Origin of the sequence: Acinetobacter sp. BWR-L5 (assembly GCF_039655985.1) — a bacterium.
In the GTDB taxonomy this organism is placed as follows: domain Bacteria; phylum Pseudomonadota; class Gammaproteobacteria; order Pseudomonadales; family Moraxellaceae; genus Acinetobacter; species Acinetobacter johnsonii.
In genome coordinates this window covers 57,672-115,342 of the sequence record NZ_JAGFEV010000006.1, presented here as the reverse complement: position 1 = coordinate 115,342, position 57,671 = coordinate 57,672, and the positions used below count along the sequence as shown (strand labels likewise).

Below are 57,671 nucleotides of genomic sequence, written 5' to 3'. Positions count from 1 at the left end.
AACAGTATGAAGATGATTTCAGACCTGCACTCCTAGGTTCTGGATTTATAGGCTCTAAAGTTAACTTTAGAAAGAAAATTCTAAATACATTACCTATTGGTGGGAGAGTCATCCAACCACATTCCTCTCTTGTTGATCGCACAAAAATTCTTTATTCAACCAAATTAGAAACCCTAGCTACAATTCACCTAAACGAATCAAATCCACTGGAATTCTATGAATTATCAGATATTTGGAAAACTATTATCATCGGTAAAAAAGATTTAGATATAGCTAAATTAATTAATAATTTAAATATTACTGATTGGGTAAATCAAGGACGTTCTTACATCAAAGATTCAACTTGTCCATTCTGCCAAAAAGAAACTATTGATGATGTATTTCAAAGTAGGCTTGAGGAGTATTTTGATAATGAATTCGAAACCAAGGTAGAAAATCTAAAATCTTTGCAAGGAAAATATGAACTTGCATGTACGAATCTGATTAAAGAATTAGAAAACATCTTATCAAAAGAAACGAGTATAAACAGTAAGCTCAATACAAAAGAGTTTGCAATCGAACTAGAAAGTTTTAAAAACCTACTAAGATTAAATATTCAACTATCACGGAAAAAACTAACTAGCATAAGCAGCATAATAAAATTAGACTCATCTAAAGGTATATTTGATGAAATTGTTTCACTTATTAAAAATGCAAATATCGAGATTAAAAATCACAATGATTTAGTCAATTCACACGATCAAGAAACTATTAAATTGATTTCAGAAATTTGGGATTTTTTAACATTTGAAGCTAATCACCGTATTTCATCACATGAAGCACAAATGGGAAATTATGGCAAGGCCCTCAAAGGAATGAAGATATCTGAAGAAAACGGAAAAGTAAAAATTCAGCGCTTAAGAAGTGAACTTTCACAATTAAACTCAAATTCAACAAGTGTTCAACCTGCAGTAGATGAAATTAATCTTTTATTAAAAGGATTTGGTTTTACTAATTTTATGATTGATGAGACTGAAAAGCCTAATCATTACTGGATCAAGCGTGATAATGGTGATAATGCCTTGCACTCACTCAGTGAAGGTGAATCTACATTCATTACATTTTTGTATTATCTACAAGTAGTTAAAGGCTTATCTACTAAAGATGAAGTAGTAACAAACAAAATCTTAGTTATTGATGATCCAATTTCCAGCTTAGATAGTAATGTACTATTTATGGTAAGCACATTAATTAAAAATCTTATAAAAGAAACAATATCCAGTAATAGCACACTTGGTATTAAGCAAATTATCATCCTCACTCATAATGTTTATTTCCATAAAGAGATTTCATTTCAACTCCAAAAGGATGATTCACACCATGTCAATTATTGGATATTAAGAAAAAAAGAGAACACTACATTTATAACAAATCATGGAAAGAACAATCCTATTTCCTCAACATATCAAATGCTATGGAATGATATAAAAGAAGCAAACAACAGTAGTTCAACATCAATACAAAATGTCATCAGGAGAATTCTTGAAAATTATTTCAAAATTTTAGGTAATTACAGCGACACAAAAATTATTGATGAATTTGATACATTTGAAGAACAGAAAATTTGCCAATCACTTTTACATTGGATAAATGATGGGTCTCATTGCATTCCTGATGATTTATTTATTCAACCTATAGATTCAGAAATAGACACTTATCTAGACGTTTTCAAAAAAATCTTTGAAAAATCTGGACATGAGGCACATTATAATATGATGATGGGCATAACTAATCACTAATGATTAGTTATTGTATTTTGGACACTAAACTCTATTTTAACAAATAGAGTTTAGTTCACATATATACTCTAGCCGACAATCCAACCAAGTTTCACCTGCTACTAGATATTTATCAATCACTCTTCTTTCTACCTTACTAAGCTTTTCGAGTGCTCTAATTGATAATCCCTTTAAGTAGTGAAACTCAATCCACTGAAACAAATCAGGCCGTGAAAACTTCAACTGCGTCACTAGATGATCTATAGCAATCAAAGCATCATCATCCAGCACCACCTTGACACCTGCACTCTTTTGCCCCTGTTTTAAACGCATCAGCCCCAGTGACGGCGATTGGTAACTCAACTCACTCGGATTGTAGTGAGAATTTCTCGCCCATTTTCCCCACTGCTCAAGTTCATTCTGCATCATTCGAATTGTTGGCTTAATTTCTGTCACTGCATTCATCCTATTTCCCTCAAAACTTCGCAAATCTTTTAAAAACCAACATAGCTGCATCACGCGCATGCTCATTCGTACGTTCAATCCACCCGGTGCGCTTTTTAAAAACATCGGCCTTTGTTTTGGTTGCATTGGCTGCTGGGTGAATCATTAAGTAATTCAGCTTTTGCTCCTTACACCAATCTTCCCAAATCTGCGCATCTCGCTTGACTGATCCAACACCTTGGGCTTTCTCACGACCACCAGTGAACCAGGTGCGCTTCCGAGCATCTTCAATGAATAAACAGACGTTTTCTTTTCCATAGTGCACAACAAACTCAAGCGTTCGACTCATGGCCTGAGTAATTGTTAAGGATGTAACTTCAAATAGTTCACCACCATTGCCTTTGTCTTCTGCCACGGCGTAGCCCGTGTTCACACCTGTATCGATGCCAATGAGATACTTAGTCAATTTTTGGGCCCCATTCTGCTAGTGAATTGCGTGTTTCTTCTTTACCGCAATATGTACAAACCAAATGCTGTTCAATATCGCCGTGTGCGGCACATCCTCCCAATCATGATCACAAGTCTCTTGTAGGATCGCAGTGGGCGTTAAATGTTGTTCAGTTTGTTCTGGAAGAATTTCAAAGTTCCGATGGCACTGCTTACACCCAAATAATGTAAAACCGATTGCATCAGCCTTTGTAATTGTGTCCACGCAACACTGGTACAGTTGTGTCATTGCTCAACTACCTCAACATCAGCACATAGACACATAAACGGCGTTCCATCATCCAAGCGTCCAAATACACGACCATCTTCAACTCGGTCTAATACGCCGTAACCAGTGAATCGCTTGCCTGAGTAAATCGTTGCTGATTCACCAATAAAATCTACTTTTATGCGATCGCCTTTTTTAGGTTCTGTTTTGTTGTGCCAAACGCGCTTACCATCAACGGTACCAAAGCCACAAATAAGACAAGCAACGTCATAACCATGTTGGCATGGTTGGGTTACATGGTCAGCTGTATCAGAGCGCAAGATGTTAAGGTCTACGCAATGTGCGCAGCGCTTCATAATTTTCATTTGCTTAAAATAGGCGTCAGTAGCGCAACAGTATGTATCTCGTCCTTCAGGTGCACGTTTTAAAATTTCATGCTTTTGTTCGATGGTTAGATTCATGGTTGCACCTCAAATAACTGTTTAGCCTTTTCAGTAGCCTTAAGACTCATAGGGCTTTTGCTGTTTGTCTCCAAATACCCTTCCGCTAAAAGCTGATTTACAAATACATTGGCATTACGTGGTGATATCCCCATCCACTCGGTAACTTCTTTCAAACTGGTTCGTCCAGACTTTTGAATGATTTTTTTCAAGACCAGTACCATGCGTTCGCCTTGTTTCACGGCTTGTTTTGTACTGAAGTTCTGCTGCTTCACACTTCACCCCCAACACGATTAAAAGTCTTCCCTATTCTTGCTGCCAACTCAGGCGGGCAAGGAACACCTGTACGGTTTCGGTCATGATTGTCGAGCTGCTTTGGAGCCTTAGGCTTCACCCACATTTCTTGCGGCTTGCCACTGGCTTTTGCACGGCGTAGATAATCCACATAAATATCTTTGAAAGCGAAATGGGCCGATTTTTGCCCTTCTGCGCTTAACACATGGCGAACTTCATCAAGCACACGCTTGGTCAGCGTTGTGATCTTTGTTTGTGGATCTGATTCAAACTGCATAGCCTTTGCCCACGCCATATCAGCAGTCCACCAATCACCGCCCTGTTCACACCAGCTACGGAATGTCGGTAAATTCTTCGGGCACCACTCCTCTGAGTTCATGCGCGTCAAACCACGTGCGATATCTGCAGGAGTTAGGCCATTTAGGACTGTGCAAGCCAACTGAACAAGTTCTTGGTTGTCTTTATAAACTTCAAAGTTCTTTCTGAAAGATTCGCCGTATAGTGCGCTCATGCGATCCAACACCATCTCAGCCACTTCGACTGGGAAATCAATCGCAAATGCTTGCTCAAATAATTGGATATTGCTCATGCACACTCTCCTTGAACATCACGCATCGGTGCTGGTTGATGTGCTTGGCTACCAAATCGACGGCGTTCCAAAGGTTGTTGAACTGGTGCTTGTGGTTGCGAAGTGCGGCTTTGCTCGTTGAAATACCACTGTGCCTCAAATGCTGCCCAAGGTTTTTGACGGTTTAAGCAATACTCAATGCCTTGAGTAAAAGTTAAATTTGCTTTTGCAATTTGGCTTTCAAGAAGTTTGAATGCACGTTCGGTATTCACCCCGCCTTTTGCCTTACGAACCTGCATAAATTCAGTTGCAGTTTTTTCAGATACACCGTTTTTGATCAACGTAGATTTGAAATCAAATTTATCCGCCTTTGTTTTCTCTGATTTCTCAGAAACAGATTTCGATTCCTCAGGCGTATTAATATTTGTTTTTGTATTAGTTGTTTTATAGTTGTTATTGTGGGTCGATTTTTTAGAGTGCGTGCTATCTAAAGTTTCGACTGCACTATCTAAAGATTCGACGGCGATATTTTCGCTATCTAAAATATCGACTGCAAAAATACTATCAGTTAGCTCATATTTTGCAGGCTGATTAGTAAACGATTTACGCACCACAATTCCAAGTTCGACTAACTTTTCACAACCTTTCAAAACTGAGTCTTTGTTGTAGCCAGTGCCTTCGACAAGCTGAGAAACACTGATGCTATCTGTTGATTTATTCCAACCACGTGTTTTGCGTGCAATGAATAAATAACAAGCCAATGCAGGCCCTTTCATAAGTGCCATATACCCCTTGTCGATCAAGTCGTTAGGTAGCATGAATGCGTTTGAAATAAAGTTACTCATTTATGCAATAACCCCGCAGCAGCAACGAGCGCTGTCAATCTTGTTAATCCAAAGGCTGTAATGCGAGCTTGGGTGTACACCTTGTCACCCTCTACACATGCAATCACCTGTGAAACCTTGTTTACCATTACCTTTTGCTCTACTCGTTGCGCGTATGCACATAACCGTCGGTGACGGCTGTTTTCTCTAAATACCCAGCGCTTCTTCAACATGAAGTCAATGAGCTTTGATTCTTGGATGCCGATGGTCTTTGCTGAATCACGGATTGAATAAGTGTTTACCGTGTCTGCAATCACATCCATCACCTGTGCCTTAGGCTCTAACACGGCGACATGGTCCTTAAGCGCTTGGTTTTCTTGTTCAGCAGCTAAGGCCAATTGGATTAGCTCCATTCGGCTGAGTTCGACAGGCTTTGCCGTTTGGCTTTCCAACTCATACCAACGCTTCACCAGTAGCGCCGTGAATTGAGGGCAAAGCTGTGCAACCACGGTAATGCTGTCTAATTTCCCTTGCTCACCGCTAAAAACGTATGCATCAGAGAATCTATTAGGACTAAGTGACTGTTTGTTCTCAACTTTCGCCATTGGCGGTAGTTGAATTACGTCCTTATTGGCTAAACGCTCAATAGAAAGCTTCACATTGCGCGGTTCGGTATGAACAATCTGAGCAATTTCAATGTGATTGATTGAACCGGCAATCGTATGTGGTATAATTGGCATATTCATTAAGATGTACCCTCTGAATTGAATACCGAAAAAGCCTGATCTCAACTCTCAGGCTTTTTCTCTTTTTAAAGCCGACAAATATTTACCTGCCTCTTTTTCTAAAGCCACACGTAAACCGCGCAGGTTTGCTTCCATCTCTTCCAAGATTTGAACTGTGTCTGCCAATTCCGACGGCGTTACAACACCATCTGCCATAACATCTGCAATATGCTGATTCACATGACCGTTATTAATATTGATTTGCAGAAGACGCTCTAAAACGCTCACCTGATGTTCTTTTTCTTCAGCCTGATTTGCTGGTACACACATCAAACCCAACTTATGCGCCCACGCTTTTACCAATGCTGGATTGCGTGTAAATATCATCATTGATTCAATGGCTTTCACTGTTGGCAAATGCTGGTCCATATTCGGGTTTGCATAGTTCAGAACAGTTTTATGAGAAACACCAAGCACCTGAGCAATGTCTTTAGGTTCGATACCTGCTGTGTTATGAATCATTGTGTGTAAAGCATTCTTTGCTTCACGGCTTAGAGTTAGTTCGCTCATATGTGAATCCCTTTGATTTTTCACGTTTCTTTTAAAAGACAATTAACTCAAACTTGCTTTAGAAACTTTTGATGCTTTTTTCTTTAAAAAAAGATTTGGATGTTTGAGTTTTTCACTCGCAGGGATACCACGCGTCTTCCAGTTTTGAACACGCTGAACTTGGTAGCTTAAGAGGTTAGCAAGTGCCGTGGCCCCCCCATGCGATTCGATAATCTTTTTATCAGATTCAATTTGATTCATTTTGCACCAATAAAACATTTTGTTTCATGGAGAATAAAACACTATGTTGTTAGTTGTCAATCATAGTGTTTTACACAAAATGTGTACTTTCTGAGAAAATGAATAACTAATGAATAAGGGTTGTTTTAATAATGAGCACCAAAGAAATCCACCCAACTATGCAGCGTATTTATGATGCAACCAGCTTAAATGGGTCTGATTTGGCTGCATCAATTAATGAATCTCCCCAAACAATTTATAACTGGGATAAACGTGGGGTTTCCAAAAAGGGAGCTTTCGCAATTTCTCAAAAACATAAAATTGATATTGGTTGGATTCTTACAGGTGATGGTGAGCCAAGGATTGAATCAATTTCTAGAAACACTTCAAATGCAGCCCCTATGTCAGGTGGCTGGGTTCCAGTAAAGTCATACAGCAAGATGGGTTATGACGGCTTTTACACTGAAATGGGCTTTTTAGGCAATGGTGGAGATGGTTACGTTCCTTCATTAACCGCAGGACCAAATGCTTATGCTGTAAAAGGTACAGGTGATTCAATGTATCCAGCTATTAGAAGCGGTTGGTACATCGTTTGCGATCCTGACGCAACACCTACCCCAACAGAGTTTGTTGAAGTACGACTAAACGATGGTAGAAGAACCATCAAAGAGTTGATTGGTGTCGTTGGTGGTCTACTTCACTTGCTTTCAGTAAATGGCGAAAAGCGTATGACATTTGAACTGTCAGAAGTGGATGCAATTATCGCTGTAACAGATATTGTTCCGCCGAGTAGACATGTTCAGGAATACCCAACAATGCAGATAAAAAATATAACTTACGAGTAATCATCTATAAAACATAAACCGCCATATTGGCGGTTTTTTTTCGTCTTAAAATCATTTTGTTTTATTTTTTACTTGACTGATTAAAACAATTTGTTTTATTGTTCTTAAAACAAAATGATTGTTTTACTCACTCGAAAAAGGTAATCCGTAATGACAAAACAAACCTCCTTCTGCCAAACCCTTAGCAATTTGCAACATGGCTATTCGCTTCAAGAACTTGACCAATTGCTTACAGAAGCGCTTCAAGCATCACAAGACACAGGCAAGGTCAGCAAAGTAAGTGTGACCTTGACTATCAAGCCTAATGGCGCTGGCACATACAAAATCACAGACGACATCAAGTCGACGCTTCCTAAGTTTGAAAAAGAGGCAACGCTATTGTTTACAGATGGAGAACAGCAACTTGTTCGTGAAGATCCACGCCAACAAAAATTAAAACTTGAGCAAGTTCAGTCAAGCGGCCCAATTGATCTGAAAGGCATTCCTGCTGATTCAAAACCACAAATTAAACCACTTAATTAATTCTTCCTTACCCCCTCAACCTCACTATAAACAGGTGCTTTATGAATAACGAAACAAATCAAAACAACGATTTAGATGCTTATCGCGCAGGTCAGCTTTCACAACAATATGCAAATACGAATCTTCCGTTTGTTGTGGTGCCAGGCGAAGGTAAAGTTCACACCTTCCCTGAAACCCTTGATCGCCCTTTACAGCTTCAGCAAACGGTAAGCTTACATACAGCCAAAGACTTCATTGGTTACGTAAATCGTTTCGCTGATACGAATTCGGTCATTTTCGTTAATGTCCTTGGCGGTAAGATTCAAGCCGTTCTTGATTACCACGAAGCTACACCTGTTGAAGAATATGGATCTAATGCCAAGCAACGTCTTTGCTCTCATAAAGCCATCTTCAATGTTCAACAAACACCTGAGTTCAAAAAAATCAGTGAGAAATCGGGTGAATCAATGTCTCAGTCTGACTTTGCATTGTTCTTAGAAGATGTAATGCCATACATCAATCAACCAGCAGCTGCCGAACTTTATGAAATTGTCAGCACCTTGTCTGCAAAAACCAGTGTCGACTTTAAATCAGGTGTTCGTACTGACAATGGTCAAGTATCTATCACTTATAACGAAAACATTGATGCCAGCGCAGGTCGTGAAGGCAAATTGAATATTCCTGAGCAAATTGTATTTGGTATTCAGGTTCACCGTGGCGGCAGTCACTATGCCCTACCTGCTCGTTTCCGCTATCGCATTAAAGATGGCAATTTACGCATGTGGTATGACCTTGATCAGCTAGAAAAAGCTATCGAAAAGTCTATGGAAGACACAGTTACATATATCAGTGAAGGCAAAGTGATTGATAACGGTGATGGCACTGAAACAGCTCAATTAGGTGTTCATTCTCACGTAACAATTTTGGAAGGCTCTGTTAGCTAAATAACAGGCATTAAAAAGCCCTGATAACTTTGCACGGCGATCAGGGCCCAATGTAAACACTTGTACGCTTACGGGGCTAATTATGAATCAACGCGTATCGCATAGCAAATTACCTGAGTTTGGCGCAACCAAAAGCCAAACATCTGCAATCCTCTACCAAGAACCGACCTTGGAAGAAATCAATCCACCAATTAAACCATGGGTTGAACGTTTTAAGAATTTCACAGCAACCGCAATTGTAGCTGCGTGTCTATTCGGTACTGGGGTAGTCATCCTTAAAGGCTGTGCCGACGATGTTGAACATCAGAAAGCAATGGCTGTTAAACACCAATTGCAATTTGGCACTGGGAAATAGGTTCAGTTAAACGCCAAAAACGGAAAAGAAATAATGAATATTTCGAGCAATTATTTGCGCACTTTCAAGAATAAATCAGAATTTTGCGCAGACATTTGCTCAATAGGTGAAGTCATGAGTAGTAAAGAATTAAAAATTAAGAACATTGATGTAGGTGTAGCTCCGAGTGCAATAGCTCAAGATATTTTCTACAAGGCAGTTTCACCAGTAATGGGCATTCTTAAACAAGAAGGCAGTGATTCCGTAAAAGAATTTTCATTTTGCACTATGTGGTTAGCCATGGGCTTGTATGTAAATAACTTAAGTACCAAAGATGCCGAGAAAGCTCTAAATCATGCAACAGCCAACATAATCATCCAGTTAAAGAAATTACGGAGTGAAGATCAGGAGCAAGGTCATGATTAAACAATTAACACGTGTCGATTTGCCTGAAGACCTTTGCTGGTGGTTTCACTCTGATTTTCATTCCATTGATCCAATGTCAGCCTGTGACGAAGAACGTGGCTACACTCCCGAAGAATGGGAGCAGCTTCAAGCAAACGGCAATATTGATATTTTAATCGATACTTCTGTTGATCTTGAGGAAATCGATCCTAATGCAAATGGTGAGTGGAAAGGCTTCGTACCTACTCCACCATCACCAGAACATTTTTTAATGGCTTCGTTTGATACAGAGCATTTGGACAGCGCTGTTTTTTGGTGGGCTAAAGAGCGTTTACCGCATTCTGTGCAGCAAAGTCTGGGAGAGGTTTCATGAAGACTCCAACACTTGAGCAATTTTTAAAGGATATTGCAAGTCACCAACTTACAGTAAACCTAGATCAAGGTGTGTTCCGTGATTTAACGCTTGCACGTCCAAACACCGTTTCTATGCATTACAACATCACAACTCGCCCAGGCTATTTGGTTATCACTGGTGATATGGGATCTTTTGTATTTACTCGATTGAATGACATGTTCAAGTTCTTCCGTAGTGATGATGGCTATGAGATTAATCTTGGTTATTGGGAAGAAAAACTCGAAGCTGTTAATCGCGGAAATGGTGCACAAGCATTCTCTGTAGATACCGTTTCCCAAATTCTAAAGGATCACCTAAATGATCACTTAGAGGGTTTGGATTGTGGTCATTCAACATCTGACGAGGCAAAAGCCGAGGAAGCAAAAGAAGCAATTCAAAATCTAATTGGATTAGCTGAATCAGATGAACATGACTTCTATTCAAAACTACGTGAATGGGATCCGAAATATGACGGCGGCGTAGATATGGAATGTTGGTGGGAATGGGATTTTAAAGACTATACCTACCACTACATTTGGTGCTGTTACGCAATAGTACATGCAATCAAGCTTTACGATGCTGAGATGTCGAAGGAGCAAAGTCATGTATGACCTACTCCCCCATGAGCTGATTATTGACAACTTTGCAGGCGGTGGCGGTACTAGTACTGGCCTTGAGCAAGCTTTCAATCGCCCTGTTGATGTTGCAATCAACCATGACCCAAAAGCGCTAGCAATGCATCGAGTGAATCATCCTGAAACTAAGCACTATTGCGAAAGCGTTTGGGATATTAATCCGATTGAAGTTACTGGCAATCAACCTGTAGGCCTCGTTTGGCTTTCACCTGACTGCAAGCACTTTTCTAAAGCTAAAGGTGGAAAGCCAGTAGAGAAAAAAATTCGCGGTTTAGCTTGGGTTGCACTCCGTTGGGCTGCAAAGGTTCGCCCTCGAGTAATCATGCTTGAGAATGTTGAAGAATTTAAAACTTGGGGACATCTCAACTCAAAGGGTATGCCTTGCCCTGTGCGAAAAGGAAGGACTTTTAATAGTTTTGTTAATGCTTTAAAGAACCAAGGTTATGAAGTCGATTATCGTGAATTACGAGCATGTGATTTCGGTTCACCGACTATTCGTAAACGCTTCTTTTTAATTGCTCGTCGTGATGGCTTACCTATTCAATGGCCTGTGCCTACCCATGATCATCCTGAATCCATCCAGGTGAAGAAAGGCAAATTGAAGCCATGGCGAACGGCGGCTGAATGCATTGATTGGTCAATTGAATGCCCAAGCATTTTCACACGTACACGTCCGCTTGCAACTGCAACACTTGAGCGCATTGCGGGTGGTCTTAAGAAGTTTGTTTTTGATAATCCCGATCCGTTCATTATTAATGGTATGGCACCAGTTTTAACAGAATGTGCAAATGCATCACACAAACGGTCAATGCCAATTAATGAGCCGCTGCGGACTATCTGCGCGCAAACTAAAGGTGGACATCATGCACTCATTGCTCCAAGCCTTGTAGTAAACACTTCGGGACATCATGGGAATAATGTGATGAATCCCTTACACACAATTGCAACTGGTGGGCATCACGGCTTAGTGTCGGCATTTTTAGCCAAAAACTATACTGGTGTTGTAGGTAGTTCAGCAAAAGAACCTGTCCATACAATTACAGCCAAGGACCATAATTCACTTGTTGTCAGTCATTTATCGAAGATGAAGAACAACTGCATTGGTCAGGAGTTGAGTGAACCGATCCACACCATGACCACTGTTAATCAGTTTGCAGAGGTACGCGCTTTTCTAACTGCCTTCTATGGCAATGAGAAAGACGGTAATTCAATTGGGGAGCCTTTACGCACTATTCCAACACGTGACCGGTTCGGATTGGTAACTGTAGGCCAACAGCAATATCAAATTGTAGATATTGGTTTCCGTATGCTTCAACCAGTAGAGCTATTCAAAGCTCAAGGTTTTCCTGATTCTTATATTTTTGAAAAAGGATTGGATGAACATGGTAGCGAAATTCGCCTGACTAAGACTGAACAAACAAGAATGGTAGGTAACTCAGTCTGCCCTCAGTTATCTCGAGCATTAGTTGAAGCCAACTTTAAACATGAAAGTAAATATCGAGGTGCAGCATGAATGAGGAACTCTTAGAGCTACTTTCGCGCTTTGGTCTAATCCCATTGGATTGGGTTAGTGCCAGCCAGTTTTCAGCACTAACAGGCATTAATGAAGAGAAACTGACTCACCGCCGTAAAAATTGGCAAGAAGATCTTGTTTGGACTAAACAAGATGGAAATATCTATTACTCAATTAAAGGTTTTAATGAATGGCTGACTCAAAAAGCACAAAGTCGATGCCAACTGGCGTGCGGATCAGAAACGGGGCGATCCAAATCTACTTCGAGAGAAGAAAGAAAGAGTACAACATCACGCTACCTCACCCCCCAAGTGCAGAAGGTATCTCGGCGGCCGCTAAAATTAGAGCTCAGTTAGTAACAAAGGCTGAATGGGGTATTTTAACTGATAGTGATATTGCCGAAGCAAGAGGCCAGCTCGTTGATGATGATGCAGTCATTGTCAACGGCGGTATTCTATTTCAAGAGGTCGCTCAGAAATATCTTAAATTCTGTGAAAGTAATACCGATACCAAAAAAGGTTATTTAAATATTTTGGAATTTCATTGGATGGGTTATTTCGCACTTATGCCAATCAACTCAATATCAATTGAGAACATTAAAGAGGCTATTATTGATCGTGATTTTAAAACAGCCAAAACTCTAAATAATTGCCTTATTCCTTTACGTGGGGTTTTCGATTGTGCAATGGAAAATAAATTTATTACAGAAAACCCGTTAGACAGCATAAGGAATAAAAAAGTACAAGTTGATATTCCAGATCCTTTTAGTAGACCAGAAATGGACGCAATACTTGAAAATCTTAAAACGACTTTAAAGGGAGATGAAATTTTATATTATTGGTACTACGAACTAGCTTTTTGGACTGGATGCCGCCCCTCTGAACTAATTGCATTAAAAGAGTCAGATTTTGATTTTTTTAGTGGAATGTTCAAAGTTAATAAAAGTCGGGTTCGCGGTGTTGAAAAAAACGTGACGAAAACTCACACGGCGCGTGAAGTTTGTTTGAATGCACGATCTAAGAAAGCAGCACAAGAGTTAATCAAATATAAAAAGGATAGAAATATTCAGAGTAAATATTTGATGCTCTGCCCTGAAACTGGTGAACCTTTTTTTAATGAGAAACCACCACGTAATAGGTTGGTAGCGGCACTAAAAGCATGCGGTATTCGTCACCGCCCTGCTTACAACGCTCGACACACTTATGCAACAATGATGCTAATGGATGGATTAAACCCCGTTTTTGTATCCAACCAAATGGGCCATAGCTTACAGATGATGATGAAGCGCTATGCGAAGTGGATGCATGGGGATAAGAACAAAATAGAGATGGGAAAGCTCAAGACAGACTAAACCTGTCAAATACCTGTCAAAAAAAACAAGCGCCTATTAAGGCGCTTGTTTTATTTGGGGAATTTTGGTGGAGGTGGCGGGAGTTGAACCCGCGTCCGCCAGCACTACGCTCGAGAATACTACATGCTTAGATATCGTCTATTGTTTTAACTCTTTGTGACCCGACGAACAGGGTACAAATCGCGATCCTCTTAATTTAGTACAAAACCCCGAGGCTTGGTTTTATACGGACTTGTGTGCGTGCGCTTCAGTCGGACTCTCTAACCACAAGTATTCGGAGAGGCGGACAAGCTGCCCTTAGGCAGCTAGAGCGTATGATTCGTCGTTTGCGACTAAAAAATGCAAATTTGATTTACGAGAGAAAATGCGCTCTCGACATGCATCTATGAGTTTCATCACCAGCGTCGAAGCCAGAAACACCCCCAAAGTAGCGGTAATCATAGCATAGTTGCTAGAAAATACGATCTATTTTCTAAACAAACACACATATTGATGCGCTTAATTACATAATTGCGCTAATATTTTAGTTTTCAAGTCCAACAATAAAATAATTTATGAGCTACTTACTTGCACTCGACCAAGGAACCACTTCGAGTCGTGCCATTATTTTCAATGAACAAGGTCAAGTTCAGGCAACGGCGCAACGCGAAACGCGTATACATACCCCTCAATCAGGCTGGGTAGAACAAGATGCTCAAGAGATTTGGAGCTCACAAATTGCCGTTGTACAGCAGGCTCTGGCCTCTGCTCGTATTTTAGCCAAAGACATCAAAGCCATTGGCCTTACTAACCAAAGAGAAACGACAGTGGTTTGGGATAAACGCACAGGTCAGCCGCTTGCACCAGCCATTATCTGGCAAGACCGTCGTGCATTTGAATGGTGCAATCAGCTCCTACAGCAAAACCTAAAAGATAAGATTCAATCCAAAACTGGACTCCGAATTGACCCTTACTTTAGTGCAGGAAAATTGGTCTGGTTACTCGAGCATGTCAATGGTCTACGCACACTGGCTGAACAGGGGCATGTGGCCTTTGGCACGATTGATAGTTGGCTGATTTGGAATCTTACCCAAGGTGCTCAACATGTCATCGAAGTCAGCAATGCCTCTCGCACCATGCTCATGAACTTAAGTACCCAGCAGTGGGATGAAGAGCTGTTAGATCTATTTAATATTCCGTCTGCATTACTGCCAAAAATCATCAACTCGGACACCTATGTCGCCGATACCGCGGCAGGCTTACTCGGTGCCAATATTCCGATTACAGGCATATTAGGCGACCAACAGTCTGCGCTGTTTGGACAGTCCTGTTTTGACATTGGGACTGCCAAAAATACCTATGGCACAGGTTGTTTTATGCTGTTCAATACAGGCGAGACCGTTCAATACAGTAAGAACAAACTGCTTTCGACGCTGGGTTGGAAAACGCAACATCAAACCACTTATGCCCTAGAAGGCAGTGTATTTATGGCCGGTGCGATTGTTCAGTGGCTACGAGATAATTTAGGCATTATTCAAAAAAGTAGCGATGTTGAAAAATTAGCTTGTACAGTTCAAGATACCGATGGCGTCATGCTAGTTCCGGCATTTACTGGACTCGGTGCACCACATTGGGACAGTGAAGCGCGTGCCCTCTTATGTGGAATGTCGCGTGGAACCAATAAGGCCCATATCGCTCGCGCAGCCTTAGAGTCCATTGCCTTTCAAGTCTCTGATGTACTGACCGCCATGCAAGCCGATATCCAGCAGCCGCTGAAAGAGCTCCGCGTCGATGGTGGTGCCAGCCAAAATGACATGCTGATGCAGTTTCAAGCCGATATTTTAAATGTGCCTGTACTACGCCCTAAGATGCAGGAGTCGACCGCATGGGGCGCAGCGGCCATGGCAGGGTTAAGGTGTGGCGTATTTTCAAGTTTGGATGAAATTGCACAGTCTTGGCAGCTTGAACGTGCTTTTGAACCCAAAATGAGTCCAGATCAACGTGAGTTTCACTTACAACAATGGCAATCTGCCTTGAAACGTGCAAAGTCAGAACTTTGATTATTTAACGCTATTGTTTTGAGATATCAAAAACATCATAAAATTGCATAATAAAAAACCGCTTCAAGAAAGCGGTTTTTTATTACCTTAATGCGCATGCCCGCCACCGCCTGCCCCTATTTTGGGTTTAGGGCAGAGCCAAATAATAGATGCTGCAAATAGGAACACCAAGGCCAAGATCAGGAAAATATAGTTTGCCGACAAGGTCAACGCTTCTTTATCCACCAGACTAGAAATATAGCCTAATGCACCTTCCGCGCTCATTCCCTGCTGCATCAACACCGACTGGGTTTGATCTGTATGCAAACTACCAACCATTTCGCTACGTGCAACTTTAGTATGGTCGTCCCAAATAGTGACAGCAATAGAGGCGCCTATCGCACCTGCCATAGTTCTTAAGAAATTCATTAAACCTGCGGCAGATGCCATTTCGTGCGGCAATACCGATGACAGCGCCATGTTTGATAATGGGATAAAGAAAAATGGCACAGCAAAGCCTTGCAAGATTTGCGGCAATGCCAATGCAAAAAAGTCAGCATCTGTGGTCCAGAACGAGCGCATCAAGGTCACCCCACCCAAGATGCTCAAACCAAAACTGGCCAGTGCACGTTGGTCATATTTGGTTGCCAATTTCGCCACAATGGGTGACATAGCTAAACTGCCAAAACCCATGGTTGCCGTTAAATAGCCTGCCCAAGTTGCGGTATAGCCCAAATTGATCTGTAACCACTGCGGAATCAGTACAATACTGCCGAAAAATGCACCAAAGCCAAAGGCCAGTGCCAAGACAGAAATCGTGAAACTACGGTATCTAAAGATCTGAATATTCACCACTGGATGCCGTTCGGTCAGCTCCCAAATGGTAAAAATCACCAAACCAATCACAGCCGTTAAAGCCAGTACCACGATCGCAGGGCTATTAAACCAGTCGCGTTCATGCCCCAAATCGAGCATGAGCTGTAATGCCCCAATCCATAAAATCAGGAGGATCAATCCACCGCGATCAATTTTGAGTTTGGCCGTTGCTGTTTCCGCAGGTTTAAGTAGACGCATCGCAGCAAAAGCACACGCTATACCGACGGGAATATTAATAAAGAAAATCCAGTGCCAAGACATGTTGTCACTGATGGTTCCCCCTAAAATCGGACCAAGAATCGGGCCAACCACCGTCGTCATTGCCCACATGCCCATCGCTTGGGATTGCTTTTCTGGAGGGAAAATCCGCATCAGTAACATCTGACTGAGCGGCATGATCGGGCCACCAAATAAACCTTGGCCAATTCGGCAGAAGACCAGCATTTCTAAACTGGTCGATAAACCACACAGTACCGAAAATATGGTGAAGCCAATCAGACTTAAGGTAAAAACCCTTACCCCTCCAAAACGGCCTGCAAGCCAGCCTGTTAAGGGAACACAAATCGCTTCAGCCACGGCATAAGAGGTAATCACCCATGTCCCTTGCGAACTCGATACTGCAAGGCTTCCCGTAATATGAGGCACAGAAACATTGGCAATCGTCATGTCCAGCACGACCATAAAGTTGGCCAATGCAAGGACGAAAGCCGCCAACATCAGGCGACCACCCTTTAAGTCACCATAGGGAACATAGCTATTCATGTGCAACTACTTCGATTTCAAATCGATTTGAGCTTCCATCGACAAGCCAACACGTAAAGGATGTTCAGCCAACTCTTTTGGGTCGAGTTGAATACGTACAGGCAAACGCTGTACCACTTTAATCCAGTTGCCTGTAGCATTTTGTGCAGGAATCAGTGCAAAGGCTGAGCCTGTTCCACCAGAAAAGCCCAAGACCGTGCCATGGAACTCAACCGATTCGCCATACAAGTCTGAGGTTAAAACTGCCTTTTGACCTGGGCGTACGTTTTCAAGCTGGCTTTCTTTAAAGTTCGCGTCTACATATAACTGTGAAATTGGAACCACCACCATGAGCACCGAACCCGGCGCCACACGCTGTCCAACTTGAATTTTTCGGCTCGTCACCACCCCATCAAATGGTGCTTTAATTTCAGTACGTTCTAAATCAAGTAAAGCTTGTTTCAGTTTTGCTTGAGCAACTAAAACATCGGGGGTCGAATTTTCATTACTGCCTTGAATTAAAGCTTCATTTGCAGCCAAGTTACTTTGCGCAGCTTTCTGACTGGATTTAGCCTGCGCCCAACCCGCTTGCGCCAAGTTATAGCCTGCTTGCGCATTATTTAAAGCGGCTTGTGCCGTGCTTAATTCTTCTTTAGAAATCGCGCCTGTCGCACTCAACTGCTGACGACGGTTCAAGTCATCTTGCGCTTTATCCAACTCCGCTTTGGCTTTAGCCACTTGCGCTTCAGCACTATGAATGGCGTCATCACTCACAAAGACTTGCGAGTTTAAAGAGCTGCTGTTGGCCGCACTTTGTTTATACTGGCGCTGTGCTTTAAGTAATTCGGCCTGAGCTTGCGCTACAGCAATTTCAGCATCACGATGATCGACCAAAACCAACACATCGCCTTTTTTTACAGTTTGCGTGTCACTGACCAACACTTTTTCAACTTGGCCTGTCACCATAGAGGTAATCGAGGCCGTTTCCGCGCCCACATAAGCATTATCAGTTGAAACCGAATGGTTAAAGAACAGTTTCCAAATCAAGAATAAAATGGCAGCAATGATCAGGATCACAGCCACGAAACCTAAGCCTTTCTTACGTTTAGCTTTCAGTGCTTGATCATTGATTTGATCGGCTGGATCAGTATCTGGCAGTGTATTTGGGGCATCTGTCATTGATTTTTCCTAAATCTAACAGACTTGGTCAGCCGGCATCATCCCTACGAAAGGGACATCAGACAAGTATTGTCTGCATTGGTGTCGATGAGAAAGTCACAATAAAATTTGATGCATTCTAAGAGCAAATAATCACATTTTGAGAAAATAAATTGTAACTGCTCAGTCTATTTTAGTTTTTAGCATCCAACTTCCTATTGGATGCTATAAATTTCACTTGAATATTAAATACTTAATTAATTTAAAACTAATAAGCATAAGAAGCAATAGCTGTGGCAATCGATTTGCCTTCATCATTGACCATGGTCATGCGCATCGTGCAGCCTTTACGCCCCAATCTTAGGGTTTCAGCACGGGCAATAAAGTATTTTCCACGTCCCGGCGCAAGATAATCAACTCGCATATCCACTGTAGCTAAACGGGATACTTTTTTAATGGTGTCCGCAATCGTGTCAGGTTCCGCTTTTTTATACAGCTCCCCCATCGCCACAATACCACCAATACTGTCCAAAACCGTTGCAGCCACGCCCCCGTGTAAAATTTGGAACGCAACATTGCCAATTAAGTAATCTTGCATATCGATATAGGCTTCAATTTGCCCATCAACGACTCGCATAGTCATGGTGTTGTGCTTAAAAAATGGCGACGCATTAAAAGCCTTAACCAACTGCTCAAAAACCACATCAATATCCACTTTTGCTCCTAAGTGTATGCTGCCCGTCCAGCTTTTTTCACCACTACTCATAACAATCTGCTTCACTCTTAAAACAATAAAAACCCGTCAATATGTGCCCAAAGCCATAAGATAGGTCTACAATACTGACCTAGTTTAATACCGATTATCGAGATTTGTATGACCTATACGTTCAATCGTCCCGCCTTCCCCGCTACTCGCATGCGCCGTATTCGTAAAAATGAACATCTGCGCTCTATGGTTCGCGAGACCCATTTAACGACAGATCATCTTATCTATCCAGTATTTGTACTGCCGGGACAAAACCAAACGCAAGACATTCCCAGTATGCCGAAGGTGCAGCGTCTATCTGCAGACTTACTCTTAAAAAAAGCAGAACGTTTACTTGAACTTGGCGTATCGAAACTGGCCCTATTTCCAGTGACTCCCCAAGAAGATAAAAGCTTAACTGCCGAAGCAGCATGGCGTGAAGATGGTGTGGTTCAAAACACGCTACGTCTGCTCAAAAAAGAATTACCTGAAATGGTGCTGATTACCGATGGCGCACTTGACCCGTATACTACGCATGGTCAAGACGGCATCATTGATGACACAGGTTATGTACTCAATGACGAAACCGTTGAAGCACTGATCAAACAAGGCTTAAGCCACGCTGAAGCTGGAGCAGATGTCTTTGCGCCAAGTGACATGATGGATGGTCGTATCGGTGCGATTCGTCAAGCCTTTGAAGCCAATGGTCATATCTACACCTCAATCATGGCCTATTCAGCAAAATACGCGTCGAGCTTCTATGGCCCTTTCCGTGATGCGGTCGGTTCATCCAGCAACCTTAAAGGTGGCAACAAATACAACTATCAAATGGATGTAGGCAACCGCGCAGAAGCATTACATGAAATTGCCCTTGATATTCAAGAAGGGGCTGACATGGTGATTGTGAAACCGGGTATGCCGTATTTGGACATTGTCCGTGAAGTCAAAGACAACTTCGGCGTGCCGACTTTCGTTTACCAAGTCAGCGGTGAATATGCCATGCTCGCAGCGGCCATCCAAAACGGCTGGTTATCGGACAACGTGATTATTGAATCACTAATGAGCTGCCGCCGCGCGGGTGCAGATGGCATCTGGACCTATTTTGCAGAAGAAGCTGCATTAAAACTAAAAGACATGAAATAAAAGCCTGTTTAGAAGGATTGAGTTGCAATGCATATTGCCATCATTGGCGCAGGAATCAGTGGTTTACTGACAGCGCTTGAGCTGATTGAACATGGTTGTTCGGTTGAGATTTTTGACCAACAGCAAGCGGGACAAGCGGCTTCATGGGCAGGTGGAGGGATTCTTTCCCCGATGTACCCATGGCGCTATGCACAAAGTGTCAATGACCTCGCCAAATATGGCAAAAGCATGTATCAAGCATGGAATGAAAAAATTAGTCCGGTTTCGGGGATAGATTTTGAAATCCACGAAACAGGTATGCTGATTTTTGATGAAGCTGATTTTGACATTGGCCTAAATTATAAAGATCAACACCAAGAACCGATGCAGCATTGTGAGCTTTTGCAACGTGAGCAACTGGAACAGGTCAATTCCCGCATTTCGACGCGCTTTCAACAAGCTATCCATTTTCCGCAATTGGCCAACGTCCGTAATCCTCGACTGCTCAAGTCGATTGTGGAATATCTCAAACGGCAGCCACAAGTCACCTTTCATGAGCAAGCGTGGGTACATACGTTTGACATGCTCAATCAGCAAGTTCAAGGGATAAAAACTGCTGATGGTCAGAGCTATTCGGCAGATCATGTGGTGATTGCGACAGGTGCATGGTCACAACATTGGTCCGAACAACTCCAGTGCAGCATTCCAGTGAACCCCGTACAAGGGCAAATGTTACTGTTTAAAACCCCTGAAAACTGGCTACCAACCATGTGTATGAATCAGGTTATGTATCTGATTCCACGTTTGGATGGTCATATCGTTTGTGGTTCAAGCATGGCGGATGTCGGTTTTGACCAACGCCCTTCTCTACAGACCCAGCAAAATATTTATAAAGCCTGTTTGGATATGGTGCCTGAGCTGGCAGATTTCCCAATTGTGAAGCATTGGGCAGGTCTACGCCCAAGTTCACCAACGGGTGTTCCTTATATCGGCCCCTTCCCTGAAATAGCCAATCTCTGGACAAACTTCGGTCACTATAGAAATGGTCTATGTATGGGGCCTGCATCTGCACGACTGCTACGCGAATTGATGTTAGGCCAAAACTTAACGGTTGACGCCAGTGCCTATAGCCCTGAGCGTTTAGTAAGCTTTGCTTGATCAAACGCTATTTGGGTAAATTTTGCGGTTGAATAATGTGGATCAAGGCTTCTTTTAAAGTGGGATATTTGAACTCAAACCCCTGTGCTTTCAATGCTTCGGGGCGAACAAACTGACCATTCAACACCAGTTGAGACTGCTCGCCTAAAAGTAACTTCAGCACAAAAGCGGGTAAAGAAAGTACAGGTCTACGTTTCAGAATTTGCGCTGCGGTTTGTGCAAATGCTGACTGGGTGACTTTTTCTGGACTGACGACATTAAAGACTTGTGCAGTGGTTTCATGCAGCATTAGAAACTCAATCGCTCGCAGCACATCTTGAATATGCACCCAGACCACAGGTTGCCGCCCCGAACCAATACGTCCACATAAGTTCATTTTGATCGGAAACAACATTTGCGGCAAAATGCCGGCCCCACGTCCAAAGACCACGCCTAAACGAATAATTTTGGTATTCTGCGACGGGTCTTGCCGTGCAGATTGTTCCCATTTTTGACACAACTCTGACATAAAAATAGACTGCGACGCTGACTGCTCATTACAACACTCTGACCATTGTTCAGTCGGATCAATACCGTAATAGCCCACTGCCGAACCCGAAATAATACATTTCGGTTGAATCTTTCTTTTAGCGAGATATTGATAGAGCATCGTCGTCATTTCAACGCGACTGGCGATCAGCTTTTGTTTGCGGGCATCTGTCCACCGCCCCTGAGCAATACTTTCGCCAGCCAAATTCACCACATAATCAATGCGATCATGCTTGAGTTCTTCTAAAGCTCGAATCCAAGTCAAATGCGGGTGAATTTTAGGCAGATTCTTCTGTCGACTTAAGCCGATCACGTCATAATCTTTTTCTAATAAATAATCGAGCAAGTTTGAACCAATAAAGCCACTCGCTCCTGTCACCAATACACGTTCTTTTTGCATAGCGTGATCTCAAATGATGCTTTTGCTCAAACTATAGCATTTAGAAGAAAGCTTTACGATTAATCGATCATTTTTGCCGCCATACGCTCCGCTTGTTTGCCATAAAACCAGTAAGTCAGCACATACAGCGGAATCGCGATCAATAAAATCAGAATCACCACCATACTGATAAATTGCGGTTGTTGGACGTAGAGCATAAAGTTTTGCCAAACTTCGGCATCACCTTGCGCAAAGATAAATAAACCTAACATGAGAAAGGCAAAGTTATAGCTCCAAAAAATCAGACTAAAACCTAAAGTGAATTTTTTCCGTTCTACTTGGGTTGGCGCACGGCGCTGCTGCTTAATAAATTTAAGTAAAACCCAAATCATGGCCACCAAATAAGGTACAGCCGTTAATACTGCTCCCATCCCTGTCGGAAGTAGTGCAGCGAGTACACCACAGACACAACTAAAGACAAAACATATGAAAAAAAACCAGAGAAAATATCGTGTTAGCGAAATCATAGCGCTACTTTAAACCCAGTCAAAAAATCATTATAAAAAAAAATCAGTTTTTTTTCATTTTCATGTCAACCAATCGAAGTTGATGTGCGTTAAATAGGGTACAAGGTCGCAGCAACCGTCAACATTGTACCGGCATCCACAATACGTACGGTGACCTTTCCTAGAGCAATAAGATTGGCTCCAAATTTAAATGTTGTCAGCAGCCGACATTTAAGCGTGAAGCAGTTTTCTTTGACCGACGATTTCATCATCACTCGAATCGTCGGTCTTTATTTTTTTGAGGACTGATTTTTCAGTGCTCCCCCACCTCAATAGATGAAGAAGCCCTTAAAAGTTAATATGAGTTTAAGTGCTGGACGTCTTCTGCATCCTGAATGACATAACCATTACGTCCCTGCTCTTTGGCCAAATACAGATTCTGATCGACCTCTTTTAAAAAGGCCATTTTGTCATTTTTCTGGGTTGGGATAATGGTTTTCACCCCTAAACTGACCGATAAACGCTGATCCAATGGCGATGAGCTATGGCAAATATCAGCGGTTCGAATACTCTGTAAAATACGCTCCACCACTTCAATTGCAGACGCTTGTGAGGTATCGGGTAATATCAAAACAAACTCTTCCCCACCAAAACGCGCCACCAAATCACGTGGTCGTGAGACACTTTTTTTCAGTAATTGTGCAATTTGTTTCAAGCAAGCATCACCGAGAATATGGCCATTATAATCGTTATATTGTTTAAAATAATCGATGTCTAGTAACATGAGAGTCAGTGGTTGCTGTTCACGCTGTGCATTGAGCCATTCGCGTTGGTAGCTATCTTCAAAGAAGCGGCGGTTGGCAATCCCCGTTAGACCATCTTGATACGAATATTCTTCCAGTTGCTTTTTCAGTGTTTCTAGCTCTTGTTCCTGTTTTTTACGCTCCGAAATATCGAACATAAATCCGACCAAACTATCGACTTCCCCATCGGGTTTGCGCACCACATGCACCACATCGCGAATCCAAATATATTCTCCATTGATGGTTAGTGCGCGATAATCCGCCTCATGATCAACCCCCGAAATCGACTGCGCCACACAAAAATCAACCACCCATGCACGATCATTTTCATGCATTCGCATCGCCCAATCTTCGACTGTTCTCCACGAGTCTTGCTTCCAACCCAGCACTTTTTCAATTTGTGGGCCAATATAACTAAACGTTTTGGTTTCCCAATCAATACTCCAAGGAATAGCAAGTGTTGATTCAATCAGCGTCTTATACACCAGATCATTGACAATACGGGGCGAATTGAAAATAGAATCAGACATAGTTACGTTCTCCTTATACCCTGTCCTACTCAATACATGACTTATTTTTTAGACATTCTTCATAAATCATTCTTATAAAGTCTCAAAATTGAATCCGTGATCAATCTTCACATTTCTTCTACGACTACAACACGATATACAATTTCACAGAATTACATAATACCCCATTAAAAGAACATTTTTTAATCATAATTTATCTTTTTACTATAGTGTTAATCAAATAAATCCATCGCTTTCTTTTTCACATAAACACTTACTGATTTCTCTGTGCAGTTTAACTTACCAATCTAAACCTAACTGTCAGGTCAGAGATTGCCGTCGTAGCGACAATTATCCATCGAATAATTTTGATTTATGTTAGCTTATAGCTCTATTGCGCTTTGAGCTTGGGGTAACTATGGCTGTTCGTTTTTTTCATACATCTGATTGGCATTTGGGACAGTTTTTTTATAACCATTCCCGTCAGTATGAACATGAACAGTTTTTAGCATGGCTACTGGAGCAAATCAGTGTAAGACAGCCGCATGCGCTTTTGATTGCAGGAGACATTTTCGATGTCATCAACCCAGCGTCTAGCGCACAAAAGCAACTCTATCAGTTTTTAGCAGATGTACATGTTCGTGCACCGCATATGCAAACTCTGATGATTGCAGGCAACCATGACTCAGGCTACCGCATTGAACAAGTTGAACCGTTACTGGCCAAATACAATGCCAAAGCGGTAGGAGTGATTCATAAAAATAGCCAACAGCAGATCGATCTTGAGCACTTATTGGTGCCGATTTTAGATGAGCAACAAAATATTGTGGCATGGTGTCTGAGCCTACCTTTTTTACGTCCTGCTGAAATTACAGGCTTTAATGAACATACTACCAATAGTCAAAACGCGATTGCCTATTTGCATCAACAACTGATTGCCGAGGCCAAAGCTCGTAAAACAGCGGATCAAGCCCTGATTTTAATGTCTCATGCACATATGCAAGGCGGTGAAACCTCCGACTCGGAACGGCCCATTGTAATTGGTAATGAAGAAGCACTCTCAACAGCATTATTTGATGAAATCATTGACTATGTGGCACTCGGACATTTGCATAAACCGCAAAAAGTCGGTGAAGAGCATATCCGCTATAGTGGCTCCCCAATTCCACTATCTTTTAGTGAAATTAACTATAAACATCAAGTTATTGAAGTGACACTTGATCCCACACAAAACAATTCCTCCCGTTTTCAATTGAATGTTTTAGCGATACCACGAAGCATTCAACTGCATAAAATACGCGGTGAATTAAATGAGGTACTGGAAAAGCTGCAAGCATTGCCTCAAGGCGCTATCCCAGAGATTGATCAACGTGAATATGTCGATATTGAATACCATACTGCTGTTCCACCGCAGTCCAATTTAAGACAACAATTCGAAGAGGCTCTCCCCAAAGACCGTTATCGTTTAGTCCGTATTTCACGTCAATACTTAGCGACCGAGCAAGACCCCAATGCACCCACTAAAGTGAGTTTAGAACCACCTACACCAGAAAAACTGTTTCAGCAAATTTGGGAAAAACAGGGTTATCACAATGATGCAGAAGTGTTGAACGACTTTATAAGCTTAATGCGTGAAGCAGAACAATCCCTTGCAGATGAACAAGAGGCTTAAAGGTTTAGTATGAATATTTTATCGATTCGAATTAAAAACCTTGCTTCACTTTCTGGCGAACATTTGATTGATTTTGAAAGTGATCCCTTAGCCAGTGCAGGTCTGATTGCCATTGTGGGGAAAACAGGCGCAGGTAAATCCACCATTTTAGATGCCATGTGTTTGGCCCTGTTTAACCGTATTCCACGGCTAAAAGACAGTGATGGGAAACTTCAAGATGTCGATGGCTCAGAGCTGCTCACCAACTCTCCATTGACCGTACTGCGTCGTGGCACTGCACATGGTTATGCCGAGCTTTGCTTTATTGCACAAGACCAAAAACGCTATATTGCACGTTGGGAATTAAAACGTTCGCGGGAAAAAGCCGATGGTAAACTGCAAAGTGTGCAGCGCTCTTTAAAATGTGTCACCGATGGTGTTGTGGTTGCGGATAAAGCCAAAGCCGTCGATGAAAATATCAAACGCATCACTCAGCTCAGTTTTGAACAATTTACTCGTGCCGTTTTATTGGCCCAATCTGAGGTCACCGTTTTTTTAAAAGCACGGGACAATGAACGCGGTGAGTTGCTGGAATATCTAACCAATTCCGCTATTTTTGGGAAAATTGGTCAACTGGCTTATGAGAAAACCAAATCTGTCGCCACGCAGCGCAAAGAACTGGAAAATGTACTGGGTCATATTGAACTGTTAACTGATGAACAAGTCACAGCGTTATCGATACAGTTTCAGCAGTGTGACAGGGATTATAAACAGCTTGAAGCTCAAAAGTCGCAACTAGAAAAACAACAACAATGGTTTGAACGCAAACATAAACTCGACAGTGAAATCATTAGCAAACAACAACTCTTCGATACGCAAAGCAAGTTACAACAAGATTTAGCTCCTGAGCGCGAACACTTGGCTCGTTTGGAGATCTTTTCTGAAATTCGTGCTGTGGTCTTCCAGCAACAACAGTTACAGCAAACGGTGCAGCAACTGACGCCCCGTATTCAACAACAGCAACAACTGTTCGATCATTTACAGCTTACATTTGAAAGCGAAAAAGCCCAATTCACGCAAGCTGAAATGGCAGTGAATGAACTACAACAGTTTGAACGTACCCATCATGATGCATTAAATGAGGTACGTAAATGTATTCAAGAACGGGATTTTATTGGGGCTGAGTTTAAGAAAGTTCAGGAAAAATTGCAGGCTTTAGAGCAGTCTAAGCTACCCCTAACCCAGCAACAACAAAAGCTTGAACAGCAGATTCAACACATTGATCGACAGCAAACCGAGTGTAATCAGCAACTGGAAAGCTCACAACAGTTTGTAAACTTAGACAAAGGCCTCAGTGCCCATACTCAACAGCTAGAACAGTTCATTCATCAATATCAAAAAATTGAACATCAACTCGGGCCACGTGCTCAAACGGAACATCGGCTAGCATCAGAAAAAGAACAATTACAGCAGTCGATACAACAGTTCGGGACGATCGAACAGCTTGAAATCAAAGTTGCGCAGACACAGCAGCAACGCGAGTTGAAAATCAATCAGCTCAGTCAATTCGAGCTGATTCAGCAAAAAATTCAGCAGTTTTTTGACTTACAGGCTGAATCTACAGAACAGCAAGTACAGCTCGACAACGCCAAAACACAGCTTCAAGCCGTGCAACACAATAGCCGACAAGCTGAACAAGCCTTTCAGGCTGCCAAAAGTGAACGCATCCAACTGCAACAGGTTTTGCAACAACAACGACTTTTACATGCTGAAAATATCGAAGATTTACGCTCGGCACTCCAAGACGGCGAACCCTGTTTAGTCTGTGGCAGTACCTCACATCCTTATAAAGTGGAAGATACTGCGCTCTCCAAGGCCCTGTTTGAGCTTCAACAACAGCAGGAACAACAGGCAACGCTAAAAGAACAGAATTGCTTTGATGACTGGCAGTGCGCGCAGCAACAGCTGACTAAACTGAATACTGAAATAGAACAACGCCAAACTCTAATTCAGCAACTTTCTGAAAAAATTAGTACTTTGCAACACGTGTTAATCGAGCACAGTCAAACAGCAAATATGACACTCGACTTCACCCTAACGGCATTGGAGTTGAAGAGTCTATTCATGCAAATGGCTCAGCAATATCAGTTGGATTTGCAACAACTCAAACAACAGTCTGAGTTGTTGCAACACAATATTAAAATCCAGCAACAATGCATCCAAAACATTCAACAGATTGAACATTTATTACAAACAGCGAACGGTTTGCACAACCAAGTTCAGCATATCGTGCAGTGCTTATCTGAGGCTGAGAAAACGACTTGGCAACAGCAGACCACCCAAACCGCTCAGCAAATCTTGATACGTCTAAATACCCGTTCACAACAACTGGAACAGTTGGAACAATGGCGTCAGCAATGCGAACAAACCACGCAACAGTTCAAGACCAATCAACTGAATATCGAAAATACCAGTAGGCACATCACTGAAACCAACAAGCAGCTCAGTGAGATCAAACAAAGAGGACAGCAAAATACAGAAATAGCCAATCAATTAATCCAACAAATGACAGGCTTAACTGACATTAAAGCCAATGAGTGGCTCATCCAGCACGATCAATATCGTCAGCAGACGCAAAGCCATTATCAACAGCTGAAACAGCATTTTGATCAATTGCGCCATCAATTCGAACAAGAAAAAAATCAGCTAGAACAGCTCAAAGCCCAGTTACAGCAGAATCAGACCAGTGCCAGCCAAGTAGAAAATACCCTTCAACACTGGCTCAGTGCGCATCCTGATTTCCATAAGCCTGATTTAGATGCGCTGGCTCAAATTAACTCGGCTCAGGAACAGCACATTCGTCAGAAATTACAGCATGCAGAACGCCTAGTAAATGAAGCACATGCTGCATTGAAAACTATGCAAGAGCAGTTGAGTGAACATCTGGGCCAGCAACCTGAGATTGACCCAACACAGTTACAACAGCAAATGCAGGAGCATCAAGTCGCACTGCAAACACAACTTGAAATACGCGATCAACTCAAACTCAAACTTGAGTTGCATCAGCAAAATATCGCGAAACAAAAGCAATTTGCAGATCAGATTCAAGCCATACAACAGGAAGAACACCGTTGGGGGAAAATTTCAGGTCTGATGGGAGATGCCACTGGCAAAAAATTCCGTGATTATGCACAGCAATATAATCTCGATATTTTACTGGAACATGCCAACCAACAGCTTAACCAACTCTCACAGCGTTATACCTTAAAGCGTTTAGAACATTCGCTGAGTCTGGCTATTATTGATCATGATATGGATGGAGAGACCCGCTCCGTTGCATCACTTTCTGGGGGCGAGTCTTTCCTGACTGCCCTTGCCCTATCTCTTGCCATTGCCAATATGGCCTCAGGCTCAATGAAAATCGAATCTCTATTTATTGATGAAGGCTTTGGGACTTTAGATGCATCATCCCTTCACATGGTCATGAATGCTCTCGATCAACTGCAAAACCAAGGACGTAAAGTGGTGCTGATTTCACACATCCAAGAAATGCATGAGCGTATTCCTGTGCAAATCCAAGTTAAAGCTTTGGGTGCAGGTGCCAGTACCATTGAAGTGGTGGGATAATTTCAGATTTTTGAAAGTCAAAGTTTGATCTGTTTTTAAGGCACTATCTCTCGGTTAAAAATAAAGGGAGCATCCTACTTAATGTAAGTGCTCCCTGTGAGATCCAAACGAATGCTTTAATCCGCTGGGAATGCTTTTGGTGGAGGTGCATATTTAGATGCATCTGCGGCTTTGTCCGTAGCCGCCATAGACTGTAACGGATAGATCACGGTACCAATCACACCTGTATTTTGGATGGAACCATGATCTGAGTTTGCAGCATAGGCATCTTCAGGACGACTAAAGGTAAAGGATGCTACCGCAGAGTCACTCTTACGGAAGCCTTCAATAATCAACTCCCCCTGTGGACGAAGCACATAACCTGAATTGCTACGTGATGCTGCACGTCCATCAATAACATCTAAACCATCCACACTGGCAACCACTTCAAACGTGCTATTGCTATGGTTCTGGTATTTGAGCTGATAACTTTGTCCATCTTTACCAGATAAATAATACTGCTGACCATCTCGAAATAAAGGCAGTGGACGCTGTGCATCATCTACAATCGAAAAGCTAATTTTTCCAGCCGCCAATGACAGACTATTCACGGCCTTACCCACATATTTTTTGCTGGCATAGCGAACTTGTGATTCAGCAATTGGGCTACTGGATAAACGTTTTAAATTGACTTCCGTGACGTTTGAACTGATCTCATCGCCCCACTTGGTGCCTAATTTTTCACTTTTAGCGACCTGAGCATTCTGAACCGTAGATTCCGCACTCATCTCACTCATTTTGGTATTTGTACTACTACAAGCTGCCACAAATAAGCTCAAAAGCAGGGAGATAAATAAATAGAGTTTTTTCATTTTGGCTTCATCCTAAATGCAATTTTTATCGTTGTCAGGCAATCATTGTTCATCTGTCTAATCTATAGACGGTTCAATTCATGAGTTTAAATTAAGCCTATTTTTTTCAGCAGCCTATTAGTTTTATATAATTGTAAGTTAAGCGCTTCTCACTGCCTTTAAGCTCAAGAAGCCCTATTTAGACTTAATGCTGTGAATAATCTCTCGCTCCGAACAAGGCGGTTCCAACGCGAACCATAGTCGACCCAGCTGCAATTGCATCGACCATATCGCCTGACATACCCATGCTTAAGGTATCCCAGTTTTCAGGGTGAACATGCAGCTCTTTTACTTGGTCAAATAACACTTTCGCCGCCTTAAAGGCTTGAGTATTGTTCGGTGCAGGAATCACCATCAACCCACGCAGTTTGATGTGAGGCAACTGACTGATACTTTTTACCAACTCAGCAACTTCATCAGGTTGGCAGCCATCTTTGCTGTCTTGAGCATCGATATTGACCTGTAGACAAAGATTTAATGGTGGTTGTGTTATCAGACGCTGCGCCGATAAACGCTCTGCAATAATTAAACGATCAACTCCATGCACCCATGCAAACTGTTCAGCCAAATGTTTGGTTTTATTGCGTTGTACATGCCCAATAAAATGCCATTCGATCTCTAAATCTTGTAGCGCCTCTATCTTCTGCAAAGCCTCTTGTAGGTAGTTCTCACCAAAGGCGCGTTGACCACAAGCGTACATGTCTCGTAACACTTCGCTCGGATGTGTTTTAGAAACCGCCAAAAGTTCTACAGACTCCACGTCACGACCTGAAATTTCGCAGGCCTGTTGAATTTGGGATAACACGTATTGACGTGAATTTTGCAAGATATTCATTGACGAGGGTCTCATTTCGGTCATCTTTTTTGCTTTGCCTTTCAACAAACTGTTGGTTAAGTTGATTGAAAGCCTTATTATTCTATCAAAATAATTAGCATTTAAATGAACTCGGGGAAATAATGGATATCACAGAATTACTAGCCTTTTCGGCTAAGAACGGGGCATCAGATTTACACTTATCTGCAGGTATGCCACCGATGATTCGTGTCGATGGTGAAGTTCGTCGTATCAATTTACCAGCTTTAGAACACAAAGAAGTGCATAAACTGGTCTATGACATCATGAATGACAAACAACGTCGTGATTTCGAAGAAAAATTAGAAACGGACTTTTCCTTTGAAGTTCCAAGTATTGCTCGTTTTCGTGTGAACGCATTCAACCAAAACCGCGGTGCAGGTGCAGTATTCCGTACCATTCCTTCTAAAGTCCTGACCATGGAAGACTTAGGTTTAGGGCAAACCTTTAAAGAGTTGTGTGAATTACCACGTGGTTTAGTTTTAGTGACGGGGCCTACTGGTTCTGGTAAATCTACCACTTTGGCGGCAATGATCGATTATATTAACGATAACCGCTATGACCATATCTTAACGGTTGAAGACCCAATCGAATTTGTACACCAGTCAAAAAAATGCTTGATCAACCAACGTGAAGTACACCGTGATACGCATGGTTTTAACGAAGCACTGCGTTCTGCACTCCGTGAAGACCCCGATATTATCCTCGTGGGTGAGATGCGTGACCTTGAAACCATTCGTTTGGCGCTCACTGCCGCTGAAACGGGTCACTTGGTCTTCGGTACACTACATACCACCTCTGCGGCAAAAACCATTGACCGTGTGATTGACGTATTCCCTGCTGAAGAAAAAGACATGGTTCGTGCCATGTTATCTGAATCGCTACAAGCCGTGATTTCTCAAACCTTACTCAAGAAAAATGGCGGTGGTCGTGTTGCCGCGCATGAAATCATGATTGGTATTCCTGCCATTCGTAACTTAATTCGTGAAAACAAAGTGGCACAGATGTATTCTGCTATTCAGACTGGTGCAAACTACGGTATGACCACACTGGATCAAAGTCTGAAAAACTTGGTCACCAAAGGGGTGATCAGTCCACAGACTGCGCGTACAGCTGCCAAGCAACCTGAAACCTTCTTATAAGAAAACAATGGATTTGGGGTATAGATATGGATTTTAACGACTTACTCAATTATATGATTCAACAAAAAGCGTCGGATTTATTTATCACTGCTGATGTTGAACCTTCCATGAAAATTAACGGTCAAATTGTGCCTGTGGCTAAGGGTAAGCTGACGGGTGATGTCGCGGGGCAACTGCTCAACTCGATTATGAGTGAAAAGCAGCGTAAAGAATTTGCAGATACACATGAGTGCAACTTCGCGATTATGAATCGGGATAAAACGGCACGTTTTCGTGTCAGTGCCTTTCAACAGCGTGATATGCCAGGCATGGTTTTGCGTCGGATTGAGACGCAAATTCCAACCATGGACGAGTTAAAACTCCCGCCTGTGCTCAAAGAGTTGGCCATGACCAAACGTGGCATCATCATCTTTGTAGGTGCAACAGGTACGGGTAAATCGACCTCTTTGGCTTCGATCATTGGTTACCGTAACCAAAACTCGAAAGGCCATATCATTACCATTGAAGACCCAATTGAATTTATTCATGAGCATGCAGGCTGTATCATTACCCAACGTGAAGTGGGCATTGATACTGACTCTTTTGAAATCGCGCTGAAAAACACCTTACGTCAGGCACCCGATGTGATCCTGATTGGTGAGATTCGTTCCCGTGAAACCATGGATTATGCGATTGCCTTTGCTGAAACAGGTCACTTGGTATTTGCAACGCTACACGCCAACAACGCCAACCAAGCCATCGACCGTATTATTCACTTTTTTGAAGCAGACCGTCATAGCCAATTGTTTATGGACTTGTCTTTAAACCTTAAAGCGATGGTTGCTCAGCAGTTGATTCCAACACCAGACGGCAATTCTCGTCGTGCTGCAATTGAGATTTTGATTAACTCACCGTTAATTTCCGATTTGATCCGTAAAGGTGAAATCCACGAAATTAAAGACCTGATGAAGCGTTCTCGTGAACTTGGTATGCAAACTTTTGACCAAGCCTTATTCGATTTGTACAAAGCTAAGCAGATTACCTATAAAGATGCGCTGAAACACGCCGACTCTCCAAACGACTTACGCTTACAAATCAAGTTGTCTGAAGAAGGCGGTGATCGTCTATTGCATGCCAGTGCAAACATCACGTTTGACGGACAAGCTTAAGCATTTCTTTAAGCAATAAAAAAGGGCTTCTCATGAAGCCCTTTTTTAGGTCTAAGTTATTACTTTTTACGAAGTGCTTCTTGGCACTCCGCAGCATCACAGTAACCATATAGGTTGAGTGAGTGACCTGTTAAAGTAAAGCCATGCTTTTCAGCAACTTCGTGCTGCTCATGCTCAATCACTTCGTTGCTAAACTCAACCACTTTGTTGCAGTTTTGACAAACGATATGATCATGATGATCGTCTTGCATGATTTCGAAAACAGAATGGTTATTTTCAAAGTGATGGCGCTGAATAATGCCCGCTGCTTCAAACTGCGTTAACACGCGGTAAACAGTTGCTAAACCGACATCTTCACCTTGTTCAAGTAAAGTCTTATAAATATCTTCCGCACTTAAATGGTGTTGCTTTGAATTTTCTAGTAGTTCTAATATTTTAATTCGTGGAAGTGTAACTTTAAGTCCAGCTTTGCGTAGATCTTGATTTGAAATTGGCATGTAAAAAGGTCTCTCAACAAATTTAAAGTTAGAATATGCAACAAAGTGTAGATGCAGTATGATCTATCCGTGGCTCAATTGCATCATAATTAATTTGGGATAGTGTAGCAAAATGCAAAAAATCATGTTGGCGTTATTCGTCACTTCACTGCTCGCAGGCTGTTCGACCTTGGGCGTTTATAAAGTTGATATTCCTCAAGGTACGCCATTAACTCAAGCACAAGCGTCAAAAATACAAGTTGGCATGAGCCATCAACAAGTTCGCTTTTTGCTTGGCAGCCCGACAGTTTCAGATCCAATGAATCCGCTACGTTGGGACTACATCTACAATTATACCCCAGGAACGTATGCTAAAAAAGCCAAGATTCCTGCTGCACAAGGTCAACACCTGAAAGTCTATTTCGACCCAAACGGTATTGTGCAAAAAATTGAAGGCTTAGAAACCATTCCTGCATCTCAGCCGGGCTTACCAGCATCGAAAGAAGCGATTCTAAACGCGCCCCCACTATAAAGCCTTATTCTAAAAAAGAAACCCCTCAACTGAGGGGTTTTTCATATCATTTCGATTGTTTTAAGCGATTGCCTTTTGCAAAGCGACCCACAGGATTATTTTGTGCACGTATCCTTCTAATATCTTTAGGATTAATGCTCAAAGGACGATAAATTTCAACACGATCCCCTACTTGCAAAACCTGTTGAAGATCTTTCAAGCGGATACCAAAGATGCCCAATTGTAAAGGCTCAGGCAATTCAACCTGCGAACCTATACCACTCAGTTGAATCGCATCCTGCGCCGTCATTCCTTCAGAAAATGGCACACTGATATGAAACTGCTGGTCTGCTGTTGCATAAGCAACCCAGACTTGTTGAAGCATGCGCATTAGATCAGTTTTCCAAGTACGGCTACAATTGCCAATACGATAGAAACAGGTAATACCACACGCACGGCAATGCGCCAAATATTATAAAAAGCTTCATTACTAAAGTTCATCGACTTACGTAAATGGCTAATTTTCATAATCCAACCGGCAAAAATGGCATAAATCAAACAAATCACTAAGCCCCACAGCATCAGTAAGATGTTAAAAATCGGGCCAGTGGCTGGAATCAACCAAACCAACGTTGCAGCTAGCAATACGATCCATTGAATCACAATATTTAACTGGCGCTGTGCCAACTGCTCACGTGCCATCTGTAACAGCACGGCTGCCGCTGCAACTGCAGTTAAGGCAATCGCATACGCAGGTAATGCCGCTTGGACTGCAAAAAATGCAAAAGCAACCACAGCTAAAATTTGTGCAATCCAAATCGGTAAAACAGTCTTGCTTGCAGCATCTTGCTGTTGAACTTGTGCCAAACTGTTCTGCCAGTACAGGCCGAGTCCTAAACCGCTTGCCACCAAAGCCAATACCGTTGCACTGCCCCATTCTGAAAATTCAACCGGCGTCACTTGCCACTCAGCCGTTCCTGTACCAGAGAGGTTTGCAAGCACTAAGGAGATCAGCACACCGACCGCCGTTAACGCTAAGGTCAACAGACGTGGGGCAAAAGACAACGCGATGGCAACCACGGCCAAAGTAATAAAGATCACGGACGATGTCATATCGGCCAGTGCATATTGATTTAATAATTGCGCAGCATTAGACAACATGCCGCCCGCTAAAAAAGGAATAAAGACAACAGCAAGCCATCCAACAAGACGCCACGTCTGAGAAGCATCGGCATCACGCGTCAAACTCAACAAAGCATTCAATGCCGTGGTTTTTGAACGCTTGGCTAAGGCAATTTCTAAGTAACACACAGGTAAAGCCAAGATCACCATGGTCACTAACCAAAGTAACCAAAAGTCGAGCTGACGTTCAACCTGAATTCCCACCAAGGGTGCAAGTGTGGCAATGATAATAAATGATAAACAAAATGCCATCAGCGGCGATAACCATCGTGACAGAGCATTGTCTTGCATGATGCGTTCCTTCAATAAGTCTTGCGCTATTTTGCCTTGCTCGCTTATGAAAATCAAAAACAAAAAGCAAACCATCAAAACTGATGATTTGCTGCGCTAAATATAATTAAAATTTATTGTTTTTATCCCTCGTTTGGCTCACTTATGAAAAGAAACGAGCAAACCAATTTTTTCCTTTTTTCTTTTCTTTTTCTTTGATGATGCCCATCATATTTTCTTTTACGGCACCGACATAATCTGCATCATCGTGCTGGATATGATTAATCAGCCATTTCGACAACACTTCATGCAGTTCAGCTTCGATTGAATGACCCAACTCAAAACGATCACGATAAGATTCAATTTTTTTAATAAATAAATCATGTACACGTTTGTGCGGTACACGATATTTATAACCCGCTTCTTCTTGGAGAGACTCTTCAAAAGTAAAGTGAGACTGTGTGTAATCAATAATATTTTCTAAAATCTGTTTGACGCGTTCACGGTCAGTATTGACATCAATCGCATCAATTTCATTGATATAATCGAGAATACGACGGTGTTGATCGTCAATCACATCGATACCAGTATTATATTCTGGAACCCACTTCATTATCATTCCGACCACCCAATAAAAATTAATAGATTAATTACATGAATTAATCATATCGATTAGAATTAAAAATAAAAGTGAATCAAATTGGTTGGTTTTATACTATTTTCATTAAATTAAACTTAAGTATTTATTTTAAATAAGTAAATAAATTTAAATCCGACCAAAAGAATCAGTTATTATTTAATCAATTTTATTATTTTATAAGTATGTACCAAAATAAAAGCATGTTTTATATTATTATCAACATGCTTTCATATTCTAATCATTTTGAAATAAATTAATATTTATCTGCTTTAGTAACGCGTTTTAAAGAGGGATCTTTAGCTTCTCGGATTAAACGTTCCACATGGGTCATTTGGTGGCGGATCGCTTTGCCATATTGAAATAAAATCATTTCACCGGGTGCAAAGGCTGTCCACGCTTCATTTTGAGTCAACGGTTCCGTAGTAATCACGGCCACGCGGTCCTCAGCGGTAGTGACTTGACTAAAATCAACTTCAACATCAATGTCGATCAGCTGCGCAGGTTTAAATGGGTACTCACGCACCAACCAATGCAGTTTGGTAATGGCATAACTAAACAGGGCTTGTCCATTCGATAAACAGAAATTGAACGTGCCATGCTCTGCAATTCGTGGAGAAACATCAGTTAATAAATCAAAAACTTGATCTAGACTTGGCTCGGTATAGCCAAACTTATTCACCAGTTGGTCCAGTAAATAGCAAAATGCACGTTCGCTGTCGGTATTACCAACTGGCGTAAAGCGTCCTGACAGTACAGGATCAAAGTTATGCAAATCGCCATTATGCGCAAAAATCCACTGTCGTCCCCACAACTCACGGCTAAATGGATGTGAGTTTTCTAAGTTAATTTTTCCCTGTGTCGCTTTGCGGATATGTGCAATCACATTGCGTGATTTGATCGGATAATTACGAATTAATTCAGCAATCGGCGATTCAACTGCAGATTGATTATCCACGAATAAACGGCAGGCTTTATCCTCAAAAAAAGCAATCCCGAAACCGTCACAATGGTCTGAAGTAATCCCCGCGCGCTGTGAAAAGCCTCGAAATGAAAAGGTAATATCAGTCGGTGTTGCACAGTTCATTCCGAGCAGTTGGCACATAATATTGATCTTATTTAAACATATTTATTTATGATGGTTTTATTGTGCATGAGTCCTGACTGGCTTGCAATTCACAATGCTTCATAACCCGAACACATTCACGCATAAAACTATTGTTATAAAATGCATAGGCCTAAAAAAAGCCTCTGAGGAGGCTTTTCAAAATATTTAGTGCTTATTACTGCGATTGGTAATTAATGTACCGACACCATGATCGGTGAAAATCTCCAACAGCGTTGCATGTGGCACACGACCATCCACAATATGCGCGCTTACCACACCACCTTTCACCGCATCTAGAGCACAACCCACTTTCGGAATCATACCGCCATAAATCACGCCCGTTTCAATGAGGCGGTCAACTTCTTGAGTGGTTAGACCGGTGAGCAGGTTTTTATTTTCATCTAAAACACCTGAAATATTGGTCAACAAAATCAGCTTTTCAGCACCGAGGGCTTCAGCCACTTTTCCAGCCACCAAATCAGCGTTGATGTTATAAGTATTGCCCTCTTCATCCACACCTAATGGTGCAATCACAGGAATAAAATCACCACTGGTAAACATTTCCAATACATCGGTTTTAACACTGGTCACTTCGCCCACTAGGCCAAGATCAATTTTTTGTACCGTGCCATCTTCCGCCGTTTTTTCCATCAGTAACTTTTGTGCACGCAGTAAGTTACCATCTTTACCCGTTAAACCAATGGCACGACCACCATGTTGGTTAATCAAATTCACGATAGATTTATTCACACTACCGCCCAACACCATTTCAACCACTTCCATGGTCGCTGGATCGGTCACTCGCATGCCATCAATACGGTCCGACTCACGCCCCAATTGCTTTAAAAATGAATCCACTTGTGGACCACCGCCATGCACCACGATTGGATTTAAACCGACGGTTTTTAACAAAACGATGTCACGTGCAAACGAGCTCTCAAGCTCAGGATCGGTCATTGCATTGCCACCATATTTCACTACTAGCGTTTTTCCAGCAAAACGTTGAATGTACGGCAAAGCTTCAGTCAGAACTTGTGCTTTGTCGAGGCCAGTATGTTGATGTGGCATGTGCCTCTCCTTAATGGGCGTCTAATAGGTCTTGTGCAATCTGCGGATAATCTGCCGTCAGCATGTGCACAAAGTTATGGCGAATTTGATGGAGCCGCTGATCACTGTCCGCGTCGAAACGCACAGTAAAATACTCGCCCGTATTCGATGCTCGAATAATGCCAAATCCATCCTCAAAATCAAGTCTTACGCCATCAATTTTACTCATTTCCGCTTGAAAGTGCTGACTTTGTTTTTCCACATTCGCTAAAACCAGCGCCGGGGAAATCTGATGGGTGCTGATATAAATATCTTCTGTACTGGCACGTTCTGGGTAGTCTGCCAGTGCTTCCGACAAAGTGCATTGCTTCAAGCTTAAGTATTCCAACACACGTAGTGCGGCATATAAACCATCGTCATAACCAAAACCACGACCATCATTAAACACATAATGCCCTGCATACTCACCGCCAAAAACAGCATCTCCTTCAGATTGCGCCAAATATTTACGCAAAAAAGAACTGCCTGTGCGAATCATTTTTGGAATACCGTGATGAGCCAATACGGTATTTCGAACCATCGTGGAACATTTCACATCAAAAACCACTTCATGTGCTGGATGATCAGCCAAACACATGTGCGCAAACAAGGACAATAAACGGTCTGCTGAAATGATTACGCCCTTTTCATCAATCAATACAACACGATCACCATCACCATCAAAGGCAATACCGATATCGGCATGCTGTTGCTGCACGGCGTTACGCAGCAGATTTAGATGTTTGGCTTGAGATGGATCGGGGGCATGTTCAGGAAATTCACCATTAGCCTCACAGCGTAAAGCATGCACCTCACAGCCGAGTTTCTTTAAGACCAAAACGGCACAACGCCCCGCTGAACCGTATAAACCATCCACCACAACTTTATAGGGTCGAGGTTGAGGCATGAGCTGTATATCATTGAGCAATGCCACCTGATAAGCCAGACAATATTCAGGCACGATCTGATGTGACAACATTTGCCAGTTCATCTCTGCATGGCTGTCAAAATATTCATTTGCATCGCGTGCCACCTGTTGGATTGCCTCAGGTAAAGGAGGCTCACCTTGTATAATCCATTTGATCCCATTATCCGACTTCGGATTGTGGCTGGCTGTCACCATAATTCCATTGCCATCAAACTGGCGTGCCGTGTAATACAACACAGGGCTAGCACAACATCCGATAATTTTCGCATCTAAGCCCTGTGTAAGACATTCTTTGTAAATAATTTCTGCAAAGGCAGGACTACTTTGTCTGGCATCATAACCAATGGCTAGACGTGTCTGCCCAGCATTTAAGTATTGCGTTGCGAGCGCCTGTGCAATGGCACGAATCAGCTGAGCACTCATGACATCCAATTTGCCACGAATGTCATAGGCACGAAAAATATGTGCAGGAAATTTTGGCTGAAAATCCATAGGTCTAACTTCTAATTTATTCATTTTGAGCAATTCATTATCAACTGCCCTTGTTTTTATGCTTAACGCTGCATTTAATTTTACTAAGGATTCAAAAAAGAGTTGTAACTTTTTATGAACTAAAAATGATCATTCAGCATTAAAACAACAAAGCCTCTTTCAAGGAGAGGCTTTGTTGTTTTAATTTATCACTGACAGATTAGTTTTGACCAGTATGTCCAAAACCACCTGCACCACGTTCTGTCGCTTCAAACTCATTCACAATATCAAACTGTGCTTGAATCACAGGTACGAGTACATACTGTGCAAGACGTTCACCCGGTTCTAAACTGAAAGCAGTTTGACTACGGTTCCAAACTGAAACCATTAACTCACCTTGATAGTCCGAATCAATTAATCCCACCAAGTTACCCAAAACAATGCCGTGCTTATGACCTAGGCCTGAACGCGGTAAAATTAAACCTGCAAAGTGTGGGTCTTCAATATAAATCGACAGACCTGTTTTGACCAAAACAGTTTGTCCCGGTTCAATGACGGTCGCAGCATCAACACATGCACGAAGGTCTAAGCCTGCTGAACCCGTTGTCGCATAAGTTGGCATTGGCCATTCATTGCCTAAACGTGAATCCAACACTTTAACCTGAACTTTCATTCTCTTTTTCCTAGTACAATGAATTTCTAAAACAAAAAAATATTTAGCGCTTAATCAACGCACGTAAATTGTCTAAATAATGCTGCGCTTGTAATTTCGGATCGACATTGCCCGCTAGTTTCTTTTTACGCCCCAGCCACTCCAACTCATCTTGCGGCAACTCATCCAAGAAACGGCTTGGTGTCATTTGCTTCATTTGACCGCCTGCCTTACGTTGTTCTGCAAGCGTGATAGTTAAACCCTGACGGGCACGGGTAATGCCCACGTACATCAGGCGACGCTCTTCCTCAACTGTATCGGCGGCAATCGAGTTTTTATGCGGCAGCAATTCTTCCTCAAGACCAATCAGATAAACATATGGAAACTCAAGACCTTTGGATGCATGCAGCGTCAACAAGTTTACTTTGTCAGTGTCTTCTTCTTCTTGCTGCTGCTCTAACATATCTAGCAACACCATTTTACGAATTACACTTTCAATGTTTTTCTCATCAACATCTTCAGCACGGTTAATCAAACTTTGAATACTGCTATACAGCACTTCAATATTATCTAGCTTGGTTTTTTCCTGTGCAGGCGTCGCCGCAGACTCTTTGACATAGTCGATATAGCCTGCTTCAACCATCATCTTACGGATAATGGGCACAGGTTCATCATCCTCAAGCAACTCACGAGTGAAGGTGGTAATGAAGTCTGCAAACTCCGCCAACTGTGTGGTGGCTTTTTTAGGAATCACCATGGTGAGACGCTGATCACCCGCTGCAGAGAGCAACGACAAATGATTTTCTTGTGCAAACAGACCCAGCTTTTCTAAAGTCACAGGCCCAATGGCACGTTTAGGTGTATTGATAATTCGCAAAAATGCACTGTCATCTTCAGGGTTAATAATGACGCGCAAATAGCTCATCACGTCTTTGATTTCAGCCCGTCCGAAGAACGACTGACCACCCGATAATTTATATGGAATCTGCATTTGACGCAGTTGTGTTTCCAGTGCTCGTGCTTGGAAGTTCCCCCGATACAAAATCGCGTAATCCTTCCAATTTTTACCATTCATCAGTTTATGGGTAATTAAGTCTTTCACTACGCGTTCTGACTCATCGTCATCATTGCGGCACGTAATCACTCGAATTACTTCACCATGTCCTTTATCTGACCACAGTTTTTTATCAAAAATATGCGGATTGTTACCAATCACGGTATTCGCCGCTTTCAAAATACGACTGGTCGAACGATAGTTCTGTTCGAGTTTAATCACTTTTAAATTGTGAAAATCCTCATTCAGCAAAGCCATATTTTCAGGCTTGGCACCACGCCATGCGTAGATCGATTGATCATCATCACCCACCGCTGTGAACTGTCCCATCACCCCGACCAGCAATTTCACCAAAATATACTGTGCGGTGTTGGTGTCTTGATACTCATCGACCAATAAATAGCGAATGCGATTTTGCCAGCGCTCACGTACTTCTGCATTTTCTTGTAAAAGACGCGTCGGCATCACGATCAGGTCATCAAAATCGACCGCATTATAGGCCCGTAAATTACGCTCATACAGTTGATACAAGTGCGCAAACTGAACATCTTCTGCGGTTTCACAGGTGGTGTGTGCTTGCTCAGGTGGAATCAGATCATTTTTCCAATCTGAAATCATCTTCATGGCTTTGGCAATCAGTTCTTTACTTTCCGCACCGGATAAATTGTCACGGTGCATCAAGTCCATCAAAATACGCTTACAGTCGTCCGCATCTAAAATAGAAAAATTATTTTTTAATGGTGTGTGTTTCAGCTCTAAACGCAGCATGTTTAGACCGAAGGTGTGAAAGGTCGAGACTGAAAGCCCTTTTGCCTCTTCACGTGACAGCAGCTTGGTGACACGTTCTTTCATTTCACGTGCTGCTTTGTTGGTAAACGTCATCGCGGTAATACGATAAGCAGGAATGCCGCAGTGTTTCACCAAGTAGGCAATCTTACGGGTAATCACCGAAGTTTTACCTGAACCAGCCCCTGCAAGTACTAACAAGGGTCCTTGAGTGTATTTCATGGCTTCAAGTTGCTTGTCGTTTAATTGACTTGCCAGTGACATAGTCTTTCCTCTATTTCATTCCGAGCTCGATTATAGTCATCTCCGCAACAGATGCATAATGCAAATTCATATTTTAACAATCATAAAAAAACCACCCGAAGGTGGTTTTTCAGTCTTCAATAAAAATTATTGAATTGCGTAGATGCTGATTTCTACACGACGGTTTTGCTCACGGCCTTCAGCAGTTGCGTTAGACGCGATTGGGTTTGCTGAACCTTGACCTTGTGCATTAATACGTGTTGTAGAAACACCTTGAGATGCCAAGTAGCTTGCTACAGATTGCGCACGCGCTTGAGACAGAGGAATGTTGATTGAATCATTACCTGTACTGTCTGTATAACCTGTTACAAGAATACCGCTCTTGTTATCTTCAGTTAGGGTTTGCGCAACTTTGTTTAAAGTTGAATAGAAGTTCGGCTTGATGTTTGATTTGTTGGTATCAAAAGTAATGTTACCCGGCATAACCAAACCTACAGAACCATCTGGATTACGGTTAACTTCTACACCAGTACCCGCCATTTGTTGACGAAGTTTTTTCTCTTTGTTGTCAAGGTAAACACCAGTCGCACCACCGACAACTGCGCCAATCGCTGCAGCACGGTTGTTTTGACGGCTAGTATTTGCACTTCCTTTAGAAATACCATAACCCGCAGCAGCACCAATTAAGGTTCCTAAAGCAGCTTTATCGTATTCTACACCACCAATGTTATTACCAGTGCTTTGACAACCTGTAAGAACCATTGCCCCAACGACTGCGGAAATTGCTAGTGCACGCATCGCATGCCTCCTTCTTTGTGTGTTTTGTTTATAGAACGAATATTGTCGTAAAACGATGATCTAGACCATTGATTTTTTGTTAATAATAAAGCCTTTATTTACAATATGTAATAAAAAATTTCCTTTTCAAGGCTTTCTTCGTCACAATTTCTACACAGTTAATGTTTGGTGCTTTTCTATTTGATCATCCCGTACTATATTGACCTTTAGAAATAGAACGAGTTGCGAAACGCATTATATTTTAGGGTTTATTTTTATGTCATCACCAAACCAAAAACAACCTTTATTAAAAAAAATCACACGTGGTTTAACTGTTGGTTCAGTCATTACAGGCAGTACTTTTTTTCATGGCCCGCCAGTGCTTGCGCTTGGCCTGACCAAACTGTTTAAAAAATCTAAAAAGGTGGATGAGACCAATATTCAAATCACCAACAGTTGGCTCGCTGTGAACAATTATTTAATCGATCATGTCTTACCCAACACAAAATGGGACATTTCTGTCGACGATGATCTTGAGCTAAGTATGCAGGGCCGTTACCTCATGACTTGCAACCATCAAAGTTGGGTCGACACCACGGTTAACCAATATTTTGGTTTAACCCGTATGCCCCTCACCCGTTTTTTTACCAAGTGGGAACTTATTTTTATTCCATTTGTCGGCCAAGCTTTTAAAATTCTAGGCTTCCCGATGATGAAGCGGCATAGTAAAGAACAAATTGCGAAAAATCCTGCGTTGAAAACACGCGATATGGAAGAGGCACGCAAGTCTTGTGAACAACTGCTTAGCCAACCCTTTACCCTGTTAAACTATTTGGAAGGCACGCGTTTTACGCAAGAAAAACATGCACAGCAGCAGTCGCCTTACCAAAATTTACTTAAACCGAAAGCGGGTGGCTTGGCCTTGGCCTTAAGTATTTTAGGTAATGACATTGATGCCTTGGTAGATATGACCATTGTTTATCCCGACGGCGCGCCTGGCTATAGCGAATTTTGGCTCGGGGAAGTCCCACGGATTGCGGTCAATTTGCGTAAAATTGATATTCCTGCATGGGTCCTCGCTGGAAACTATGAAGACGATGCAGACTTTCGTGAACAATTCCAACAGTGGGTCGATCAACTTTGGACTGAAAAAGACCAGTTGATTGAAAAAATGAAAGCCAAATACTCAATGTCCAATTTAACCCAGTAAGGGTCTATGCATGATGCAGAATAACCAAGTCAAAAAGTCTAAATATCATCAGGTTGATCCACAAAGTTTGTATTTCAAACTGTTTTTGATCTATGACATTTTTATGGTGTTTCTCATCATTTTTAACTTGTTTTGTTTATGTGCTAATTTTTTTATCATGAGCAATATCGGTGGATGGTTTTTCCATGCCATTCACCTAGAAAGTGTCTTAAGCTTCTATCGTGAGCATTTGCATCCGTGGGTTATCACCACAGAAGCTTGGTTTATTCTGTTCTTGATTACTGAATTATTGGTGCGTTGGGGCATTGCCATCGTGTATCGACACCATCGTCGCTGGTTTTTCTTTCCCTTTATTCATTGGTACGAAATTTTAGCGATTATTCCTCATTTACGTTTTTTAAGATTATTTCGTGCAGGGGTGATTGCTTTTCGACTACATGAATTAGGCTATAACGTAATTCCTGAGTCGGTACAAACCAAGGCCAAATTTTACTACCGAGTAGTGATGGAAGAACTCTCTGACCGCGTCGTGATTACTGTATTAGATGGGGTGAAGCACGAATTAAATACCAGCTCTACCCATAAAAAAATTATCCATGACCTGGTCGATCATCATCGGGCTTTATTTGCACAAGCATTGGCTGAAATTTTACAAGAATCTCTCGCCACCGAACTGAAACAGCGACAGTATTTCATTGCCCAAAATGTCGGTCTGATTGTGAATCGTGCGATTGAAGATACCCCTGAACTGACCCAATTACTGCGTTTAATCCCAATTGTGGGTGGAAGAATTGAGCAACAAATTCAAAGTATCGGACAACGACTTGGTGAAAACATCACACAAGGTTTACTGGAACCGATGGTGGTGGGAAATGCAGCACAGCCCAATGCCACTTATCGCTTGATAGCTGAAAAAGTCAGTGATTTAAAAATCGATAATCAGTCTTTGGAACAGTTGGTTGAGTCTGTTGTTTATGAAAGTTTGGATGCCATTCGCAAGCAAGTTAAGGTGAAACAGTGGTTAGAAGAGCTTGAAAAAGATGATCAAGCCAAAGAATAAGCATTAAGGTAAAAATATTACAAACGCAGCTAGTGCAATCCTTCATTTTGTTCTAGGATTTGCTCTATTTACAACATCACTTCTTTAGTAAAAAATAAATCTGAGAAGTCTTAAGGAAAAATTATGGCTGATATCCGGATAACTGGCAGAATGGTCAATGCGATTCGCATTACCCTTGACACCAATGATCATGATGCAATCCGACAGCAATTAAGTAAAACATTACAAAATGCATCGACTGCTGGAGCGTTAGTTGTTCTGGAAAGTAGCGTGGAGCAAGAGCTAATTTCCTTGATTCAATTATTACTGGATCTGGATGTACAGCCAATGGCAGTACAAGAAGGAATTTTGGCTGAACAGGCCCGTGCCATTCAGTTCCCTGTGATTCCCGCGCAAGGTCATGGTATTAGCTCGCAACTTCAAGAAGTCAAAGCAACCAAAGAGCAAGTGGTTGAAGCCCCTGCTCCTGCTGCGACAGCTTCGACCAATACGCCAGTTATGCCAGTACCTGTTATTCGTCATGCAACTTCATACCATGACGAAATTTTACGTACAGGTCAGTGCTTGGTTCAAAATCAAGGCGATATCATTATTACCGCAGGCATTAACAGTGGCTCGGAAGTGATTGCTTCAGGAAATATACATATTTATGGCAGTGCTCGTGGTAGAGTCATTGCCGGCGCGGGCGGAAACAGCGCTGCACGCATCTTCTGTCATGCTTTAGAAGCTGAATTGGTTTCAATTGCAGGGACCTATTGTGTTGCAGATGATATTCCAGCGCAGCATTTAAAACGCCCAACACATATTTACTTAAATGATCAACAAGAGCTTGTATTTGAAGCGCTTGAATTTTAATGTATAAATAAACACCAAAAGCCCCAAATGATAAATAAGGGGATTTAAACCATAACAGGAGTGGATTCGGTGGCGAAAATTGTTGTCGTAACATCAGGCAAAGGTGGCGTAGGCAAAACTACGACAAGCGCATCTTTTGCAACAGGTTTAGCCCTACGTGGTCACAAAACTGTTGTGATCGATTTTGACGTAGGTTTACGTAACCTTGATTTGATCATGGGTTGTGAACGCCGCGTTGTGTATGATTTTGTCAATGTATTAAATAACGAAGCTCGATTACAACAAGCGCTTATCCGCGATAAAGATATCGAGAATTTATATATTTTACCTGCGTCGCAAACCCGTGATAAAGATGCCTTAACTGATGAAGGCGTAGCACGTGTCATGGATGAGTTGTCACAAGAGTTTGACTACATTATTTGTGACTCACCTGCAGGTATCGAACGCGGTGCAATTTTAGCAATGTACCATGCCGATGAAGCGATTATTGTGACCAACCCTGAAATTTCATCTGTACGTGACTCTGACCGTATTATTGGTATGCTCGACAGCAAAACCAAAAAAGTTGAAATGAATGAAGGTCGTATTCGTAAACACTTGTGTATCACACGCTTCAACCCTGAACGTGCTGATAAACAAGAAATGTTAACCATTGACGACATTTCTAAAGATATTTTACGTGTGCCAACTTTGGGAGTGATTCCTGAATGTAAGAGCGTTTTACAAGCATCGAATGAAGGTAAACCAGTGATTCTCTTTACTGAAGAATCAGCAGGCCAAGCCTATGATGACCTTGTGGCACGTTTCTTAGGTGAAGAACGTCCTTACCGTCACATTACCGTGAAGCCTAAAGGCTGGTTAGCACGATTATTTGGAGCGTAGACATGGCAGGATTTTGGAGTAAGCTTTTTAGTAATGATGAAAAACCGTCTAGTGCTCAAACAGCGAAAGATCGTTTGAAAGTCATCGTAGCATCTGAAAGTGGTTTAGGTAAACGTCTTAGCCAAGACAAAATCGACCAAATGAAGAAAGAAATCATGCAAGTGGTGAATCGCTATGTTCGCGGTGTAGATGAACAGCACATTCAAATGGCTGTCCGTTCTGAAGCGAATATTGAAATGCTTGAAATGAATATCAATTTGCCTGAAGAACGTTAATCTGATTTTTGATTAGTCAAGCAAATTGAATCAAGGCAGAATATGCGCAGACACAAGAAAGTATTTTCTTTGTCTCTCATATTTTGCCTTTTTTAATGATTAAACCAGCAAGGAGATTGCTATGGCATTATCTCAGCCAGCAACGTTCAATGAAGAATGGTCAGATGAGCGTGTATTTGCCTACTTAACTCAGCTTCCTCCTGAAGGTGTGAATGGCGATTTTCATGTGTTGTACCATGCATTTAAACACATGCGCCCAAGTGATTATGAGCGACTGCTCACCCAATTTAAAACGGATGGTCGCGACATTAACGCTACCAATCCCGAAGGTCAGCGCATCCATGACGTAATTGCCGCTTACCCACGTCAGGCAGCACCGTTTTTAGAAGTCTTGGCTAAATTTGCCTAACTCTTCAAAAACAGCAATTTTAAAATGCCAGCTCAGTACGATAGAACTGGCATTTTTTATGTCTGTAAAAACCACATCCAAAGTGGAAAAGTCAAACCGAAGCACAAAGTTTGCAAACTAATGATTGCTGCCATGAGCTGGCTGTCCCCTTGAAAATATTTGGTTAGGACATAGGCTGCTGAGGCCGTCGGCAGTGAGAAGAATACCACCACAATCATGGTTTCAAATGTTGCTAAACCAAATAAAAGACAGCCTACATAGGCCAAAATAGGCACCAAGATTAAACGCCCAAAAGTGTTTAAAATTAGCGCTCGGCCAGCATATTTTAACGCATCAAACTGGAGTGCTGCGCCCACACACAATAGCCCAAGCGGGAGGCTCATCCCTGCTACTAGCTTTAAAGATTGGTTAATGCTCTCGGACAAATGCATACCTGAAAAATTAAAAATGATCCCGACCAGACAGGCGAGAATCAGTGGATTTTTCGCAACAGACCACGCAATATTTTTATAAGACAGTCCCTGCCCTTGAGAAAAACCAAGTACGGAAAGTACATTCACTAAAGGAATAACAAAGGCAATAATCATGGCAAAGACTTGCATCCCTGCAGCGCCAAAAATCAAAGCCATACTGGTCAAACCAATATAAGTATTGAAACGAATATGACTCTGCAAATAGACGCCAAATTGCGCCACAGGCGTACCATACACCGCTTTTAATACCCACAGCACCACACTCATCAGCAAGGTCACACTAAAGACCACAGCAAGCGCTGGCAAGACTTGCCCGACATTAAAATGAACGGTGGCTAGACTACTGAACAGCAAAACAGGAAACAAAATCCAATAATTCAGTCTTTCAGCGCCTTGCCAAAATTCTACCGTTAAAAAGCGATACCGCTTTAATACATACCCCATGGCAATGAGTACTACCAATGGAATTAATGCATCAATAATTTGCATGACTGGATGCCTAAACTGAATGATTAAGAAAAAGCCTGCAATCCGCAGGCTTTCTTTTTAAACTAAAATTTCTCGCTTACCGTTCGCACCTTGCGCACTCACGATCCCATTTTCTTCCATTTGGTCGACAATCCGCGCGGCACGGTTATAGCCCAAACTAAACTTACGTTGTAGCGAGGACACCGAAACCTTGCGTGTTTCCAATACAAAGGATACGCACTGGTCATAAAGTGCATCACGGTTTGGATCGCCATCACCATCTTCAAAGCCACGAGAACTTGGCTCTTCATCAAACGGCGTTAGGATTTCATCAACATAATTTGGCGAGCCACGTTCACGCCAAGCATCACAGATGCGGTTCACTTCATCATCAGCAATAAAGGCACCATGTACACGTTCAGGTTCAATTTTACCCGGCCCTAAGAACAACATATCACCATGACCCAGTAAGTCTTCCGCCCCACCAGCATCCAAAATCGTGCGAGAGTCAATTTTTGAGTTCACACGTAAAGCCACACGTGTTGGGATATTGGCTTTAATCAGACCCGTAATTACATCGACCGATGGACGCTGCGTTGCAAGTAACAAATGAATGCCTGCGGCACGTGACTTTTGTGCCAAACGCGTAATCATTTCTTCAGCTTTCTTACCGACCTGCATAATCATATCGGCAAACTCGTCCGCCACAATCACAATCGATGGTAATGGGGTCAAACGTGGTGCACGCTCACCGGCAACCGAATCACTGGCTTTCCAGGTCGGATCAATCAGCTCTTCGCCATTGGCAATCGCTTCTTCCACTTTGCGGTTATAGTCCGCTAGCTTACGAATTTTTAAGAAAGACATCAGCTTATAGCGACGTTCCATTTCATTCACACACCAGTTCAATGCACTGACCGCATCTTTCATATCAGTCACAACTGGGGTGAGCAAATGTGGAATATCGTTATAGTTAGCAAGTTCTAACTGTTTCGGGTCAATCAAAATTAAACGCAACTCATTCGGCGTATATTTCAATAACATCGATAAAATCATCGAGTTCACTGCAACAGACTTACCTGAACCTGTGGTGCCTGCAACCAGCATATGCGGGGCTTTACCTAAGTCAGCAATGACAGGATTACCTGAAATATCTTTGCCCATTGCCATCGAAAGAATGCTATTCGGATCGGTAAAAGCAGGAATGGTCAACAACTCGATTAAACGCACCATTTCACGTGTGCTATTCGGCACTTCAATCCCGATATACGGTTTACCCGGAATAACTTCAACCACACGTACAGATGCCATGGACATTGAACGCGCAAGGTCACGGGAAATATTGGTCACTTTAGAGGCTTTCACGCCCGGTGCTAAATCCAACTCAAAACGAGTTACTACTGGCCCGGGCTGCGCTTCGACCACTTTGGCTTTGACATTGAACTCTTGTAATTTAATTTCAAGCAATTCAGATAAACGTGCCAACTGTTCAGCTGTGAAATTGACTTTTTTATTCAGGTCAACTTCATCCAGTAAATCCAGTCCTGGCAGTGGTGATAAATCACGACGACGCTCTGCTACTTGCATGGACAAAGACATTGGACGGCCTGATGCATCAGTCAATGGCGCATCAAAGTCAAACTCTTCTTCATCTTGCGGTTTTCCAGCGGTATCTTGCCATGCTTCAATAAACGCTTCTTTGGACAAAACTTCTTTGGCTACAGCAGCTGTAGCACTTGTGCTTACGGTATTATGATGCTGAATGGGTGCTTGTACAAAAGCTGATGACTGCGCATAGCTGCTGCTGGTCCGTACATCTGAAGCAGCTACTTTCTGCTCTGACCAATCCTCAGCAAGGAATTCGTCTAAATCATCCAATTCATCAAGCTGTGCTTTTGCAATTCCACTCGGCGCTGGTTGTAATGCAACGGGACTTGCAGCAGCACTTAAGGTTGCAACCTCGGCTACCGCAATTGGATCTTCAACCACATGTAAATGAGACACCAGTTCAGGTGTATTGAATGGGCTGTGAACATCCGTTGCTGTTTTGCCATTGGGTACGGCAGCAAGCAGCTCGTCAAAGATTTCATCATCATCCCAGTCGACATTTTTCTTCTGTGCAGGGGCATCGTCTTGGAAATAATGAGGATCAGCAATTGGCGCTGTATGATCTTGCACCACTGCTTGAAAATGTTGTTCTGGGCTAAATGGGCGATCTTCTTCGGCAGCACGAAGTAAAGCATCAATATCATTTTTATGACGTTGATCTTCACCTGAGTTTAATGCACGCCACACTTCCCCTGTCGCTACGACACGCTGACTGTCTTGTTCTAATTGGTGCGCTTTTTCTATAGTCCGCTCAAGCTCTACTTCATCATCCACATCCACATGTTGTTCTTGAACACGTTGCTCTTTGGCCACCATGTCATTAAACAAATGCTCTGCTGAATAGTCGCGCTGAGGTGCTTTAACCGATAGCTCTTGCACGGCTACTGGCGGCTCGACCAATTCCGTTGCTTCAATACCCTTTTTCGGTGCCGTTGCAATCACTTCTTTTTTGACGCTTGGCGTCGTACGATCAAAGGCAGACTCGCTTTCAGGTACGTTACGGTAAAATAAATCTTGTAAATATGCAGGAGTTGCTTTGAGGGTCGCGAAAGTACGGTTCCATTTGATACCGAAAGCCAAGGTCAATAAGACCACGGTAAACACGACCAAAAATAAGGTTGCACCGTAAATGGTTAAAATCTGCGACAAACTTTGTCCCAGTTCATAACCAATAATGCCGCCAGAGGCATTGTCTAAAGTGTCCGCTGGAACTTTCCAAAACAAGAACAGTAAGCTGGCGGTTGCAAGCAAAATAAAGAATTGTGCAGCATAACGAAATGGGCGGTTTAAAAAACTATGCGGCCACCAGACTTGAATGGCTTCAATGAACAAAAACACAGGAATAAGTAGACTTGCCCAGCCTAAAAAACCGAACAGTAGGTCAGCAATCCACGCCCCTGCAACGCCACTGGCATTCGAGACTTGCAAGGTATCACTTGATATATGCATCCAGCCCGGATCAAATGGGGTATAGGTCACGGTAGCAAGGAACAAATAAATGCCAAACGAGACTAAAAATAATGTCATTAATAAGCGCTGTGCATAAGCACCCGACACCTCAGTCATATACTGTCCTGTAACAAATTCTTCATTAATGTTTTTGTTCGAAACCTAAAGCAAAAGTTTCACAATAAACGTCATATTATGCACCTCTTCTTTATAAAAAGATGCACTATTCTTAAATGCTTTATGTATAGCGAGCAGATGATTTTTCCACTTTTTCCCGCTCTACGCCGCATATTTCTTCTATATAGCTCAAATCGATTTGATTGATCAATAATATCGACATTGAACTCACACAACTGTTATAGAGTTTCACGTATAATTCCACAAATTTCTAAATAAAAAAAGGATTCTACGTATGAGCGCTCGTCACTCACGTTTGATTATTCTCGGTTCAGGCCCTGCGGGTTACAGCGCTGCGGTATATGCTGCGCGTGCCAACTTAAAGCCTACATTGATTGCGGGTATCCAACTCGGTGGTCAGCTAACAACAACGACTGAAGTCGATAACTGGCCGGGTGACCCTGAAGGCTTAACAGGTCCTGCACTGATGGAACGTATGCAAGCGCACGCGGAACGTTTTGGTACTGAAATCATCTACGATCATATCAATGAAGTCGACCTTTCTGTACGTCCATTTGTACTCAAAGGTGACATGGATGAGTTCACTTGTGATGCACTGATTATTGCCACAGGTGCAACCGCTCAGTACTTAGGTCTTGAATCTGAAGCTGCTTTTATGGGCCAAGGCGTGAGCGCATGTGCAACCTGTGATGGTTTCTTCTACAAAAACCAAAAAGTGATGGTTGTGGGTGGTGGTAATACTGCCGTTGAAGAAGCACTATATTTGTCTAACATTGCATCGCATGTGACTTTGGTTCACCGTCGTGACTCATTGCGTTCTGAAAAGATCCTTCAAGATCATTTATTTGAAAAGGAAAAAGAAGGCAAAATCAGCATCATTTGGAATCACCAAGTGGATGAGGTTTTAGGTGACAACACGGGTGTAACCGCAGTTCGCTTAAAATCGACTCAAGACGAATCTACACAAGATATTGATGTCCAAGGTTTGTTTGTTGCCATTGGCCACAAGCCAAACAGCGCGATGTTTGATGGTCAATTGAACTTACGTGATGGCTATATTCAAGTTCAAAGCGGTACATCTGGTAATGCCACAGCTGCTTCTGTTGCAGGTGTATTCGCAGCAGGTGACATTGCTGATAGTGTTTATCGTCAAGCGATCACTTCAGCGGGTTCTGGCTGTATGGCTGCGCTAGATGCGGAAAAGTATTTGGATGCTTTAGGCGAATAATCTAAGCCTTGAAAAAGACCGCCTTCCATAGGCGGTTTTTTATGTATGATCTTAAAGTCATTTTTTATCATGTATACACACCACTATGCAGCAGTTACCACCTTCTGAGTATATCTTTCCCGATCCACTTGAAGTTGACCCCGAAGGTGAAGGCTTAATTTGTATCGGTGCAGACCTCTCCCCTTCTACCTTATTTGAAGCCTACACCCATGGTTTGTTTCCATGGTTCTCAACAGGCGAGCCCATTTGCTGGTGGTGCCCCGAGCCACGTTGCATCATCCGTCCGCAGGATTATCAGCCCAGCAAAACCCTCATTCGTAGCATGAAAAAGCAGGATTACCGCATCACCATCAATCAAGCTTTTGAACGGGTGATCCGTGCCTGCTCACTACCACGCAGCTACGCTGATGACACGTGGATCAGTGAAGACATTATAGATGGCTACTGCGCAATGTTTGATGCGGGTTATGGCTATAGCGTTGAAGTTTGGGATCAAACACGCTTAGTTGGTGGATTATACGGCATCAGCATTGGACACGGCTGTTTTGGGGAGTCCATGTTCAGTACCGAAACTGATGTCTCAAAAATGGCATTTTATACGCTGATGTTGATTGGCCGTGAAAATAAGCTGCCTTGGATCGACTGCCAATTGGTCAATGATCATCTTTTAAGCCTCGGTGCTTGTACACTTTCTCGGCAAACCTACTTAAAATCGTTACAAGATGTTGTAAATCAACCCGCTATCGATTGGAAAATGTATCAGGAGGGTGTATTTTCAAGTAAAACAATAGCGCAAAATGCGCGACTGACCGAATAAAGAATAATAGAGGGATTTATCATGAATTCGTATCACCCGAAGTCCCTACTGAATGATTTACAGTATTACATCACGCCACCGCATGACTGTAGCTATCTAGAAAAAAAGTCAGCCCGGATGGTATTTCTCGATCCAGCGCATCGTATTGATGTCGTCACGCTGTCCGAACTTTCTCGTGTAGGTTTTCGCCGGAGTGGTGATTTTGTCTACCGCCCAGAGTGTCATCTGTGTCGACAGTGCCTATCTAGCCGCGTACCTGTACGCGAATTTAAAATGAACAGCAGTCAAAAAAAAGCATGGAAGCGTAATCAAGATCTGACTTTAAAAATTACCCGCACTGCGGATGCCACCAAAAAACATTATGACTTATATGAGCGTTATATCTTTAAACGGCATGCCGATGGAGACATGTTCCCGCCCAGTCGTGATCAGTTTGATAAATTCCTTGTACATAGCTGTACCGAGAGCTTTTTCTTAGAGCTGTGGAAAGAAGACCAACTCATCTGTGTTTCGACCTGCGACCCTTTAGATGATGGCTTATCTGCGGTTTATACCTTTTTTGATCCCGATGAAAACAAACGCTCACTCGGCACTTTCGCCATTTTAAAACAAATCGAGCTCGCCAAAGCACGCGCTTTGCAGTTTGTGTATTTGGGCTATTGGGTGCCGCACTCAGAAAAAATGAACTACAAATCGCAGTATTTACCGCTAGAGTTGCTGATTGATGGTCAGTGGCGCAGACTCAATCATAGCCTGAGCAGCGAGGAAGTGCAGCAACTGGGAAACTCCTTAATGACCACCCTACCTTCGGGGTGGAATAACGCCATTATTAAATAATGACGTTATACAGAAACTCGACTTTTCTCTCATTTAAACAACTCGGAAAAGTCATCACTACACGATTTCACCATAATAATGGCATGTTCACGACCACCATCTGGTTTAGGATAATAATTTTTACGCAAATCAATTTGATGAAAACCGGACTTTTCATACAAGGCAATCGCTGCTTGATTGCTCTCACGAACTTCTAAGAACACTTGTATCGGGTTGTTTTTGAGTTGTGCCAGTGACGCATCTAATAGCTGATACCCCAGCCCTTTGCCTTGCTGGCTTGGATGAATGGCCATCAACAATAAATTGGCCTCATCAAGAACGGGCTGAAGGATACAAAAACCCACCACCTGTCCTGCCTGTTCAATCACAGTACTGTGATAAGACTGCATGGACTCTTGGAACTGTTGTAGGCTCCAAGGATGGGTTTGAACTAAATTTTCAATCCGCGCAACTTGGCTTAAGTCCGCAGCTTGCATTAAACGAATCATCTTCGTTTATCTTTCTAAAATGTGGAGGTCACAGTATAAAAAATTTGTGCTAAAAACCGAACAAAAAAAAGAGCGATTTACATCGCTCAAAGAGCCAAAACTGCTTAAAACCCTAATTTTAGCTTCCACTTCTCAAGTAAAGCGTCGGTGTCGTGATGATTAGGATGAAAACCTGGTTTAAAGTACATGATCATTTCACGTGCCATCCCTGTAATAATTCCTTTCGATGGACTATATGCATAGGTATAAATATCTTTCAGCGCAGCCCTGTTCAATTGTTTATCTTGCTTTAATAACCGAAACACAAAATACGACTGCACGCAGAATAAAATGGCCATGGCTGCAACCAGTGATCCCGTTCGTAGTAGATAGGATTTGATTCCCTTTCCAAAAACTCCTTCAAATACATCATAAGCCACAGCTTTGTGCTCATTTTCTTCAATAGCATGCCATAACCACATGGTTTTCATGGTTTCATCGCTCATCAGCTCTTGAATGTGGTTATTGACCAACAACTGAGAGGCAATAGTTGCAGTAAAATGTTCCAGCGCGGTGGTTGCTGTTAAATCCACTATCTCTTGTGTAATACCCACAGGCTTGCCTAGAAAAGCAAACACCTTACGCGTGGTTTGAATTGCGCGATCGGTATAGCGGTCAAGTGTTGCAACATCGTGCCCATACTTTTGCGCAGAGACATTAAAACCTTCATGCTCTTGTGTGTGCATCGCTTCTTGACCAATGAAGGCTGAAATTTCTTTTTGTAATTCGACATTGTCTTTGATCGAAGGATGCTGTCTAACCGCACGAACACTATCGATAAAAAACATTTCACCTGCTGGAAAGAGTGCTGACAGCGCAGTCATAAAATGGGTCAGTCCAGCTGAACCATTCATCCAATATTCAGGTACGCTTTCAAACTCAAAGTTCATCCGACGTACAGGAAAACTCGCACCCGCACGGTTAGTGATTTTTACCTTCGCATTCATCTTTCTGCTCCTATGAATATCCTGAAGACATCCACTACTTATAGTTGTTTTCGTCTTTTTATCTTACGCGATTGGACTTCACCCATAAGTGCAGTTAGGGTCAGCAAAATATCAGTTTAGGACAGTTTTGAAGGCAGATTGTTAGACAATTAAAATATAAAATCATGTGAATATAAAAAAAGAGGCTAAAAGCCTCTTTTTAATTATGCCGCGACAGTAAGCTCAGCATGTGCTGGACAATGCTTCTTGAGGAAGTTAATTTGCAAAGTAATATTTTGCTCAAATAGCTCCCCATCACAGAACTCAAAGTGATTGCTGTTCAGCATATAGTATTCAGCATTTGGCATTTTCTGTGCTGCAGCACGAATGCATTGTTCGGGAATAATGGTATCGCGTTGACCTGAAATGACCACCACGGGCATAGATAACTGATGTGCAAAACGTACAGGATTATAGTTGGCTATTTCTAAAAAGATACGTGCACGAGTTTTATTTTCCCATTTAGCATTTTCAGGTAATTGAGATAAATACCCATCCCAAGCATCAGGTGTGGTCATTGCTGCAACTTCATGCCCACGACCAATAATTGGACGATAAACAGGTTTGTTGACCCAACCGCCTAACAAGTCCATAAAGCCAGCAGCACTCAATTTTGCCAATTTAGTCAGTGGAACCCCTTTTAGGCTCGACTTACCATCGACGTGAGGTGCTTGTAAAACAATGGCTTTGATTTTTCCATCACGCGCCGCAGTTTGAATGGCATGTCCACCAGAGAATGAATAGCCCCATAGGATAATTTGTTGCGTATCGATTGAATCGAGTGTTCTTACGAAATCGAGCGCAGCTTTCCAGTCTTCTAAATGGCGTTTAGGACTGACCCAATGACGTGGTTGTCCACCGCTTTCACCAAAGCCACGATAATCAAAAGAAAACACAGCGTAGCCTTGTGCTACGAAGCGTTCTGCAAATTTGGGT

Annotated in this window: 59 protein-coding genes and 1 other RNA gene (2 of these 60 cut by a window edge); 27 read left to right on the top strand and 33 right to left on the bottom strand. The window is 42.3% G+C overall.

The genetic code is table 11. The features are described 5' to 3' along the window. On the top strand, positions 1-1,778 hold the 3' portion of the coding sequence (locus tag JZ787_RS12145) for an AAA family ATPase (RefSeq protein ID WP_346312410.1). It extends 451 nt beyond the left edge of the window; the window shows 1,778 of its 2,229 coding nt (coding positions 452-2,229); the start codon falls outside the window, past its left edge; its stop codon occupies positions 1,776-1,778. 36 nt (positions 1,779-1,814) lie between these two features. On the opposite strand, the gene JZ787_RS12140 is transcribed toward JZ787_RS12145, so the two are convergent. The 9 genes from JZ787_RS12140 to JZ787_RS12100 form a co-directional block, all read right to left on the bottom strand. After that, entirely contained in the window at positions 1,815-2,222 is a 408-nt protein-coding gene (locus JZ787_RS12140) for an antiterminator Q family protein (RefSeq protein WP_346312409.1), read from the bottom strand. 10 nt (positions 2,223-2,232) lie between these two features. Beyond that, a complete protein-coding gene (locus tag JZ787_RS12135) occupies positions 2,233-2,667 on the bottom strand; it encodes a hypothetical protein (RefSeq protein WP_346312408.1) in 435 nt (144 codons plus the stop codon). A 266-nt stretch (positions 2,668-2,933) separates the two neighbouring features. Continuing rightward, positions 2,934-3,377: a hypothetical protein gene (locus tag JZ787_RS12130; RefSeq protein WP_346312407.1), complete on the bottom strand. Its 444-nt coding sequence runs from the start codon at positions 3,375-3,377 to the stop codon at positions 2,934-2,936. Beyond that, positions 3,374-3,631, bottom strand: coding sequence for a winged helix-turn-helix domain-containing protein (locus JZ787_RS12125; RefSeq protein WP_346312406.1), 258 nt, complete (start codon positions 3,629-3,631; stop codon positions 3,374-3,376). The genes JZ787_RS12130 and JZ787_RS12125 overlap by 4 nt, the downstream gene beginning before the upstream one ends. Next, positions 3,628-4,239: a restriction endonuclease gene (locus JZ787_RS12120; protein WP_346312405.1), complete on the bottom strand. Its 612-nt coding sequence runs from the start codon at positions 4,237-4,239 to the stop codon at positions 3,628-3,630. The genes JZ787_RS12125 and JZ787_RS12120 overlap by 4 nt, the downstream gene beginning before the upstream one ends. Then, positions 4,236-5,063: a replication protein gene (locus tag JZ787_RS12115; protein WP_346312404.1), complete on the bottom strand. Its 828-nt coding sequence runs from the start codon at positions 5,061-5,063 to the stop codon at positions 4,236-4,238. The genes JZ787_RS12120 and JZ787_RS12115 overlap by 4 nt, the downstream gene beginning before the upstream one ends. After that, positions 5,060-5,788: a phage antirepressor KilAC domain-containing protein gene (locus JZ787_RS12110; RefSeq protein ID WP_346312403.1), complete on the bottom strand. Its 729-nt coding sequence runs from the start codon at positions 5,786-5,788 to the stop codon at positions 5,060-5,062. Before JZ787_RS12110 ends, JZ787_RS12115 begins: the two co-directional genes overlap by 4 nt. 48 nt (positions 5,789-5,836) lie before the next feature. After that, entirely contained in the window at positions 5,837-6,337 is a 501-nt protein-coding gene (locus JZ787_RS12105; protein ID WP_346312402.1) for a phage regulatory CII family protein, read from the bottom strand. 42 nt (positions 6,338-6,379) lie between these two features. Continuing rightward, positions 6,380-6,577, bottom strand: a complete 198-nt coding sequence (locus JZ787_RS12100; protein ID WP_004694161.1) for a hypothetical protein — start codon at positions 6,575-6,577, stop codon at positions 6,380-6,382. A gap of 131 nt (positions 6,578-6,708) precedes the next feature. Here JZ787_RS12100 and JZ787_RS12095 point away from each other — a divergent pair, with 131 nt between their 5' ends. From JZ787_RS12095 to JZ787_RS12055, 9 genes are all read left to right on the top strand, one after another. Beyond that, the gene (locus JZ787_RS12095) at positions 6,709-7,401 is read left to right on the top strand and encodes a S24 family peptidase (RefSeq protein WP_346312401.1); all 693 of its coding nucleotides are present in this window, start codon (positions 6,709-6,711) and stop codon (positions 7,399-7,401) included. 150 nt (positions 7,402-7,551) lie between these two features. Further along, entirely contained in the window at positions 7,552-7,923 is a 372-nt protein-coding gene (locus JZ787_RS12090) for a hypothetical protein (RefSeq protein ID WP_178904635.1), read from the top strand. A gap of 41 nt (positions 7,924-7,964) precedes the next feature. Continuing rightward, the gene (locus tag JZ787_RS12085) at positions 7,965-8,846 is read left to right on the top strand and encodes a DUF2303 family protein (protein WP_346312400.1); all 882 of its coding nucleotides are present in this window, start codon (positions 7,965-7,967) and stop codon (positions 8,844-8,846) included. An 82-nt stretch (positions 8,847-8,928) separates the two neighbouring features. Then, positions 8,929-9,201 (top strand): hypothetical protein, encoded by a 273-nt coding sequence (locus JZ787_RS12080; protein WP_346312399.1) that lies wholly within the window; start codon positions 8,929-8,931, stop codon positions 9,199-9,201. 114 nt (positions 9,202-9,315) lie between these two features. Continuing rightward, positions 9,316-9,606, top strand: a complete 291-nt coding sequence (locus tag JZ787_RS12075; RefSeq protein WP_131229973.1) for a hypothetical protein — start codon at positions 9,316-9,318, stop codon at positions 9,604-9,606. Next, the gene (locus JZ787_RS12070) at positions 9,599-9,958 is read left to right on the top strand and encodes a hypothetical protein (protein WP_346312398.1); all 360 of its coding nucleotides are present in this window, start codon (positions 9,599-9,601) and stop codon (positions 9,956-9,958) included. The genes JZ787_RS12075 and JZ787_RS12070 overlap by 8 nt, the downstream gene beginning before the upstream one ends. After that, positions 9,955-10,590: a hypothetical protein gene (locus tag JZ787_RS12065; RefSeq protein WP_346312397.1), complete on the top strand. Its 636-nt coding sequence runs from the start codon at positions 9,955-9,957 to the stop codon at positions 10,588-10,590. The genes JZ787_RS12070 and JZ787_RS12065 overlap by 4 nt, the downstream gene beginning before the upstream one ends. Beyond that, positions 10,583-12,127: a DNA cytosine methyltransferase gene (locus JZ787_RS12060; RefSeq protein WP_346312396.1), complete on the top strand. Its 1,545-nt coding sequence runs from the start codon at positions 10,583-10,585 to the stop codon at positions 12,125-12,127. Before JZ787_RS12065 ends, JZ787_RS12060 begins: the two co-directional genes overlap by 8 nt. Positions 12,128-12,317: 190 nt before the next feature. Then, complete coding sequence (locus JZ787_RS12055) at positions 12,318-13,478, top strand: site-specific integrase (protein ID WP_005400143.1); 1,161 nt, start codon at positions 12,318-12,320, stop codon at positions 13,476-13,478. 65 nt (positions 13,479-13,543) lie between these two features. Here JZ787_RS12055 and ssrA read toward each other — a convergent pair. Further along, positions 13,544-13,902, bottom strand: a transfer-messenger RNA (tmRNA) gene (gene ssrA, locus JZ787_RS12050). 130 nt (positions 13,903-14,032) lie between these two features. On the opposite strand from ssrA, the gene glpK reads away from it, so the two are divergent. Beyond that, positions 14,033-15,517 carry a glycerol kinase GlpK gene (gene glpK, locus JZ787_RS12045; RefSeq protein ID WP_058952289.1) on the top strand — a complete coding sequence of 495 codons (1,485 nt, stop codon included), beginning with the start codon at positions 14,033-14,035 and terminating at the stop codon, positions 15,515-15,517. An 87-nt stretch (positions 15,518-15,604) separates the two neighbouring features. On the opposite strand, the gene JZ787_RS12040 is transcribed toward glpK, so the two are convergent. The 3 genes from JZ787_RS12040 to JZ787_RS12030 form a co-directional block, all read right to left on the bottom strand. Beyond that, positions 15,605-17,134, bottom strand: coding sequence for a DHA2 family efflux MFS transporter permease subunit (locus JZ787_RS12040; protein ID WP_004984332.1), 1,530 nt, complete (start codon positions 17,132-17,134; stop codon positions 15,605-15,607). Positions 17,135-17,140: 6 nt separating this feature from the next. Further along, the gene (locus JZ787_RS12035; protein WP_346312395.1) at positions 17,141-18,292 is read right to left on the bottom strand and encodes an efflux RND transporter periplasmic adaptor subunit; all 1,152 of its coding nucleotides are present in this window, start codon (positions 18,290-18,292) and stop codon (positions 17,141-17,143) included. 247 nt (positions 18,293-18,539) lie between these two features. Then, positions 18,540-19,037 (bottom strand): thioesterase family protein, encoded by a 498-nt coding sequence (locus JZ787_RS12030; protein WP_004694841.1) that lies wholly within the window; start codon positions 19,035-19,037, stop codon positions 18,540-18,542. 108 nt (positions 19,038-19,145) lie between these two features. Between JZ787_RS12030 and hemB the strand changes: the two genes are divergently transcribed. Together hemB and thiO are read left to right on the top strand one after the other, a co-directional pair. After that, complete coding sequence (gene hemB, locus JZ787_RS12025) at positions 19,146-20,159, top strand: porphobilinogen synthase (protein ID WP_168158554.1); 1,014 nt, start codon at positions 19,146-19,148, stop codon at positions 20,157-20,159. Between the two features lie 27 nt (positions 20,160-20,186). Then, positions 20,187-21,296, top strand: coding sequence for a glycine oxidase ThiO (thiO, locus tag JZ787_RS12020; protein WP_346312394.1), 1,110 nt, complete (start codon positions 20,187-20,189; stop codon positions 21,294-21,296). Between the two features lie 7 nt (positions 21,297-21,303). On the opposite strand, the gene JZ787_RS12015 is transcribed toward thiO, so the two are convergent. The 3 genes from JZ787_RS12015 to JZ787_RS12005 form a co-directional block, all read right to left on the bottom strand. Then, positions 21,304-22,224 carry a TIGR01777 family oxidoreductase gene (locus tag JZ787_RS12015; RefSeq protein ID WP_346312393.1) on the bottom strand — a complete coding sequence of 307 codons (921 nt, stop codon included), beginning with the start codon at positions 22,222-22,224 and terminating at the stop codon, positions 21,304-21,306. A gap of 59 nt (positions 22,225-22,283) precedes the next feature. Then, positions 22,284-22,730 (bottom strand): ABZJ_00895 family protein, encoded by a 447-nt coding sequence (locus JZ787_RS12010; RefSeq protein ID WP_346312392.1) that lies wholly within the window; start codon positions 22,728-22,730, stop codon positions 22,284-22,286. A gap of 334 nt (positions 22,731-23,064) precedes the next feature. Continuing rightward, on the bottom strand, positions 23,065-24,042 hold the full coding sequence (locus tag JZ787_RS12005; RefSeq protein ID WP_218289358.1) for a sensor domain-containing diguanylate cyclase: 978 nt from the start codon (positions 24,040-24,042) through the stop codon (positions 23,065-23,067). A 397-nt stretch (positions 24,043-24,439) separates the two neighbouring features. On the opposite strand from JZ787_RS12005, the gene JZ787_RS12000 reads away from it, so the two are divergent. Beyond that, positions 24,440-25,693, top strand: coding sequence for an exonuclease SbcCD subunit D C-terminal domain-containing protein (locus tag JZ787_RS12000; RefSeq protein WP_346312391.1), 1,254 nt, complete (start codon positions 24,440-24,442; stop codon positions 25,691-25,693). A 9-nt stretch (positions 25,694-25,702) separates the two neighbouring features. After that, entirely contained in the window at positions 25,703-29,299 is a 3,597-nt protein-coding gene (locus JZ787_RS11995; protein ID WP_346312390.1) for an AAA family ATPase, read from the top strand. Positions 29,300-29,415: 116 nt separating this feature from the next. Here JZ787_RS11995 and JZ787_RS11990 read toward each other — a convergent pair whose 3' ends face one another. Further along, positions 29,416-30,150: a hypothetical protein gene (locus tag JZ787_RS11990; RefSeq protein WP_236770146.1), complete on the bottom strand. Its 735-nt coding sequence runs from the start codon at positions 30,148-30,150 to the stop codon at positions 29,416-29,418. 184 nt (positions 30,151-30,334) lie between these two features. After that, complete coding sequence (locus JZ787_RS11985) at positions 30,335-31,024, bottom strand: YggS family pyridoxal phosphate-dependent enzyme (protein WP_346312389.1); 690 nt, start codon at positions 31,022-31,024, stop codon at positions 30,335-30,337. Between the two features lie 122 nt (positions 31,025-31,146). On the opposite strand from JZ787_RS11985, the gene JZ787_RS11980 reads away from it, so the two are divergent. Further along, positions 31,147-32,184 (top strand): type IV pilus twitching motility protein PilT, encoded by a 1,038-nt coding sequence (locus JZ787_RS11980; protein ID WP_004694862.1) that lies wholly within the window; start codon positions 31,147-31,149, stop codon positions 32,182-32,184. Positions 32,185-32,210: 26 nt separating this feature from the next. Then, the gene (locus JZ787_RS11975; protein WP_004694864.1) at positions 32,211-33,332 is read left to right on the top strand and encodes a PilT/PilU family type 4a pilus ATPase; all 1,122 of its coding nucleotides are present in this window, start codon (positions 32,211-32,213) and stop codon (positions 33,330-33,332) included. 59 nt (positions 33,333-33,391) lie between these two features. On the opposite strand, the gene fur is transcribed toward JZ787_RS11975, so the two are convergent. Continuing rightward, entirely contained in the window at positions 33,392-33,829 is a 438-nt protein-coding gene (fur, locus tag JZ787_RS11970) for a ferric iron uptake transcriptional regulator (RefSeq protein WP_004694866.1), read from the bottom strand. 112 nt (positions 33,830-33,941) lie between these two features. Between fur and bamE the strand changes: the two genes are divergently transcribed. Further along, positions 33,942-34,340: an outer membrane protein assembly factor BamE gene (gene bamE, locus JZ787_RS11965; protein ID WP_004694868.1), complete on the top strand. Its 399-nt coding sequence runs from the start codon at positions 33,942-33,944 to the stop codon at positions 34,338-34,340. Between the two features lie 46 nt (positions 34,341-34,386). On the opposite strand, the gene JZ787_RS11960 is transcribed toward bamE, so the two are convergent. The 9 genes from JZ787_RS11960 to JZ787_RS11920 all read right to left on the bottom strand — a co-directional run bounded on the left by JZ787_RS11960 (position 34,387) and on the right by JZ787_RS11920 (position 43,534). After that, positions 34,387-34,710: an RnfH family protein gene (locus tag JZ787_RS11960; protein ID WP_004984298.1), complete on the bottom strand. Its 324-nt coding sequence runs from the start codon at positions 34,708-34,710 to the stop codon at positions 34,387-34,389. Beyond that, positions 34,710-35,792 carry a hypothetical protein gene (locus JZ787_RS11955; protein WP_346312388.1) on the bottom strand — a complete coding sequence of 361 codons (1,083 nt, stop codon included), beginning with the start codon at positions 35,790-35,792 and terminating at the stop codon, positions 34,710-34,712. Before JZ787_RS11955 ends, JZ787_RS11960 begins: the two co-directional genes overlap by 1 nt. A 142-nt stretch (positions 35,793-35,934) precedes the next feature. Further along, complete coding sequence (locus JZ787_RS11950; protein WP_005400160.1) at positions 35,935-36,390, bottom strand: bacteriohemerythrin; 456 nt, start codon at positions 36,388-36,390, stop codon at positions 35,935-35,937. Positions 36,391-36,664: 274 nt separating this feature from the next. Then, positions 36,665-37,513: a class II glutamine amidotransferase gene (locus tag JZ787_RS11945; protein WP_346312387.1), complete on the bottom strand. Its 849-nt coding sequence runs from the start codon at positions 37,511-37,513 to the stop codon at positions 36,665-36,667. A 168-nt stretch (positions 37,514-37,681) separates the two neighbouring features. Then, positions 37,682-38,584: an acetylglutamate kinase gene (gene argB / locus JZ787_RS11940; RefSeq protein ID WP_004984290.1), complete on the bottom strand. Its 903-nt coding sequence runs from the start codon at positions 38,582-38,584 to the stop codon at positions 37,682-37,684. Between the two features lie 10 nt (positions 38,585-38,594). After that, positions 38,595-40,022 carry a phosphomannomutase/phosphoglucomutase gene (locus JZ787_RS11935; protein ID WP_346312557.1) on the bottom strand — a complete coding sequence of 476 codons (1,428 nt, stop codon included), beginning with the start codon at positions 40,020-40,022 and terminating at the stop codon, positions 38,595-38,597. Between the two features lie 199 nt (positions 40,023-40,221). Then, complete coding sequence (gene dut, locus JZ787_RS11930; protein WP_004694889.1) at positions 40,222-40,674, bottom strand: dUTP diphosphatase; 453 nt, start codon at positions 40,672-40,674, stop codon at positions 40,222-40,224. Between the two features lie 43 nt (positions 40,675-40,717). After that, positions 40,718-42,757, bottom strand: coding sequence for a UvrD-helicase domain-containing protein (locus tag JZ787_RS11925; protein WP_004694892.1), 2,040 nt, complete (start codon positions 42,755-42,757; stop codon positions 40,718-40,720). 126 nt (positions 42,758-42,883) lie between these two features. Continuing rightward, complete coding sequence (locus JZ787_RS11920) at positions 42,884-43,534, bottom strand: OmpA family protein (RefSeq protein ID WP_004984284.1); 651 nt, start codon at positions 43,532-43,534, stop codon at positions 42,884-42,886. A gap of 256 nt (positions 43,535-43,790) precedes the next feature. Between JZ787_RS11920 and JZ787_RS11915 the strand changes: the two genes are divergently transcribed. The 6 genes from JZ787_RS11915 (at position 43,791) to JZ787_RS11890 (ending at position 48,204) form a co-directional block, all read left to right on the top strand. Next, positions 43,791-44,723 carry an acyltransferase gene (locus tag JZ787_RS11915; protein ID WP_346312386.1) on the top strand — a complete coding sequence of 311 codons (933 nt, stop codon included), beginning with the start codon at positions 43,791-43,793 and terminating at the stop codon, positions 44,721-44,723. 13 nt (positions 44,724-44,736) lie between these two features. Then, the gene (locus tag JZ787_RS11910) at positions 44,737-45,783 is read left to right on the top strand and encodes a preprotein translocase subunit SecA (RefSeq protein WP_346312556.1); all 1,047 of its coding nucleotides are present in this window, start codon (positions 44,737-44,739) and stop codon (positions 45,781-45,783) included. A gap of 123 nt (positions 45,784-45,906) precedes the next feature. Continuing rightward, positions 45,907-46,638, top strand: a complete 732-nt coding sequence (gene minC / locus JZ787_RS11905) for a septum site-determining protein MinC (protein ID WP_346312385.1) — start codon at positions 45,907-45,909, stop codon at positions 46,636-46,638. A 69-nt stretch (positions 46,639-46,707) separates the two neighbouring features. Beyond that, entirely contained in the window at positions 46,708-47,520 is an 813-nt protein-coding gene (minD, locus tag JZ787_RS11900) for a septum site-determining protein MinD (RefSeq protein WP_004694902.1), read from the top strand. A 2-nt stretch (positions 47,521-47,522) separates the two neighbouring features. Continuing rightward, positions 47,523-47,795: a cell division topological specificity factor MinE gene (minE, locus tag JZ787_RS11895; RefSeq protein ID WP_004694905.1), complete on the top strand. Its 273-nt coding sequence runs from the start codon at positions 47,523-47,525 to the stop codon at positions 47,793-47,795. 121 nt (positions 47,796-47,916) lie between these two features. Then, positions 47,917-48,204: a PA4642 family protein gene (locus JZ787_RS11890; protein WP_004694907.1), complete on the top strand. Its 288-nt coding sequence runs from the start codon at positions 47,917-47,919 to the stop codon at positions 48,202-48,204. A 56-nt stretch (positions 48,205-48,260) separates the two neighbouring features. Here JZ787_RS11890 and JZ787_RS11885 read toward each other — a convergent pair whose 3' ends face one another. After that, complete coding sequence (locus tag JZ787_RS11885) at positions 48,261-49,166, bottom strand: AEC family transporter (protein WP_346312384.1); 906 nt, start codon at positions 49,164-49,166, stop codon at positions 48,261-48,263. Between the two features lie 57 nt (positions 49,167-49,223). After that, positions 49,224-52,319 (bottom strand): DNA translocase FtsK 4TM domain-containing protein, encoded by a 3,096-nt coding sequence (locus JZ787_RS11880; protein ID WP_346312383.1) that lies wholly within the window; start codon positions 52,317-52,319, stop codon positions 49,224-49,226. A gap of 295 nt (positions 52,320-52,614) precedes the next feature. On the opposite strand from JZ787_RS11880, the gene trxB reads away from it, so the two are divergent. The 3 genes from trxB to JZ787_RS11865 all read left to right on the top strand — a co-directional run bounded on the left by trxB (position 52,615) and on the right by JZ787_RS11865 (position 55,222). Next, a complete protein-coding gene (trxB, locus tag JZ787_RS11875; RefSeq protein ID WP_004694912.1) occupies positions 52,615-53,568 on the top strand; it encodes a thioredoxin-disulfide reductase in 954 nt (317 codons plus the stop codon). 85 nt (positions 53,569-53,653) lie between these two features. Further along, complete coding sequence (gene aat, locus JZ787_RS11870) at positions 53,654-54,385, top strand: leucyl/phenylalanyl-tRNA--protein transferase (RefSeq protein ID WP_130235182.1); 732 nt, start codon at positions 53,654-53,656, stop codon at positions 54,383-54,385. Positions 54,386-54,406: 21 nt separating this feature from the next. Then, entirely contained in the window at positions 54,407-55,222 is an 816-nt protein-coding gene (locus tag JZ787_RS11865; RefSeq protein WP_004694916.1) for an arginyltransferase, read from the top strand. Positions 55,223-55,251: 29 nt separating this feature from the next. On the opposite strand, the gene rimI is transcribed toward JZ787_RS11865, so the two are convergent. The 3 genes from rimI to JZ787_RS11850 all read right to left on the bottom strand — a co-directional run. After that, entirely contained in the window at positions 55,252-55,710 is a 459-nt protein-coding gene (gene rimI / locus JZ787_RS11860) for a ribosomal protein S18-alanine N-acetyltransferase (protein ID WP_218289368.1), read from the bottom strand. A 104-nt stretch (positions 55,711-55,814) separates the two neighbouring features. Further along, positions 55,815-56,696, bottom strand: coding sequence for a metal-dependent hydrolase (locus JZ787_RS11855; RefSeq protein WP_346312382.1), 882 nt, complete (start codon positions 56,694-56,696; stop codon positions 55,815-55,817). Positions 56,697-56,899: 203 nt separating this feature from the next. Continuing rightward, positions 56,900-57,671, bottom strand: the 3' portion of a protein-coding gene (locus tag JZ787_RS11850; protein WP_346312381.1) for an alpha/beta fold hydrolase. 134 nt of this gene lie beyond the right edge of the window; only the last 772 of its 906 coding nucleotides appear in the window; its start codon lies off the right edge, out of view — the gene reads right to left on this strand; the stop codon is at positions 56,900-56,902.

What these genes read in the sequence shown, in the direction of transcription:
- JZ787_RS12140 (WP_346312409.1), bottom strand. Translation starts at nt 2,222, where the DNA reads ATGAATGCAGTGACAGAAATTAAGCCAACAATTCGAATGATGCAGAAT.
- JZ787_RS12130 (WP_346312407.1), bottom strand. Translation starts at nt 3,377, where the DNA reads ATGAATCTAACCATCGAACAAAAGCATGAAATTTTAAAACGTGCACCT.
- JZ787_RS12120 (WP_346312405.1), bottom strand. Translation starts at nt 4,239, where the DNA reads ATGAGCAATATCCAATTATTTGAGCAAGCATTTGCGATTGATTTCCCA.
- JZ787_RS12115 (WP_346312404.1), bottom strand. Translation starts at nt 5,063, where the DNA reads ATGAGTAACTTTATTTCAAACGCATTCATGCTACCTAACGACTTGATC.
- JZ787_RS12110 (WP_346312403.1), bottom strand. Translation starts at nt 5,788, where the DNA reads ATGAATATGCCAATTATACCACATACGATTGCCGGTTCAATCAATCAC.
- JZ787_RS12105 (WP_346312402.1), bottom strand. Translation starts at nt 6,337, where the DNA reads ATGAGCGAACTAACTCTAAGCCGTGAAGCAAAGAATGCTTTACACACA.
- JZ787_RS12100 (WP_004694161.1), bottom strand. Translation starts at nt 6,577, where the DNA reads ATGAATCAAATTGAATCTGATAAAAAGATTATCGAATCGCATGGGGGG.
- JZ787_RS12095 (WP_346312401.1), top strand. Translation starts at nt 6,709, where the DNA reads ATGAGCACCAAAGAAATCCACCCAACTATGCAGCGTATTTATGATGCA.
- JZ787_RS12090 (WP_178904635.1), top strand. Translation starts at nt 7,552, where the DNA reads ATGACAAAACAAACCTCCTTCTGCCAAACCCTTAGCAATTTGCAACAT.
- JZ787_RS12085 (WP_346312400.1), top strand. Translation starts at nt 7,965, where the DNA reads ATGAATAACGAAACAAATCAAAACAACGATTTAGATGCTTATCGCGCA.
- JZ787_RS12080 (WP_346312399.1), top strand. Translation starts at nt 8,929, where the DNA reads ATGAATCAACGCGTATCGCATAGCAAATTACCTGAGTTTGGCGCAACC.
- JZ787_RS12075 (WP_131229973.1), top strand. Translation starts at nt 9,316, where the DNA reads ATGAGTAGTAAAGAATTAAAAATTAAGAACATTGATGTAGGTGTAGCT.
- JZ787_RS12070 (WP_346312398.1), top strand. Translation starts at nt 9,599, where the DNA reads ATGATTAAACAATTAACACGTGTCGATTTGCCTGAAGACCTTTGCTGG.
- JZ787_RS12065 (WP_346312397.1), top strand. Translation starts at nt 9,955, where the DNA reads ATGAAGACTCCAACACTTGAGCAATTTTTAAAGGATATTGCAAGTCAC.
- JZ787_RS12060 (WP_346312396.1), top strand. Translation starts at nt 10,583, where the DNA reads ATGTATGACCTACTCCCCCATGAGCTGATTATTGACAACTTTGCAGGC.
- JZ787_RS12055 (WP_005400143.1), top strand. Translation starts at nt 12,318, where the DNA reads ATGGCTGACTCAAAAAGCACAAAGTCGATGCCAACTGGCGTGCGGATC.
- glpK (WP_058952289.1), top strand. Translation starts at nt 14,033, where the DNA reads ATGAGCTACTTACTTGCACTCGACCAAGGAACCACTTCGAGTCGTGCC.
- JZ787_RS12040 (WP_004984332.1), bottom strand. Translation starts at nt 17,134, where the DNA reads ATGAATAGCTATGTTCCCTATGGTGACTTAAAGGGTGGTCGCCTGATG.
- JZ787_RS12035 (WP_346312395.1), bottom strand. Translation starts at nt 18,292, where the DNA reads ATGACAGATGCCCCAAATACACTGCCAGATACTGATCCAGCCGATCAA.
- JZ787_RS12030 (WP_004694841.1), bottom strand. Translation starts at nt 19,037, where the DNA reads ATGAGTAGTGGTGAAAAAAGCTGGACGGGCAGCATACACTTAGGAGCA.
- hemB (WP_168158554.1), top strand. Translation starts at nt 19,146, where the DNA reads ATGACCTATACGTTCAATCGTCCCGCCTTCCCCGCTACTCGCATGCGC.
- thiO (WP_346312394.1), top strand. Translation starts at nt 20,187, where the DNA reads ATGCATATTGCCATCATTGGCGCAGGAATCAGTGGTTTACTGACAGCG.
- JZ787_RS12015 (WP_346312393.1), bottom strand. Translation starts at nt 22,224, where the DNA reads ATGCAAAAAGAACGTGTATTGGTGACAGGAGCGAGTGGCTTTATTGGT.
- JZ787_RS12010 (WP_346312392.1), bottom strand. Translation starts at nt 22,730, where the DNA reads ATGATTTCGCTAACACGATATTTTCTCTGGTTTTTTTTCATATGTTTT.
- JZ787_RS12005 (WP_218289358.1), bottom strand. Translation starts at nt 24,042, where the DNA reads ATGTCTGATTCTATTTTCAATTCGCCCCGTATTGTCAATGATCTGGTG.
- JZ787_RS12000 (WP_346312391.1), top strand. Translation starts at nt 24,440, where the DNA reads ATGGCTGTTCGTTTTTTTCATACATCTGATTGGCATTTGGGACAGTTT.
- JZ787_RS11995 (WP_346312390.1), top strand. Translation starts at nt 25,703, where the DNA reads ATGAATATTTTATCGATTCGAATTAAAAACCTTGCTTCACTTTCTGGC.
- JZ787_RS11990 (WP_236770146.1), bottom strand. Translation starts at nt 30,150, where the DNA reads ATGAAAAAACTCTATTTATTTATCTCCCTGCTTTTGAGCTTATTTGTG.
- JZ787_RS11985 (WP_346312389.1), bottom strand. Translation starts at nt 31,024, where the DNA reads ATGAATATCTTGCAAAATTCACGTCAATACGTGTTATCCCAAATTCAA.
- JZ787_RS11980 (WP_004694862.1), top strand. Translation starts at nt 31,147, where the DNA reads ATGGATATCACAGAATTACTAGCCTTTTCGGCTAAGAACGGGGCATCA.
- JZ787_RS11975 (WP_004694864.1), top strand. Translation starts at nt 32,211, where the DNA reads ATGGATTTTAACGACTTACTCAATTATATGATTCAACAAAAAGCGTCG.
- fur (WP_004694866.1), bottom strand. Translation starts at nt 33,829, where the DNA reads ATGCCAATTTCAAATCAAGATCTACGCAAAGCTGGACTTAAAGTTACA.
- bamE (WP_004694868.1), top strand. Translation starts at nt 33,942, where the DNA reads ATGCAAAAAATCATGTTGGCGTTATTCGTCACTTCACTGCTCGCAGGC.
- JZ787_RS11960 (WP_004984298.1), bottom strand. Translation starts at nt 34,710, where the DNA reads ATGCGCATGCTTCAACAAGTCTGGGTTGCTTATGCAACAGCAGACCAG.
- JZ787_RS11955 (WP_346312388.1), bottom strand. Translation starts at nt 35,792, where the DNA reads ATGCAAGACAATGCTCTGTCACGATGGTTATCGCCGCTGATGGCATTT.
- JZ787_RS11950 (WP_005400160.1), bottom strand. Translation starts at nt 36,390, where the DNA reads ATGATAATGAAGTGGGTTCCAGAATATAATACTGGTATCGATGTGATT.
- JZ787_RS11945 (WP_346312387.1), bottom strand. Translation starts at nt 37,513, where the DNA reads ATGTGCCAACTGCTCGGAATGAACTGTGCAACACCGACTGATATTACC.
- argB (WP_004984290.1), bottom strand. Translation starts at nt 38,584, where the DNA reads ATGCCACATCAACATACTGGCCTCGACAAAGCACAAGTTCTGACTGAA.
- JZ787_RS11935 (WP_346312557.1), bottom strand. Translation starts at nt 40,022, where the DNA reads ATGGATTTTCAGCCAAAATTTCCTGCACATATTTTTCGTGCCTATGAC.
- dut (WP_004694889.1), bottom strand. Translation starts at nt 40,674, where the DNA reads ATGAAAGTTCAGGTTAAAGTGTTGGATTCACGTTTAGGCAATGAATGG.
- JZ787_RS11925 (WP_004694892.1), bottom strand. Translation starts at nt 42,757, where the DNA reads ATGTCACTGGCAAGTCAATTAAACGACAAGCAACTTGAAGCCATGAAA.
- JZ787_RS11920 (WP_004984284.1), bottom strand. Translation starts at nt 43,534, where the DNA reads ATGCGTGCACTAGCAATTTCCGCAGTCGTTGGGGCAATGGTTCTTACA.
- JZ787_RS11915 (WP_346312386.1), top strand. Translation starts at nt 43,791, where the DNA reads ATGTCATCACCAAACCAAAAACAACCTTTATTAAAAAAAATCACACGT.
- JZ787_RS11910 (WP_346312556.1), top strand. Translation starts at nt 44,737, where the DNA reads ATGCAGAATAACCAAGTCAAAAAGTCTAAATATCATCAGGTTGATCCA.
- minC (WP_346312385.1), top strand. Translation starts at nt 45,907, where the DNA reads ATGGCTGATATCCGGATAACTGGCAGAATGGTCAATGCGATTCGCATT.
- minE (WP_004694905.1), top strand. Translation starts at nt 47,523, where the DNA reads ATGGCAGGATTTTGGAGTAAGCTTTTTAGTAATGATGAAAAACCGTCT.
- JZ787_RS11890 (WP_004694907.1), top strand. Translation starts at nt 47,917, where the DNA reads ATGGCATTATCTCAGCCAGCAACGTTCAATGAAGAATGGTCAGATGAG.
- JZ787_RS11885 (WP_346312384.1), bottom strand. Translation starts at nt 49,166, where the DNA reads ATGCAAATTATTGATGCATTAATTCCATTGGTAGTACTCATTGCCATG.
- JZ787_RS11880 (WP_346312383.1), bottom strand. Translation starts at nt 52,319, where the DNA reads ATGACTGAGGTGTCGGGTGCTTATGCACAGCGCTTATTAATGACATTA.
- trxB (WP_004694912.1), top strand. Translation starts at nt 52,615, where the DNA reads ATGAGCGCTCGTCACTCACGTTTGATTATTCTCGGTTCAGGCCCTGCG.
- aat (WP_130235182.1), top strand. Translation starts at nt 53,654, where the DNA reads ATGCAGCAGTTACCACCTTCTGAGTATATCTTTCCCGATCCACTTGAA.
- JZ787_RS11865 (WP_004694916.1), top strand. Translation starts at nt 54,407, where the DNA reads ATGAATTCGTATCACCCGAAGTCCCTACTGAATGATTTACAGTATTAC.
- rimI (WP_218289368.1), bottom strand. Translation starts at nt 55,710, where the DNA reads ATGATTCGTTTAATGCAAGCTGCGGACTTAAGCCAAGTTGCGCGGATT.
- JZ787_RS11855 (WP_346312382.1), bottom strand. Translation starts at nt 56,696, where the DNA reads ATGAATGCGAAGGTAAAAATCACTAACCGTGCGGGTGCGAGTTTTCCT.